At 42.8% G+C, this 57671-nt stretch carries 59 protein-coding genes and 1 pseudogene (1 of these 60 running past the window's edge); 34 read left to right on the top strand and 26 right to left on the bottom strand.

Features of this window, described 5'->3' with window-relative positions:
* The 6 genes from T497_RS0109060 to T497_RS0109035 form a co-directional block, all read left to right on the top strand.
* Window positions 1–420 carry the final stretch of a PFL family protein gene (locus tag T497_RS0109060; protein WP_028515334.1) on the top strand. 939 nt of this gene lie to the left of the window's left edge, so the window shows 420 of its 1359 coding nt (coding positions 940–1359); the start codon falls outside the window, past its left edge; it ends in the stop codon at window positions 418–420.
* 53 nt (window positions 421–473) lie between these two features.
* Window positions 474–953, top strand: coding sequence for a hypothetical protein (locus T497_RS0109055; RefSeq protein ID WP_028515333.1), 480 nt, complete (start codon window positions 474–476; stop codon window positions 951–953).
* Between the two features lie 73 nt (window positions 954–1026).
* A complete protein-coding gene (locus tag T497_RS0109050; protein ID WP_028515332.1) occupies window positions 1027–1983 on the top strand; it encodes a phosphotransferase enzyme family protein in 957 nt (318 codons plus the stop codon).
* A gap of 76 nt (window positions 1984–2059) precedes the next feature.
* On the top strand, window positions 2060–2491 hold the full coding sequence (locus T497_RS0109045; RefSeq protein ID WP_028515331.1) for a hypothetical protein: 432 nt from the start codon (window positions 2060–2062) through the stop codon (window positions 2489–2491).
* 10 nt (window positions 2492–2501) lie between these two features.
* The gene (locus tag T497_RS0109040) at window positions 2502–2852 is read left to right on the top strand and encodes an ArsR/SmtB family transcription factor (RefSeq protein ID WP_028515330.1); all 351 of its coding nucleotides are present in this window, start codon (window positions 2502–2504) and stop codon (window positions 2850–2852) included.
* Window positions 2853–2858: 6 nt separating this feature from the next.
* Entirely contained in the window at window positions 2859–3656 is a 798-nt protein-coding gene (locus T497_RS0109035; RefSeq protein WP_028515329.1) for an amidohydrolase family protein, read from the top strand.
* Window positions 3657–4094: 438 nt separating this feature from the next.
* On the opposite strand, the gene T497_RS0109030 is transcribed toward T497_RS0109035, so the two are convergent.
* Genes T497_RS0109030 through T497_RS0109020 form a run of 3 tightly spaced genes read right to left on the bottom strand, consistent with a single transcriptional unit; the run spans window position 4095 to window position 5839 of the window.
* Window positions 4095–4991 carry a prohibitin family protein gene (locus tag T497_RS0109030; protein WP_051530599.1) on the bottom strand — a complete coding sequence of 299 codons (897 nt, stop codon included), beginning with the start codon at window positions 4989–4991 and terminating at the stop codon, window positions 4095–4097.
* Between the two features lie 34 nt (window positions 4992–5025).
* Window positions 5026–5223, bottom strand: a complete 198-nt coding sequence (locus T497_RS0109025; protein ID WP_028515327.1) for a hypothetical protein — start codon at window positions 5221–5223, stop codon at window positions 5026–5028.
* Window positions 5224–5272: 49 nt separating this feature from the next.
* The gene (locus T497_RS0109020) at window positions 5273–5839 is read right to left on the bottom strand and encodes a DUF1836 domain-containing protein (RefSeq protein ID WP_028515326.1); all 567 of its coding nucleotides are present in this window, start codon (window positions 5837–5839) and stop codon (window positions 5273–5275) included.
* Between the two features lie 370 nt (window positions 5840–6209).
* On the opposite strand from T497_RS0109020, the gene T497_RS0109015 reads away from it, so the two are divergent.
* The 3 genes from T497_RS0109015 to ruvX all read left to right on the top strand — a co-directional run bounded on the left by T497_RS0109015 (window position 6210) and on the right by ruvX (window position 8586).
* Window positions 6210–6980, top strand: coding sequence for a dihydroorotate dehydrogenase electron transfer subunit (locus T497_RS0109015; RefSeq protein ID WP_028515325.1), 771 nt, complete (start codon window positions 6210–6212; stop codon window positions 6978–6980).
* Window positions 6980–7891 carry a dihydroorotate dehydrogenase gene (locus T497_RS0109010; protein WP_028515324.1) on the top strand — a complete coding sequence of 304 codons (912 nt, stop codon included), beginning with the start codon at window positions 6980–6982 and terminating at the stop codon, window positions 7889–7891. Before T497_RS0109015 ends, T497_RS0109010 begins: the two co-directional genes overlap by 1 nt.
* Before the next feature lie 266 nt (window positions 7892–8157).
* Window positions 8158–8586, top strand: coding sequence for a Holliday junction resolvase RuvX (gene ruvX / locus T497_RS0109005; RefSeq protein ID WP_028515323.1), 429 nt, complete (start codon window positions 8158–8160; stop codon window positions 8584–8586).
* Here the strand turns inward: ruvX and T497_RS18520 are convergent.
* Window positions 8579–8752, bottom strand: a complete 174-nt coding sequence (locus T497_RS18520; protein WP_196243033.1) for a hypothetical protein — start codon at window positions 8750–8752, stop codon at window positions 8579–8581. The two genes, ruvX and T497_RS18520, sit on opposite strands and share 8 nt — an antisense overlap.
* Window positions 8753–8849: 97 nt before the next feature.
* On the opposite strand from T497_RS18520, the gene T497_RS0108995 reads away from it, so the two are divergent.
* The 3 genes from T497_RS0108995 to T497_RS0108985 are packed head-to-tail and all read left to right on the top strand — an operon-like array spanning window position 8850 to window position 11568.
* The gene (locus T497_RS0108995) at window positions 8850–10127 is read left to right on the top strand and encodes a lectin like domain-containing protein (RefSeq protein WP_028515322.1); all 1278 of its coding nucleotides are present in this window, start codon (window positions 8850–8852) and stop codon (window positions 10125–10127) included.
* Window positions 10128–10184: 57 nt separating this feature from the next.
* Window positions 10185–10682 (top strand): tRNA (uridine(34)/cytosine(34)/5-carboxymethylaminomethyluridine(34)-2'-O)-methyltransferase TrmL, encoded by a 498-nt coding sequence (gene trmL / locus T497_RS0108990; RefSeq protein WP_028515321.1) that lies wholly within the window; start codon window positions 10185–10187, stop codon window positions 10680–10682.
* A gap of 13 nt (window positions 10683–10695) precedes the next feature.
* Window positions 10696–11568 (top strand): DegV family protein, encoded by an 873-nt coding sequence (locus T497_RS0108985; RefSeq protein ID WP_028515320.1) that lies wholly within the window; start codon window positions 10696–10698, stop codon window positions 11566–11568.
* Between the two features lie 341 nt (window positions 11569–11909).
* On the opposite strand, the gene T497_RS17525 is transcribed toward T497_RS0108985, so the two are convergent.
* A complete protein-coding gene (locus T497_RS17525) occupies window positions 11910–13439 on the bottom strand; it encodes a sensor histidine kinase (RefSeq protein ID WP_028515319.1) in 1530 nt (509 codons plus the stop codon).
* Between the two features lie 177 nt (window positions 13440–13616).
* Here T497_RS17525 and T497_RS0108975 point away from each other — a divergent pair, with 177 nt between their 5' ends.
* A complete protein-coding gene (locus T497_RS0108975; RefSeq protein ID WP_028515318.1) occupies window positions 13617–14588 on the top strand; it encodes a hypothetical protein in 972 nt (323 codons plus the stop codon).
* A gap of 447 nt (window positions 14589–15035) precedes the next feature.
* Here the strand turns inward: T497_RS0108975 and T497_RS17520 are convergent, their stop codons facing one another.
* Complete coding sequence (locus tag T497_RS17520; RefSeq protein ID WP_028515317.1) at window positions 15036–16571, bottom strand: sensor histidine kinase; 1536 nt, start codon at window positions 16569–16571, stop codon at window positions 15036–15038.
* A 91-nt stretch (window positions 16572–16662) separates the two neighbouring features.
* Between T497_RS17520 and T497_RS0108965 the strand changes: the two genes are divergently transcribed.
* The 3 genes from T497_RS0108965 to T497_RS0108955 all read left to right on the top strand — a co-directional run bounded on the left by T497_RS0108965 (window position 16663) and on the right by T497_RS0108955 (window position 20056).
* Window positions 16663–17349 (top strand): response regulator transcription factor, encoded by a 687-nt coding sequence (locus tag T497_RS0108965; RefSeq protein WP_028515316.1) that lies wholly within the window; start codon window positions 16663–16665, stop codon window positions 17347–17349.
* A gap of 119 nt (window positions 17350–17468) precedes the next feature.
* Window positions 17469–18281, top strand: coding sequence for an SH3 domain-containing protein (locus tag T497_RS0108960; RefSeq protein ID WP_028515315.1), 813 nt, complete (start codon window positions 17469–17471; stop codon window positions 18279–18281).
* A gap of 176 nt (window positions 18282–18457) precedes the next feature.
* Window positions 18458–20056 (top strand): LPXTG cell wall anchor domain-containing protein, encoded by a 1599-nt coding sequence (locus T497_RS0108955; RefSeq protein WP_028515314.1) that lies wholly within the window; start codon window positions 18458–18460, stop codon window positions 20054–20056.
* 97 nt (window positions 20057–20153) lie between these two features.
* On the opposite strand, the gene T497_RS0108950 is transcribed toward T497_RS0108955, so the two are convergent.
* The 5 genes from T497_RS0108950 to T497_RS0108930 all read right to left on the bottom strand — a co-directional run bounded on the left by T497_RS0108950 (window position 20154) and on the right by T497_RS0108930 (window position 25640).
* Window positions 20154–21845, bottom strand: a complete 1692-nt coding sequence (locus T497_RS0108950; RefSeq protein WP_028515313.1) for a recombinase family protein — start codon at window positions 21843–21845, stop codon at window positions 20154–20156.
* A 113-nt stretch (window positions 21846–21958) separates the two neighbouring features.
* Window positions 21959–22117, bottom strand: a complete 159-nt coding sequence (locus tag T497_RS18310) for a hypothetical protein (RefSeq protein WP_155266883.1) — start codon at window positions 22115–22117, stop codon at window positions 21959–21961.
* 126 nt (window positions 22118–22243) lie between these two features.
* Window positions 22244–24496 carry a hypothetical protein gene (locus T497_RS0108940; protein WP_028515312.1) on the bottom strand — a complete coding sequence of 751 codons (2253 nt, stop codon included), beginning with the start codon at window positions 24494–24496 and terminating at the stop codon, window positions 22244–22246.
* Window positions 24493–24966, bottom strand: a complete 474-nt coding sequence (locus tag T497_RS0108935) for a hypothetical protein (RefSeq protein WP_028515311.1) — start codon at window positions 24964–24966, stop codon at window positions 24493–24495. The genes T497_RS0108940 and T497_RS0108935 overlap by 4 nt, the downstream gene beginning before the upstream one ends.
* Window positions 24967–24980: 14 nt before the next feature.
* Entirely contained in the window at window positions 24981–25640 is a 660-nt protein-coding gene (locus T497_RS0108930) for a hypothetical protein (RefSeq protein WP_028515310.1), read from the bottom strand.
* Window positions 25641–25891: 251 nt separating this feature from the next.
* On the opposite strand from T497_RS0108930, the gene T497_RS0108925 reads away from it, so the two are divergent.
* A complete protein-coding gene (locus tag T497_RS0108925) occupies window positions 25892–26845 on the top strand; it encodes a hypothetical protein (RefSeq protein WP_028515309.1) in 954 nt (317 codons plus the stop codon).
* Between the two features lie 127 nt (window positions 26846–26972).
* Complete coding sequence (locus T497_RS0108920) at window positions 26973–27233, top strand: type II toxin-antitoxin system prevent-host-death family antitoxin (protein ID WP_028515308.1); 261 nt, start codon at window positions 26973–26975, stop codon at window positions 27231–27233.
* A gap of 183 nt (window positions 27234–27416) precedes the next feature.
* Here T497_RS0108920 and T497_RS16390 read toward each other — a convergent pair.
* Window positions 27417–27755: pseudogene (locus tag T497_RS16390) on the bottom strand (recombinase family protein); the annotation flags it as partial.
* Window positions 27756–27761: 6 nt separating this feature from the next.
* Here T497_RS16390 and T497_RS0108910 point away from each other — a divergent pair.
* Together T497_RS0108910 and T497_RS18935 are read left to right on the top strand one after the other, a co-directional pair.
* Window positions 27762–28187: a hypothetical protein gene (locus tag T497_RS0108910; RefSeq protein WP_155266882.1), complete on the top strand. Its 426-nt coding sequence runs from the start codon at window positions 27762–27764 to the stop codon at window positions 28185–28187.
* A gap of 20 nt (window positions 28188–28207) precedes the next feature.
* Complete coding sequence (locus tag T497_RS18935; protein ID WP_278244735.1) at window positions 28208–28339, top strand: hypothetical protein; 132 nt, start codon at window positions 28208–28210, stop codon at window positions 28337–28339.
* Between the two features lie 288 nt (window positions 28340–28627).
* Here the strand turns inward: T497_RS18935 and T497_RS0108900 are convergent, their stop codons facing one another.
* Both T497_RS0108900 and tnpA (T497_RS16385) read right to left on the bottom strand, forming a co-directional pair.
* Window positions 28628–29524, bottom strand: a complete 897-nt coding sequence (locus tag T497_RS0108900) for a dockerin type I domain-containing protein (RefSeq protein ID WP_028515306.1) — start codon at window positions 29522–29524, stop codon at window positions 28628–28630.
* A gap of 241 nt (window positions 29525–29765) precedes the next feature.
* A complete protein-coding gene (tnpA, locus tag T497_RS16385; protein WP_037324742.1) occupies window positions 29766–30080 on the bottom strand; it encodes an IS66 family insertion sequence element accessory protein TnpA in 315 nt (104 codons plus the stop codon).
* Between the two features lie 229 nt (window positions 30081–30309).
* Between tnpA (T497_RS16385) and T497_RS0108890 the strand changes: the two genes are divergently transcribed.
* Window positions 30310–30990 (top strand): SOS response-associated peptidase family protein, encoded by a 681-nt coding sequence (locus T497_RS0108890; protein WP_242839996.1) that lies wholly within the window; start codon window positions 30310–30312, stop codon window positions 30988–30990.
* Between the two features lie 110 nt (window positions 30991–31100).
* On the opposite strand, the gene T497_RS0108885 is transcribed toward T497_RS0108890, so the two are convergent.
* Both T497_RS0108885 and T497_RS0108880 read right to left on the bottom strand, forming a co-directional pair.
* Window positions 31101–31553, bottom strand: a complete 453-nt coding sequence (locus tag T497_RS0108885; RefSeq protein WP_028515304.1) for a hypothetical protein — start codon at window positions 31551–31553, stop codon at window positions 31101–31103.
* Between the two features lie 187 nt (window positions 31554–31740).
* The gene (locus T497_RS0108880) at window positions 31741–32370 is read right to left on the bottom strand and encodes a hypothetical protein (RefSeq protein WP_024859407.1); all 630 of its coding nucleotides are present in this window, start codon (window positions 32368–32370) and stop codon (window positions 31741–31743) included.
* A 200-nt stretch (window positions 32371–32570) separates the two neighbouring features.
* Here T497_RS0108880 and T497_RS0108875 point away from each other — a divergent pair, with 200 nt between their 5' ends.
* The 5 genes from T497_RS0108875 (at window position 32571) to T497_RS0108855 (ending at window position 35766) form a co-directional block, all read left to right on the top strand.
* Window positions 32571–32801, top strand: coding sequence for a hypothetical protein (locus tag T497_RS0108875; protein WP_028515303.1), 231 nt, complete (start codon window positions 32571–32573; stop codon window positions 32799–32801).
* Window positions 32802–33026: 225 nt separating this feature from the next.
* Complete coding sequence (gene tnpA, locus T497_RS16380; protein WP_037324734.1) at window positions 33027–33350, top strand: IS66 family insertion sequence element accessory protein TnpA; 324 nt, start codon at window positions 33027–33029, stop codon at window positions 33348–33350.
* Complete coding sequence (gene tnpB, locus T497_RS0108865; protein ID WP_028515302.1) at window positions 33344–33700, top strand: IS66 family insertion sequence element accessory protein TnpB; 357 nt, start codon at window positions 33344–33346, stop codon at window positions 33698–33700. The genes tnpA (T497_RS16380) and tnpB overlap by 7 nt, the downstream gene beginning before the upstream one ends.
* A gap of 92 nt (window positions 33701–33792) precedes the next feature.
* Entirely contained in the window at window positions 33793–33936 is a 144-nt protein-coding gene (locus tag T497_RS18305) for a hypothetical protein (protein ID WP_155266881.1), read from the top strand.
* A gap of 102 nt (window positions 33937–34038) precedes the next feature.
* Complete coding sequence (locus T497_RS0108855) at window positions 34039–35766, top strand: S41 family peptidase (protein WP_028515301.1); 1728 nt, start codon at window positions 34039–34041, stop codon at window positions 35764–35766.
* 953 nt (window positions 35767–36719) lie between these two features.
* Here T497_RS0108855 and T497_RS0108845 read toward each other — a convergent pair.
* Window positions 36720–37403 carry a hypothetical protein gene (locus T497_RS0108845; protein WP_028515299.1) on the bottom strand — a complete coding sequence of 228 codons (684 nt, stop codon included), beginning with the start codon at window positions 37401–37403 and terminating at the stop codon, window positions 36720–36722.
* 141 nt (window positions 37404–37544) lie between these two features.
* Between T497_RS0108845 and T497_RS0108840 the strand changes: the two genes are divergently transcribed.
* From T497_RS0108840 to T497_RS0108825, 4 genes are read left to right on the top strand one after another with little or no spacing between them, the layout of a single operon-like run.
* The gene (locus T497_RS0108840) at window positions 37545–37772 is read left to right on the top strand and encodes a hypothetical protein (RefSeq protein WP_028515298.1); all 228 of its coding nucleotides are present in this window, start codon (window positions 37545–37547) and stop codon (window positions 37770–37772) included.
* Between the two features lie 27 nt (window positions 37773–37799).
* The gene (locus T497_RS0108835; protein ID WP_028515297.1) at window positions 37800–38339 is read left to right on the top strand and encodes a flavodoxin family protein; all 540 of its coding nucleotides are present in this window, start codon (window positions 37800–37802) and stop codon (window positions 38337–38339) included.
* 15 nt (window positions 38340–38354) lie between these two features.
* The gene (locus T497_RS0108830; protein WP_028515296.1) at window positions 38355–39044 is read left to right on the top strand and encodes a M24 family metallopeptidase; all 690 of its coding nucleotides are present in this window, start codon (window positions 38355–38357) and stop codon (window positions 39042–39044) included.
* A 9-nt stretch (window positions 39045–39053) separates the two neighbouring features.
* Window positions 39054–39527, top strand: coding sequence for a GNAT family N-acetyltransferase (locus T497_RS0108825; RefSeq protein WP_028515295.1), 474 nt, complete (start codon window positions 39054–39056; stop codon window positions 39525–39527).
* A gap of 105 nt (window positions 39528–39632) precedes the next feature.
* Here the strand turns inward: T497_RS0108825 and T497_RS18930 are convergent, their stop codons facing one another.
* Entirely contained in the window at window positions 39633–40016 is a 384-nt protein-coding gene (locus T497_RS18930) for a methylated-DNA--[protein]-cysteine S-methyltransferase (RefSeq protein WP_051530598.1), read from the bottom strand.
* Window positions 40017–40245: 229 nt separating this feature from the next.
* Window positions 40246–41916 carry an FAD-dependent oxidoreductase gene (locus T497_RS0108815; RefSeq protein WP_028515294.1) on the bottom strand — a complete coding sequence of 557 codons (1671 nt, stop codon included), beginning with the start codon at window positions 41914–41916 and terminating at the stop codon, window positions 40246–40248.
* A gap of 25 nt (window positions 41917–41941) precedes the next feature.
* On the opposite strand from T497_RS0108815, the gene T497_RS0108810 reads away from it, so the two are divergent.
* On the top strand, window positions 41942–42604 hold the full coding sequence (locus tag T497_RS0108810; protein ID WP_028515293.1) for a Crp/Fnr family transcriptional regulator: 663 nt from the start codon (window positions 41942–41944) through the stop codon (window positions 42602–42604).
* Here T497_RS0108810 and trxA read toward each other — a convergent pair.
* From trxA to T497_RS0108790, 4 genes are all read right to left on the bottom strand, one after another.
* Window positions 42593–42901 carry a thioredoxin gene (gene trxA, locus T497_RS0108805; protein WP_028515292.1) on the bottom strand — a complete coding sequence of 103 codons (309 nt, stop codon included), beginning with the start codon at window positions 42899–42901 and terminating at the stop codon, window positions 42593–42595. The genes T497_RS0108810 and trxA overlap by 12 nt on opposite strands.
* A gap of 136 nt (window positions 42902–43037) precedes the next feature.
* Window positions 43038–43637: a 4Fe-4S binding protein gene (locus T497_RS0108800; protein ID WP_028515291.1), complete on the bottom strand. Its 600-nt coding sequence runs from the start codon at window positions 43635–43637 to the stop codon at window positions 43038–43040.
* A complete protein-coding gene (locus T497_RS0108795; protein WP_028515290.1) occupies window positions 43627–43827 on the bottom strand; it encodes a 4Fe-4S binding protein in 201 nt (66 codons plus the stop codon). Before T497_RS0108795 ends, T497_RS0108800 begins: the two co-directional genes overlap by 11 nt.
* 396 nt (window positions 43828–44223) lie before the next feature.
* Entirely contained in the window at window positions 44224–45795 is a 1572-nt protein-coding gene (locus T497_RS0108790; RefSeq protein WP_028515289.1) for a recombinase family protein, read from the bottom strand.
* A gap of 991 nt (window positions 45796–46786) precedes the next feature.
* Here T497_RS0108790 and T497_RS16370 point away from each other — a divergent pair.
* The gene (locus tag T497_RS16370) at window positions 46787–50323 is read left to right on the top strand and encodes a CotH kinase family protein (protein WP_051530597.1); all 3537 of its coding nucleotides are present in this window, start codon (window positions 46787–46789) and stop codon (window positions 50321–50323) included.
* A 288-nt stretch (window positions 50324–50611) separates the two neighbouring features.
* Window positions 50612–50860: a hypothetical protein gene (locus T497_RS0108770; RefSeq protein ID WP_028515288.1), complete on the top strand. Its 249-nt coding sequence runs from the start codon at window positions 50612–50614 to the stop codon at window positions 50858–50860.
* A gap of 578 nt (window positions 50861–51438) precedes the next feature.
* On the opposite strand, the gene T497_RS18820 is transcribed toward T497_RS0108770, so the two are convergent.
* A complete protein-coding gene (locus tag T497_RS18820) occupies window positions 51439–53835 on the bottom strand; it encodes a hypothetical protein (RefSeq protein ID WP_028515286.1) in 2397 nt (798 codons plus the stop codon).
* Window positions 53822–54376, bottom strand: a complete 555-nt coding sequence (locus T497_RS0108755) for an RNA polymerase sigma factor (protein WP_028515285.1) — start codon at window positions 54374–54376, stop codon at window positions 53822–53824. Before T497_RS0108755 ends, T497_RS18820 begins: the two co-directional genes overlap by 14 nt.
* A 1336-nt stretch (window positions 54377–55712) precedes the next feature.
* Here T497_RS0108755 and T497_RS0108750 point away from each other — a divergent pair.
* Window positions 55713–57020, top strand: coding sequence for an EAL domain-containing protein (locus T497_RS0108750; protein WP_196243032.1), 1308 nt, complete (start codon window positions 55713–55715; stop codon window positions 57018–57020).
* Window positions 57021–57415: 395 nt separating this feature from the next.
* Here the strand turns inward: T497_RS0108750 and T497_RS0108745 are convergent, their stop codons facing one another.
* Entirely contained in the window at window positions 57416–57601 is a 186-nt protein-coding gene (locus T497_RS0108745; protein WP_028515283.1) for a hypothetical protein, read from the bottom strand.
* Between the last annotated feature and the right edge of the window lie 70 nt (window positions 57602–57671).

The following is a 57671-nucleotide window of genomic DNA, read 5'->3' as shown; positions in this document are numbered from 1 at the left end:
GTCAAGAAGGGCGGCGTAATGGCTTCGTCAACAGTCGGCGGACTTTCGGGCGCATTTATCCCCGTATCCGAAGACGCAGGCATGATAGACGCCGCAGTTGCAGGCGTTCTCAGCCTTGAAAAGCTTGAAGCCATGACAGCTGTATGCTCAGTTGGTCTTGATATGATAGTAGTTCCCGGCGAGATAGCTCCCGAGACCATATCCGCTATCATCGCAGACGAAGCTGCTATCGGTATGGTCAACTCCAAGACCACAGCTGTACGTCTTATCCCTGCTATCGGCAAGAAGGAGGGCGACACCCTCGAATTCGGCGGACTTCTGGGCAGCGGTCCTGTTATGCCTATCAGAGAAAAGTCCCCTGCCAAGTTCATCAACCGCGGCGGACGTATCCCCGCACCTATGCAGAGCCTTAAAAACTAAACTGTATAACGCCGCAGATAATGCGGAAAAATATAAAACCGAGGTGAGATTTTATGACGGATATCAATTCAAACGGCGGAAAATGTCCCAGCTGCGGAAAACCAATAAGCAATTATAATGCTTCGTCAACAGATTACGGTTCTCCCATACGCACCTGCAAGTGCTGCGGTCAGCCCTATCTTGACAGCCGCTACAGAGAGCTTGCCATAGAAGAACCGTGGGCAGGCGACCTTAAAGCTTCAACAGGCATAAAAATAGCGCTAATGGGCTTGTTTATCCTTGCTGTTTCGGGCGGTATCACATTCCTTACCTATCATTTCAAAGGCTATTACTACAAAAAGCTGGCATTCGTGGCAGTTATGAGCCTGCTGGTGATAGGCTACGGTATATTTGACGCTATCCGCGTAAAATCAGGCGCAAAGCAGAAAAGCCTTGACAGAAAAAAGGCAGAATCCGAGCAGAGGCTTATGGACAGAGCCTATGCACAGCAGCTCGCTGACCTCGGATATAATGTCCCAAACAAATATCTTTGACTTTAAGGGCGGATAAAACGCCCTTTTTATTAATGCATAATTCTTAATTACGCAGCGAAAGAACGGTGATACTATGGATATCTGCAAAATCCCCTGCCTTTTCGGTCTTTCCGAAGCCGAAAAGCTCTCCGAGCTAAACGCAGGACACATAAACCGAACCTTTCTTGCGGTCTGCGGCGGCAAAAAATATGTGCTTCAATCCCTGAACAGCTCTGTTTTTCGCGCTCCCGAAGCAGTTATGGACAACATCAGCCGCATCGAAGCGGCTTTTGCAGAAGCTTCGGATATTGCCGTCCCGCATTTTATCGCCGCAGGCGATAAAAACTATGCGGTCACCGACGGTGAATTATGGCGTATCTACAGCTACATCGCGGTGACCGCAGACGCCGCGGCTGATGCCGCGGCAGCGGGACGGCATTTCGGAAGATTCATTCGTATCATGGACGGAACTGAGCTGAATGAAACGCCTGCAATTGCAGGCTTTCACGATTTTGGCAGGTACTTCTCGGAACTTGCCGCACTGGGCGGCGCAGAGCCCGAAATAATGCGGAGACTGGACAGTCTCCGCGACAAGCTCGGTCAGGTGTTCACGGACTCGCTGAAAAAGCGCGTCATTCACGGCGACGCAAAGCCCGATAACATCATAATCGGCGAAGCTCCCACTATCATCGACCTTGACACCGTCATGTACGGCTATGCCGCCATAGACTACGGCGACCTTGTACGCTCGGTATGCCGCAGCAAAGACTTCGATATCAGCTCGGTCCGCAGTATGACAAAGGGCTTTTCACAAGGGCTTGACGTCATTCTGAGCCCACAGGAGATAAGCTCCCTGTATTACGGCATTTTGTGGCTCACAGGCGAGCTTGCAGTGCGTTATCTTGCCGACTCGAAGCGCGGGAACAAGTACTTCCGCGGAAAGAGCTCCGCCGACTGCCTTGCCCGTGCAGAGGAGCTTTTGGCGCAGCTGAATATGTTCAGCTACCACGGAACCGAAATAAAAGAAATAATATATGAGTATTTTGAATAGGCATATCTCCCCTTATTGCTATTTTTTGTGAAATATGGTATAATGTTTATATAAACAGCGGAAAGGGGGACGTTTTATGGAGTTTATTCTCGTCATCGTGATAATAGTGGTTCTTTGCCTTATCCTAGGCATAAAAACTATATATCTCCTTGCGGCAGGAGCGGCGCTCCTCGGACTTATCTACGTTGTCTCGCTGGCGCTGCTGTGCTTCTTTTTTGTGCGGCTGTTCTTCACAAAAAAGCACAAAGCTGTGTTCTCGCGCATTGACAAAAGCCCCCGAAGCAGCTTCAAGGTAGCCTACTACACTATCGACGGCACCGAATACCCCAACGTTTTCCCCGAAGAGGGCTTGTTTCGCAGCAAGCTATACCGCAGCGATAAGGACTCCACGGTATTTCTGGCAAAAAACAAGAAATTCGTTTACGATAAATTCGCCTGCGCCACCTGCACTATCGGCTTTCTGCTGACTATTGCCACGGCTGCCGCAGTATTTATGATTCTGAGATAAGGAGACTCCCATGGACGAACACATTTGCGGCACTCACGGAGTGCATAAGGATATTGTTGAAAAAGTCGCAAAGGTCATGCCCGACGAAGCCCTGCTCTTTGAGGCTGCGGAGCTTCTCAAGGTATTAGGCGACGCCACAAGGGTAAGGATAATTTTCGTGCTCTGCCAGAGCGAGATGTGCGTCTGTGATATAGCGCGTCTGTTAAACATGACGCAGTCCGCCATATCACACCAGCTGAGAGTGCTGAAGCAGGCTCGTCTTGTGAGCTCACGACGGGACGGCAAGACCATTTTCTATTCTATCTGCGACGACCACGTAAAGACCATTTTTTATCACGCAATGGAGCACGTAATGGAGTGATGAACAATGAGGTACTTTGATTTCCATACCCATGCTTTTACCGACGACCTTGCAAATCGGGCTGTTGAGGGGCTTTCCCTTACCAGCGGCATACAGCCTGCCACAGACGGCACTGTAAGCGGACTTCGCCGCAAGCTTGAAAAAAACGGCATTGACCGCGCACTTCTGCTCCCCGTTGCCACAAAGCCCTCACAGCAGGAGACTATCAACAACTGGGCAGCCTCTGTAATGGGCGGCGGACTTTACTGCTGCGGAACAGTCCACCCTGCCGCCGAGAACGCCTTAGAGGAACTGGAAAGGATACGCTCCCTCGGGCTCTGCGGAGTCAAATTCCACTCGGAATATCAGGATTTCTGCCCCGACGAGGAGAGAATGTTCCCTATTTACGAAAAAATAGCCGAGCTCGGACTTATCGCCGTATTCCACGGCGGCTGGGATCCGTACTCGGAAGGCGAGATAAAAGCCACTCCTAAGAGCTTCGCGGCTGTGGCAAAGACTTTCCCTAAGCTTAAAATAGTCGCCGCACACCTCGGCGGAATGAAGCTCTGGGACGATATTGAGAAATACACCGCAGGCAAATTTGAGAACCTGTGGTTCGACGTAAGCGTTATATCGCGGTATATCGACGATGACCAGCTACTGCGCATATTAAAGAAGCAGGGCGCTGAGCGCGTGCTGTTCGGCAGCGACTGTCCGTGGGACGAACCTGCCAACGAGATAGCCATGATAGAGCGTATGCCCCTCACAAATGAGGAAAAAGAGCTAATCTTCTACAAAAACGCAGAAAAACTGCTTGGTATCTGATCTCGCAATAATTTAACGGACGCCCTCTCTTGCAGGGCGCCTTCGTAACTGCGGGGCTTTGCCCCCCCTGCCATAGGCACTGCCTTTGGAATCCCGTTCATTATGTGCTGTAAGCGATATATAATTAACGATTTTTACAATAGTAAGCGAGTTTACGAGCGACAACGTGGCAAGGGTGCAGCGTCACGCTGCAAAAAGAAAAGCTTATGTACCCCTACATAAGCTTTCGGAAATCTCTCCGCAATATGAAATAATGTTTACCCCAACGTGCGGCAGTCCCCCGACTCCGCACTTTTTTGTTTGGAGCTCCTTTATTGACCGAGCTCCTATCCCTATCTTGGTCAGATGAGTTCCTTTCTCCCCCCCCTTGTGAGAGAAAGAAGCTATTTATTGCCGCTCCGAGAGCAGCTTATTTGTCCCCCCGTAAGATAATTTCGATCAGTCATTCTGTCCGCTTGGTGCAGCTTTATCGTCGATATTGACGTCTATGAGCAGTCCGCCGTCCTTGCCTGTTACCTTAGGCATTACGCCGTCCCACTTCTGGATCTGCTCGTAAGCGATGACCTTGTTGGAAAGCGACTCCTCAAGGAGCTTGTTAGCGTCTGCCTGAGCCTGTGCCTGCTTGAGTATAGCCTCTGCCTCAGCCTTTGCTGCAATTACCTTCTTTTCAGCCTCGGTGTTAGCGATTACCTTAGCCTGCTCCTGCTCTGTCTTGGTCTTGAGCAGATTCTGCTCAGCTACCTGCTTAGCTTCGATAGCTGTGTTGAACTCAGCAGAGAAGTCAAAATTCACGATATTGAACTTTTCTATATAGATACCATAGGAATTCAGCTTGCTGTCAAGAGCTGTCTTGACCTCATTGCTTACAGACTCACGGTCTGTAATAAGCTGTTCTGCGTTGTACTTTGCAGTTGCAGACTTCATGCACTCCTGAACTACAGGGGTAATGAGTATGGTCTGATAATCAACGCCAACATTCTTGTACATATCAGGCGACTTGTCCGAAACCAGTCTGTAGTTTACAGCGATACTGCTGCTTACGGTCTGGAGGTCCTTGGATACTGCCGAAGCAGGTGTCTCATAGACCTGTATCTTATTGGACATATTCTCGACTGACTGAACAAAGGGAGCCTTTACATGGAAGCCCTCCGACAGCGGATTTGCCGATACCTCGCCAAGTGTAAGTACAACGCCCGTATTACCTGCGGGAACTATAGTGAAGGAGTTTACTGCAACGAATATGGCAGCAGCTCCGATAACTATCCATTTTACGCCCTTGAAACTTGGCTTCTTAGCCATATTGTTTCCGTTTACTTCTCTAACATTAACACCCATAATGATTCTCCTTTTTCAGCCGTTTGCCTGTAATTTAATTCCTGTTGAGATAATATTTTCCGTCCTCTGTTGCCGAGATTACATTGTCATAAAGCAGCTCAAAGGTCGCTTCGGGATTGTAGATCCCCATTTCGTGCAGAGTTTTGGCACTGTCTGCCGAAAACGCCTTTGAAATCTCGAAAAGCTTGATTATCTTCTTCTTGCTCATAAGTATTGCAGTTACAACATTCATTTCCAAAACCTCCCATATATCGTATATCCGTAATGTTTACCCCTAAACCTTACATCTCGTCAAGAATGACTTCCAATCCCTTTTCCATTTCTGTCCTGAGACAGCCGCTTCTGTAGCCCATTACCATGACGTACATAGCCTTTTTGAGCTTTTCATCGTCTGCTATCTCCTTTGTGTTATCCGCTACCTCACGGGCTACAAGGGACTTGATATGGTCTGTATCAAAGGCTCCCTCGTCCTCGGCGGTGAAGATTATCCTGCAAAGGATATCGTAAAGGAGTATATCCTCGATGATATCGTCTGAAGTGTCCTCAACGTCGCCGTTAATGTAGCGCATAAGATTCGCAATATCCTCCAGCTTCATAGCCTTGCGGAGCATATTGATAAGCAGTATGCGGAGTATCTGTTTTTCGGAGTATTTCTTGCCTTTTGTAGCCGATACCCAGCCGCGCTTTATCCAGTTCTGAATGGTAGTACCCTCCAGACCTGTCAGCTTTGAGAGCTGTGAAAGCGTAAGACCGCCTGTAGCTTCAAGAACGGGTGATATAAGTGAAAAAGCAGATTCTCTTGCCTGCTCTGAAAACTTCATTGTAGTACCCGGGATAAGCCTGTTCATAGTCGTTATCTCCTTTCCTGTGATGATATGATTATATCACAGGTTCATTTGAACTGCAAGTATAATCTGCGGACGTTTTTACGGGATTTCTGATATTTTTTTGAAGTTATCATATTATTTCATTGATTTTCAAACTTTTTCGCAGTTTTTCTCACATTTTTAATTTTGCAGGCAACAGCTTGATAATTTGCAGACAATATGGTATAATAATATAAATCGTTATTTTGCGAATAAACGCAAAGTTGAGAGTTGAAAGTTATGGTGTCGCCTGCGGCGACATTATTAAAATAATGTGAGCGAAGCGAACTCATTAACTCTCAACTCTACACTCTAAACTCTCAACTCTAAATTATGATAAAAGGAGAAGAATATGAAGTACACGCAGGGACAATACATTATAAAAGAAAAATCCGCTATTGCCCGTGAGATATACAGCTTCACCATTGCCTGTCCAGAGGTGGCGGCAGCTGCGGCTCCCGGACAGTTCGTACATATCAGGGCAAAGGGCTATACTCTCCGCAGACCTATCTCTATCTGCGGCATCGACAAGGAAAAGGGCACTCTCCGTATCGTTTTCGAGATACGCGGCGAGGGCACTGCCGAGATAGCCAAGCTAAACCAGGGCGACCTCATCGATATGCTGGCTCCTCTCGGACACGGCTTCACAGTGGATAACAGCTTCAAAAAGGTGGTTCTCATCGGCGGCGGTATCGGAACTCCGCCAATGCTGCCCCTTGCAAAGGCTTACGGCGAAAAGGCTGTGGCTATTAGCGGCTTCAGGAACGCTTCCGCAGTTATTCTTCAGGAGGATCTCCGCAAGACAGGCGCTGAAACTATCCTCTGCACCGACGACGGCTCCGCAGGTATTCACGGCTTTGTAACACAGCCATTCAAGGAGCTTGCCGAAAAAGGCGGTATTGACGCGGTATACGCCTGCGGTCCTATGCCAATGCTGAAAGGCATATCCGCTATATGTAAGGAAAACGGTATATTCTGCGAGATATCCCTTGAGGAGCGCATGGCTTGCGGTATCGGAGCCTGTCTGGGCTGTGCCTGCAAGACAAAGCGCAATGACGAGGAATATTTCGCCCACGTCTGCAAGGACGGTCCTGTATTCAATGCTGAGGAGGTGCTCTGGTAATGGCTGATCTTTCTGTAAAAGTCTGCGGCGTAGACTTCAAAAACCCTATTATCCCTGCTTCGGGAGTATTCGGCTACGGACGCGAATACGAGGAGCTCTTCCCTCTTGACAAGCTGGGCGGAATCGCTACAAAGGGCACAACACTTCATCTCCGCACGGGAAATCTTGCTCCGAGAATAGCTGAGACTCCCTCGGGTATGCTCAATTCCGTAGGTCTCCAGAACCCCGGTATCGACCATTTCATCGACACCGAGCTTCCCTATCTGCTCACAAAGGACCTTGTAGTCCTTGCAAATATCGCAGGCTCAACTCCCGACGAGTGCGCAGAGGTAGCCGCAAAGCTGGAAGATACAGACGTGCACATGATAGAGCTGAATATCTCCTGCCCTAACGTTAAGCAGGGCGGTGCGGCATTCGGTACGAGCTGCGAAATGGCGGCTGAGGTCACAAGAAAGGTCCGTGCAGCTACAAAGAAGCCCCTTGTGGTAAAACTCTCGCCAAATGTTACAAGCATTGCTGACATCGCTAAATCTGTTGAAGCCGCAGGTGCTGACGCAGTATCGCTGATAAATACTCTCCTCGGCATGAGGATAGACATAAACACAGGCAGACCTATTCTCCGCAACAACGTAGGCGGAATGAGCGGTCCTGCGGTATTCCCTATTGCTGTACGCATGGTATGGCAGGTGGCAAACGCAGTCAATATCCCTGTTATCGGCATGGGCGGCGTGTCCTCGGGACGTGACGCTATTGAGCTGATGATGGCAGGAGCCTCCGCAGTACAGGTGGGCGCGGCTATATTCACCGATCCATATGCGCCTGTACGCATAGTCGAGGAAATGAACGACTGGCTGGACAGCAAGGGCATTGCTTCGGTCAAGGATATCATCGGCACGGTAAAGCCGTGGTGATACAGTAAGTAGAATTTGCGTTTTAATTGCATTTTATTGAGCGTATGAACGGGATTCCAAAGGGACGTGTTCCTTTGGTCAGGTCAAGGGCTGACAGCCCTTGCGGGTTTGGGCAGCGCCCAAATAACGAAGACGCCTCGCAAGGGGTGAATCAAAAAATAGTCCAGTGGACTATTTTTTGAGAGGGGACGCCTTGCAAGAGAAGGCGTCCCTTTAATGGAACGTCGAGGACGCCGTCCCCTACAATATTACAAAGGAAAAATACAATGATTATAATGTCAGTTGACTTCGGCGACGCAAGAACGGGTATCGCAGTATGCGGAAAAAGCGAGATGATAGCTTCTCCCGTGACGGTCATCGCCGAAAAGGACTTCACAAAATGTATAGAAAAAACCGCTGCTCTTGCCAAAGAACAGCGTGCCGAGCAGATAGTGGTGGGCTATCCCATGAATATGAACGGAACTGTCGGTGAAAGAGCCGAAAAATGCAAGCTTTTCGCCGAGGAGCTTGAAAAGCTCACAGGCGTTGCCGTTAAGCTCTGGGACGAGCGCTGCACCACAGTTTCAGCACATAACGCGCTGAACGTCACCAACACACGCGGCAAAAAACGCAAGGCTGTAGTCGACGCAGTGGCGGCAGTGCTTATCCTCGAGAGCTATTTAGGCTACAGACGCAATTCGGGCGAGCCTACATAAGCACAGACTTTATATCGTCAAGCAGATTTCCTGCGGCTTTGAGAGTTTTCCCTGCGTCGCGCTTTATGCTCATTTTCTTCATGGGACGGGCGTTGGACAGCGCATAGCAGGCAAAGCCTACTACAGCTCCCGCAGCCGCACCCTTTGCAAGTGACATCAAGTTCATAACACAATACTCCATTGTTTATTATCCGCGAGGGCGGACAGTAATATTATCTGAAAAAAGCGCTGAAGTATTCCGATATCACGAAAGGAAAATAACGATGAAAAAACTTCTTATAATATCACTTTTACTGGCAAATATACTTTCAGTTTGCAGCTGTTCGGATAATAACACCTCTTCCGATAAGTTCACCGAAACAACAACTGCTGCTGAAACCACCGCTGAAACAACCACAAAGGAGAAGAAGTTCTGCGACTACGTTCACGGTGAGGACGGATACTATAATATTGCGGACGAAATATCCGATTTTAAAATGGAAACGCAGAAATACGGCACCTGCTGGATTTATGCAGGTGTGGCAGGAATGGGAACAGCCTACGCTAAAAAGTACGGCAGCTATCCCTCGATAGACCAGCTCGAACTGCTCGACATCACCTATATAAATGAAAAGAATGAAGGTTTTTTCCCGAAAGAAGGCGTTGATCCTAAAGAGCTCGGCGGCTGGCAGTGGATGTTGACAGAAACTCTGACTAACGGATTCGGCGACTATGTTATCGACAGCTCGGTAATATTAGATGTGAAAGACCGTGAAGCAATAAAAAAAGCTGTGAAAAACCGCGGCGGAGTCGCTATCGGAGTAAACGATACCGATGAAAAATATAAAGGCTGGTTCGGACAGTATTATACCCTTAATTATTCAAAAAAAGAATTCGACCATGATATTACCATAATCGGCTATGACGACCACTTCCCGAAGGATTACTTCAAAGAGCCTGCTTCCGAGGACGGTGCGTGGATTTGCTATAACAGCTCTTTTGGCTCGGCAGGATTTTTTTATGTGTCCTATTGTGCGCCTTTAGAGTATGGCATAAGCCACTCCGTAACCGATAAATACGGTGATATCCTCAGCTATGACGCAGGCAACGAAGAGGATAAGTACATAAAAACAGGCGAATGGACAAATACCGCAAATGTTTTCCATAAGTCGGGCAAGCTTGCCGCTGTGGGAACATATAATGACTTTGACGAGCAGAATATCAAGATACAGGTATACAGCGCCGACTTCAAGGATATCCTGTATACACAGGACGCTGTCCTCGATTATCACGGCTATCATACCATAAAACTTGATGAGCCCGTTGATGTTACGGACTTTGCCGTTGTCATCTCATATGAAAAGGGAGCTCCCGTTGAAGGCGAGGATATCGACTACGGCGACACTGAATACAGGACAGTTTCCGAAAGCGGACAGTCCTTTGTATACATCGATGACTGCGTAACGGGCTGGAAGGACCTCACCGACGCTGATATAAAAAAATCGCTGGATATTGACTTTGAGCCCCATAACTGCTGTATAAAGGCGCTTTTCGCCAAATAAACAGGCTTTTTTCTCCGTACAGACGAAGTTGAAATAAAACTATATAGAAGGATAATTATGCAAAATCTCAATATCGTCCTTGTAGAACCGCAGATACCGCAGAATACGGGAAATATCTCCCGAACCTGCGCCGTTACGGGAGCAAGACTGCACCTCGTCCGTCCGCTGGGCTTCGAGGTCAGCGACAAGCACCTGAAACGTGCAGGTCTGGACTACTGGGACAAGCTGGACATCACCTATTACGACAGCCTCGCGGACTTCTTCGAGAAAAACAAGGGCGGTCATTTCTTCTACTTCACTACAAAGGGACTTCACGTCCACAGTGAAGCGGAATACCCCGATAATTCCTACCTTGTTTTCGGACGGGAGGACAAGGGACTTCCCGAGGAGCTTCTCCACGACAATCCCGAGAGCTGTGTAAGAATACCTATGCGCAATGAACTGCGCAGCCTCAATCTCTCAAACTCCGTGGCAATAGCGGTCTACGAGGTGCTGAGACAATGGGACTATCCCGACCTTTCCCGTGAGGGAAAGCTTACAAAATACGAATGGTAAAGGAGACAAAACTATGAACAAGATCGCTATACTTACCGATTCATGCTGCGACCTTCCCAAAGAAACAATAAAGGAGCTGGGCATAAAGGTGCTTCCCTTTACTCTCACCGTTGGCGGCGAGAGCTTCAGGGAGATTTACGACAAGTCAACAAAGGAGTTCTATGAGCTTCTCGAAACTACCGACGAGATACCGAAGCACTCACAGATTTCTCCCATAACCTTTGAGGAGACCTACAAGGAGCTTTTTGAAAAGGGCTACACAGATATCATCAGCGTGTCTATAAACTCAAAGGGCTCGGGTACATTCAATAACTCTGTCCTTGCAAAGAACGATTTTTACGAAAATAATCCCGAGGCAGAGGGAAAAATGCGCATATACAATATCGACTCAAAGTGCTACTCTCTTTTCTACGGTTATCCCGTTATGGAAGCCGCCAAAAAGATACGCCGCGGCGCTGAGCCCGAGGAGATAGTTGCTTATCTGGAGGACTGGTTCAACGTAAGTGCCATCTATGCAGTTCCGTTCACTCTCAAATATGCCAAGAAATCGGGACGTATCTCCGCAGCAAAGGCTTTTGCGGGAGAGCTTCTTGGACTCAAGCCCGTTATCATGTTCGCTGACGGAAATACCGAAACTGTTGACAAGATAAGAGGCGAAAAGAATATCGTTTCCAAGCTCGTTGAGATAGTCGAGAAGAATATGACTCCACAGACTCCGTATATCATGCTCCACGGCAAGGACGACACCGTGGCTAAGGAAGTCGAAAAGGAGCTTGCTAAAAAGACGGGCAGAAAGGCTGAGATGTTCGGCAGCATAGGCGCCGTTGTAACCGCTAATATCGGTCCTGACCTTGTGGCTGTTGTCGTAAGACGCAAGAATAAATAAAGGGAACGCTTAACCGTGATACTCATATAGAAGCTTATAGTTAATTATGGGGGAAACCTTTCTGAGGAAAGGTTCTCCCCCATACCCCTTTCCAAAGACTTTTATCTGGTTTTTTCTCAGATAGGGCGCTCCATAAATGAAAAAATCCTGTAAAAATGCAGGTGCGCCCTATCTGAGAAAAAACAAAACGAAAGTTTTAGGGAGAGAGTTTGAGAGAAGCCCCTTTTTCAAAAGGGGTTCTCTCAATAATAAGCATAAAACTTCTATATAAGTACTACGCTTATGCGTTCCCTTTTTGTTATGATGCGGTGTAATGCATCTTATAATAATCGGTCATCTACTTATTTTATAGGCAACGTAAACATAAACGCCGTGCCCTTGCCGACTTCGCTTTCTGCCCATATCTTGCCGCCGTGGGACTCGATTATGAATTTGCATATGAACAATCCAAGTCCCGTGCCTGTTTCGGAGTGCTTACCCTTGTAATAGCGCTCCCAGATATGAGGCATATCTTCTTCCGAGATACCGCTTCCCGTATCCTTTACGGTGACTTTGACGAAGCTGTCTTCTTCCTCTGCCTTAACGAGTATTGTACCGTTTTTAGTGTGCTTTAAGGCATTGGAGATGAGATTTACGAATACTCTCTGCAATCTTGAACTGTCGGCTTCGACCTTTGGCAATTCAAGCGGTATACGAAGTGCAAGACGATTGTTGTTTTTGTTCAGAACTGCAAAATAGGTCTCAACGGTCTCACGCACAAGGCTTTCAATATCGCAGGGAGCAATTTCAAGAACCATGCGTCCTTCCTCAATACGTGTTGCGTCAAGTATCTGGGTAACCATGAGAGCCATGCGATTGGATTCGGAACTGATACGCTTGAGCTTTTCCTGTACAAGAGCTGTACTGCCGCCGTTTGCAAGGTCCATTTCCGCATTCTGAGCATAACCCGACATCGCTGCAAGAGGCGTTTTCAATTCGTGGGAAGCGTCTGAGAGGAACGCGGTCTTCATTTCGTTTACCTTTACGAGCATATCATGCTCAGAAACGACAGGATCCGCAAGCTTCTTTGAAAGAATAAAGGAAATGATGATAAACATCAGGAAGACTCCGCCTATAGAAGCGAGCATTATATAAACGTATTTTCTGAATATAGTATCTAATTTTCTGTTGAGCGCGATAGACTCGATTTTTGTTACTTCATTCACAGGTGCTACGAGCCAGTTATTGGCTTCATTTACGATAATACCGTAACACAAGTCGTATTCCGAGTAGTTTATGAGGTTATCCCATGCTATTATCTGACCTTTTCCTGCTTTTAAGTAATTTCCGCCGAGAGTTTTGCGGTGATTATAGACATGATCTCTGAAAGTCGGGTAATATCCGTAGTATTCCGGATTTTCTTTAACAATCTGATCAAGAGTTTCAAACAATTCTTCTGCAAGCTGATCGCAGCTTTCACCATATTGTAAATCTATGCCCTGTATACCGTCATTTGTAAGTATAAAGAAAATACCGCTTGAATGACAGGTATCCCTTAAATACGGCTGCGCACTTGGCGCCACATATGTGATAAGGTCTTCCTGATTGCGGAAATGCTGCTCATACGCATTTATTTCAGTACCTATATTTCTGCCGAATAAAGACATTGTCCCCTGTGCTGCTGAAAGATTCATCTGATAATATGCTTCAGAAACAGTATTGACCGTTTTATCGGCAAGCTCTCTGGAGTGCTTATCCACGCTGTTCAATGCCTGATGATACATAACATTGAAAATTACGGTACATATTCCGATAACAGTCAGAAGACTGGTAATAAATGCGATAAGAAGCCGTCTTTTAAGCAAGCGGCTCTTGGAATAGTTCTTTTTCATATATATTTGCTCCTTAAAGGAATTTACATTTTTTATTACGAACATTATACCATATTTTCAGAACAAAGTATATAGGATTACAAATCTGTAATTTTTCAGCATTTCATGTCTGAATGTGGTATAACAGTATTGTAAACATGATAAACAGTCATGAAAAATCATTAAAGGAGAATTATTATGAAAAAAATAGTTTCTTATATTGCAATACTTACAATGCTGTTCGCAACAGTTTCATGCGGACGTACATCTTCCGAAAACGGCGGAGTATCATCAAAGGTCACAGTTTCCTCAACAGCTGTATCAACAATAGCTGCTTCAACTGCAAGCAAAACAGCTTCAACCACTACAAGTGCAAAGAGCAACACCAACGAAGCTAAAACCAAAGCAAATGAAAACAACACAGCAGCAGGATCACCTGTAAGCAGCGGTGCTTCACCTATAAACAAGTCTGATTATATGCTTATAATCGGTACATGGTATGAAGAAAACGCCCTCGATCCACGCACTCTTACTGTCGATGCTGACGGCTCATACGAGCTTGCGTACCGCGGCGGCGGAAAAGAATGCGGCAAAATCGAAATCGAGATACAGGACATTGACGGCACACATTCTAACGCATGGTACTGTTTCTTCAAGGCAGACGGCAGCAAATGGGAGGATTTCAGACTGAGCTGGTCAGATGATATGCCGCCGAGACTCTGCTCGGGCTTTGATTCGTCTGCAATATCCTTCGTCATGTCAGGAGACTATTCTCCCGCAGAGGAAAACAAGACTCCCGTAACAGCTGAAAACCCATTTGACGAGTATATCGGACAGTGGGCAAGCGAAACACAATGGAACGGCAATAATTATTACATTCAGATAAGCAGGAACCGCGAATCCATTAACGCAGAGGTTTCTGCACACAGTGCAGTTGCAGATTATCTGTGGAATTACAGCTGCGTATGCAGTGAAGACGGCACATATATCGAATGCACCGGCGGCGGAACACTGAGCAGAACAGATCATGCACCTAACGGTGATATTCTGGAGCCCGTGACGGTTTACAGTGACGGCACTGCAAGATTCAATATCAAGGGCGGTACGCTCTTTTGGGAAGACTGCAAAGAAGGCACTGCCCGTCAGGTCGGTTTCAGCAAGATCGGATAATAAAAATGGCAGTTCATTAACCATGATACTCATATAGGAACTTATAGTTTTTTATCGGGGAAAACCTTTCTGAGGAAAGGTTCTTCCCCGAACCCCTTTCCAAAGACTTTTATCTGGTTTTTTCTCAGATAGGGCGCTCCATAAATAAAAAAGACCTGCAAAATGCAGGTGCGCCCTATCTGTGAAAAAACAAAACGAAAGTTTTAGGGAGAGAGTTTGAGAGAAGCCCTTTTTTCAAAAGGGGTTCTCTCAATAATAAGCATAAAATTCTATATAAGTATTACGGTTATTGGACTGCCATTTTATATATCAAAAACAGCCTGTACAGAAACGTACAGGCTGTTTTATTATGTAATAACCATTAATTTCAGAAATCTTAATTTAACAACAACTTTTTTATACAGTTGTTGCTATTTTTGATTATATATGTTATAATGTAAAATATACTTATTTTATTGGCAAAGTAAACATAAACGCCGTACCCTTGCCGACTTCGCTTTCTGCCCATATCTTTCCGCCGTGGGACTCGATTATGAATTTGCATATGAACAATCCAAGTCCCGTGCCTGTTTCGGAGTGCTTTCCCTTGTAATACCGCTCCCAGATATGAGGCATATCCTCTTCCGAGATACCGCTTCCCGTATCCTTTACGGTGACTTTGACGAAGCTGTCTTCTTCCTCTGCCTTAACGAGTATTGTACCGTTTTTAGTGTGCTTTAAGGCGTTGGAGATGAGATTTACGAATACTCTCTGCAATCTCGAACTGTCGGCTTCGACCTTTGGCAATTCAAGCGGTATACGGAGTGCAAGGCGGTTGTTGTTTTTGTTCAGAACTGCGAAATAAGTCTCAACGGTCTCGCGCACAAGGCTTTCAATATCGCAGGGAGCAAGTTCAAGAACCATTCGTCCTTCCTCAATACGTGTTGCGTCAAGTATCTGGGTAACCATGAGAGCCATGCGATTGGATTCGGAACTGATACGCTTGAGTTTTTCCTGTACAAGAGCTGTACTGCCGCCGTTTGCAAGGTCCATTTCCGCATTCTGAGCATAACCCGACATCGCTGCAAGAGGCGTTTTAAGTTCGTGGGAAGCGTCTGAGAGAAAGGCTGTTTTCATTCGGTTGGCTTCTTCAAGAGCCTCTTTCTCCTGCTGTGCGCGGAGTTGTTCCATTTCGATCGGATCAGCAATATATCCTGTTATTTTTCGGGTATAGAACAGACATAGCAGGATCATCATTATCAATGCAGCAGCCATTATCAAAAGAGCTCTTTTCAGTGCACTGGTACTGGATCTGTTGGCTTTATCCGCATATTCATCTATAAAAACCTTGGAATAATTATCTATTTCTTTGTTATAATACTGTTTTTTGATGACACATATCTTTAATGGAGCTTCAAAACAATTTACTGTATTTATTCCTATCGCTGTAATGGAATCATCAGCTTTTATTGTCGAATAATCCGCTCCGCTTTCCATTAACCATGTAATTCCGTCAGGAAAGGGATATTTTCCTATTTCGCTCTGACGGCGCTCGTCAAAAAACAGTTCGGAAAGGATTTCTTCGGCTTGGGTACGTGATTGACCGCTGGGACTGTAAAAGAAATCATTATAGTAAAACAATACTATATCCGTATAAAGCGACGCTTCATTCTCCATATTCATAGTGGAACAATAAACGTTCATTATGTGATCGATCTCCGCCTCAAATTCAGCACCTGAATCGGTGGGATAAAACCTTTCTTCAGTCAGATATGAGATAAGTCCGACAGTATACTGATTTGTATTGTACAGCATCATTACCTGATCTTCAAAGTAATAGTCCTGCATATCCTTTGAAAACTGAGTAAGCGAGTCTTTTTCCTGTGTTCTTAAATGACTTGTGAAGAATGCGAATACAGCTATCATGCATATGAGAATAAAAAGCATGGAAACCAATATCAATACAAATAATTTACGGCGAAGCTTTGATTTCTTTTTATTCATGTTATCGCCTCCTTTATTGGCTGAATACATTATACCATATTTTTTATTATAAGTGAACTAAATTACAGAACTGTAATCAGGGGGAGTTTTTATGTCACACATTTTATTAGTAGAAGACGATTCCGATATCATGCGAATCAACCGCTCATTCCTTGAAAATGAAGGATATACCGTTCATTGTGCGGATTCGGTGCAGACTGCCGCATTCAAACTGGAGGAATGTGTTCCCGACCTTGTACTCCTTGACGTTATGCTTCCCGACGGCGACGGAATGGATTTCTGCAAGATACTCAGACAGAAAACCAATGCTCCCGTTATATTCCTTACAGCCCGCGATGAAAATGACGACGTGATAATGGGCTTCCGCAGCGGAGGCGACGACTACATAACCAAGCCCTATGACCTTAATGTATTAAAGGCGCGTATAGAGGCTCAGCTCCGCCGCAATGTCAAGCAGTCTCCCCAGCACCCGAAGATAGAACTGCCCTATCTTACAGTAGACCTTTTTTCAGGCTCTGCCGCTCTTGACGGCACAGAGTGCTCACTGCCCCAGCGAGAGCTCCAGATACTGTATATGCTTGCTTCACGGTTAGGAGAGCGTATCAGCTACCATGAGATATACAAAAACATCTACGGTTGCGACGTTGAGGACAGTAAAAACACAATAAGAGTCAATATTTCCCGACTGAAAAAACACCTGAATATGGACGATATGAGCACATATGAAATAGCGTCTACCTCTGACGGCGAGTACGTTTTAAGACGAGTTATGTTCTGAAAAATTTTTTCCGATTACAAATTTGTAATTATACAACACTATCTCTGTCAATATGCTATAATGACATTGTCAACAGAGATCAATCGCTTCTCTGAACGAAAAATAAAGGAGAGTTTATTATGAAAAAAATAATTACTTGTCTTGCAATACTTACAATGATGTCAGCTATGGTATCATGCGGAAAAACAGAAACAGGCGGAACTTCTGAAAATGTAACGACTGTTGCAGCAACAACATCTGCTGTATCAACTACAGCAGCAGGAAATGAAAAAGCAGCAGCAACAACTGCCGCTTCGACAGCAGACAAAAAACAGGAAAAAGCTTCGGATAATGCTAAGGCTACTGCAAAGGAAGCTGAAAAGGAAACGCTGGTTTTAAACGAAAGAGACCGTTTATTCGGCGGATACGTTGCTACTGATTCCGGCGACCTTAATCTGAGAGCAGAACCGTTTCCGACAGCAGATATTTTAACTTCTATACCCAAGGACACACAGATAGATGTTTATTCATGCGGCAAAGCAGGCTGGTACTGCACAAGCTATAACGGCAAAACAGGTTATATAAGCGCAGATTATGTCAAGGAGATACCCAAAGACGGTATGCAGGCTTATATTACTGATATAAGCGAACTTGTTGGTCAGTGGAAATACCAGATAGCTCCTGAAGGCATGAATATTACAGCAGGAGTGACCGACAACGGCGTAATCGATATAAAATCAGACAGTACATACGTCTATACCGACCTTGACGGCAACTCCCATTCGGGTACGGTAAAGGTAGATTATGATACATTCGGCGGCACAGACAGTGTTCCGTTCTTTGCTTTCTATGAGGGCGAAAAGTTCTTTATCGGCTGTTACTGCCATGATACTCATTCCGACGTATATATGACAGGCAACGGCGGTATGTCACAGATAACACGAATCAAATAACAGCTGCACTGCAGCCTCCATAAATTCAGGAACGGTCTTGACCGTTCCTTTTTTTATTCAGTACGATTACAATTTTGTAATTCTGAGCACAGAGAGAAAAATATATGCTATCATATAATCACAGAAAGGCACACAGCCCGATAAAACCTGACAATTATAAAACGGAGGTAATAATTATGAAAAAAATAATTTCCTGTATCGCTTCACTTGCACTGTTAACATCATTCCCGATAGTTTCAGCATTTGCAGCCGATATTGAACCAACATCAGCACCGAGCACAGCTGTATCAGCTGATGATAAAACAGATATAAGCAATATCGTCGGTCATTGGAAATATCAGGTAGCCGAAGAAGGAAAGAATGTTTTAACAAGCTTGATCGACAGCGGCTTTATTGACGTAAAAGATGACGGAACATTCGTATACACAGATATCGAGGGCAATACTCAGAACGGTATAGTAAAATTAGAGTTTGACACATTCGGCGGCAATTACCGTGTACCATATTTCTCTTTCTATGGCGATAACGGTTTCTATACAGGCTGCTACTGCCACCAGAATGACAGCGATGTCTATATCACAGGCAACGGCGGTATGTCTCAGCTTGTACGAGTCACCCAGAGCAATGATAACACAGATAATAATGCTATTCCTGAGAGCTCAGACGAAAAAACTGCTGACAAAAAAGAAGTAGCCATTTCAAGAATGAAAGACTTCAATACCATTATGGCTATTATGAACGCAAGCCCGATGTATACTGTGGTTGACGCTGTTGTAAACGATCATGTACTTGTAACAGACGAACGATTCAAAACTATCGCCGATTTCAAGAGCTTTATCTCTGAAACTATTACAGGCGACCTCAGAGACGGATTTATCAGTGAATGCGATTACTGCTTCACTGAATATAACGGCTCGCTCTATGTAAGAACAGTTGGACGTTCATTCTTCAGTTTTGAAACAGAGTACGGAATAGCTGTTCTTGATCCTGCTATGGACGGATTTTCAGCATTAACAATCGGCGGAAATCAGCTTTTCGGCAACGGCAAGGCAGAATTCAGATTTGATGACGGCAAATGGAAGATAAGCAGCTATGAATACGGCGAATGGCGCGACATAATGGCAGTTGAAAACTACGATTTTTCAGATGTTGCAGGTATCTGGTATGAGGATACCGAAGGAAGCTGTAATGTTCTCAATATCAGAACAGACGGCAGATTTACATATTCCTATTCCGGCGGCAACGATTTCGGTACTTTGCAGGCTGTGTACTGGCTGAATGAGAATGAAGAAAAAATAATAGGTCTTGAGCTTGTCAAAAACAGAGAAATGCCTTTCCATGCAGGCTTCAGAGCTCCAGAAGAAAGTCCTTGCAATGACATTTATTTAGAACAGGAAGGCAGCCCGACACATTTTATTCGCCGTGAAGAACCCGGCAGGTACACTGTTGAACAGCTCTCTGACATGGCTGCACAGGATTATGAGGAAAAGACTGGTATCAGACCTGCAAATACACTGCCGATGATAAATGCAGATGATTCGGTAACTGTAGCGCTTTACGGCGAAAACAAGAATCCTTATGACGCATACATTCTTGATCCTGACACAGGCACAGGCGAGCTCCACTCAGACAAAAGCCCGGTCAGCCTCCCACAAACAGGCAACAATTCAACGGTAATGACAGGAACTATTGCCGCAGCAATTGCACTTACAGTTGCAGGTGCGTTTGCTTTGACAAAATCAGGAATGCTTCGCAAAAAAGAAGATGAAGAATAATAACTTCGTTATTGTCAATCTCATATTTTTCAAAAAGAAGGAATGGCTGCAAAAATAAAGGGAACGCTTATATAGCGTTCCCTTTTATGATGCGGTGTTACTGCATCTTATAAGAATCGATCATCTTCTTGCTGATATGTCCAGAACGACGAACGCAGCGTCCATCATTCCTGATATAGGAGATTTCAGCAGCTATATTGGTTTTAAGCTTAACTTCAAGCTTCATAGATTCTCTGTTTATCGGAACAACATCTATCCTGTCTATGATCGCCTTTGTCATTTCATCGACTTCATCATGTGACATCTGATGTCCGGGTGTGTACATAGTGCGGAAGTAATTTTCTATGTTAGCCATTTCCTTTGCATAATCATCTTTTTCCTGTGCCTTGAGTTCCAGTGCGTGAATATCTTCTTCAAGCTGTGAGATAAGAACATTGACACTGTCGTTACGCTCACGGAACTCATCACGCGAAATAATATTATCCGTATACAGGTCAAGCAGCTTTTCACGCTTGGCCTTTTCTTTTGTCAAACTTGATGTCAGATGATTTATCTGACCTTGTAAACCAGTATCACGTCCGCTTTCACGGTATATCCGCATAAAATCTGTAACATACTCATCAATATTACCTGCAATTGTCTGGAAATGCTCTGACAGCATTTTATAGAGATCTTCCTCCATTATCGAAAAAGATGCACAGCTCTTAGCCCCGAAACGCTTCTTTTCGCTGCAAATCCACTGATATACAGACTTTCCCTTTGAAACGCTGTTGGAATAGCTGGTCCGCCAGTATGGCTTGTCATGCGCCTTACACCATATTACACCGGTGAAAACACTTTTATCCTTGAAAGAGCGTCCCCTTGTCTTGATAGCCGTACTGCGCTCGTTGAAAATAGAATTCGCCTTTTCCCATAGCTCCTCACTGACGATTGCAGGAACTACCTCCCCTGTTTCGTCTTTATAGAGAACCCACTCTTCCTCGGGCAGGAAACGCTGTTCACGGGTGCGGTAATCCACGATCTTGACCTTGTTGCCGCAGTAATAGCCTTTATACTTAGGATTCTGGATTATCCCGTTAATAGTGTTATGATGTATGCGTGAGCCGTTTCTGTTGCGGTATCCCTTTTCCCAGAGTATATTCTCGATTTTTCGGGAACTGTAGTCCCCTGTCGAATAAAGCTCATATATCAGCCTTACCATCTCGGCTTCAGCTTCGTTTATAACAAGTCTGCAATCCTGTTTATCGTACCCGAAGATACGGCTGTTCCCCATTACATTACCGCTTTCGATAGCGCGTTTGTGTCCCCAGCGCACACGCTCGGAGAGCTTTCGCACTTCATCTGCCGCTATACTGGACATTATAGTGAGGCGAAGCTCGCTGTCCGTATCAATAGTGCAGATATTGTCATTCTGGAAGAATACTCCGACACCTGCCCTAAGCAGATCTCTTGTATACGTGAGGCTGTCAATGGTATTTCTGGCGAAACGGCTGACCTCTTTGGTAAGGATAAGGTCGAACTTTCCTGCCTTGCCATCTTCAACCATGCGCATGAAACTTGCACGGTTCTCAGCAGATTCGCCGCGGACACGGTCAACATAGCCCTCAACATACTCCCAGTTGGGATTGTTTTTTATCATGTCCGTAAAAAAAGCTATCTGGTTCTCCACGGAGTTCTCCTGCTCGTCCTTTGTAGTAGAGACACGAGCATAGAAAGTCACACGCATTTTAACATCAAAAATAGTCTTGCGCTCTGCCTTCATCTGATTAGCAATGCTATAGATATCCATAGATGCCCTCCTTTTTCGGTACGTTATCATCATATTTATTATATCATACCAGTATTAATTGTCAAGTGAAAAAAATGCCTGCCGCTAACAGCGGCAGGTAAATAAAGTAAATTCTACTGCATATTACCACTGACTCGATCAATATGTTCGATCAATTCAACCATTTTTCCAAGACGAGTATGGTCTATCCAGCCGTTTTTATATAAGATATGTGCCCATGCCGTCAGGGTTTGTTTTTTGAGTGCCACCTCCGGCGATTCTGATTTTTTCATGATTTCCCCTCCTTCATATTAATTATGATTCTTGTTAACGGTAAATATACCATATTTTTTCCTATTGACACATCGAAGTCAAGCAGATATAATTAATGAGTAGATAGTTTCACGAAGGACACATACCTAATCAACTATACCATCTCTTACGTTCTCTTCATCAAATATGAAGTCATCAACATGTCCGCTAAGAATGGTTGGAACATTACGTCCAAGCTTCTTGTTGAAGAGATTAGCCTTTACAATTATATCACCGCGCTCCATACCATCAAATCGGTATAATTCGGATTTTCTGTAGCGCAGCTCTGCCAACACTAAACTCTCAGAATTCGATGAAGGTTTAAGGAAAATCTGCACGCCTGCTTTTCCCATTACTTTGCCGAGATCTGTATTATACGGATAATAATCCTGTGTGGCTCCATAAAAGGAAATATGGCTATTGCGCCCTTCTTTCATGATCTTACGTATCGGGCTTGTTTCCATAAAATTCTGGTTCTGAATTTCATCGATAAACACGTCCAGAGCGACCTGAGGATTATCGTGTTGGTAGTTGTATAATGACTCCAACATCATATCTATGATTTGATTTCCCGACTCCGTACGAATAACAACGATATTATTCGAGTTTCTGAGAAACTCACTCCATGATCTCTCAGCCATGCCACATCCTTCGATGTCCTCAATAAGAGGCTCAATACGATTGAGCAGACTCTCCAGTGTTGTACTGTTATTATTTCCGCCACCGTTGAGGCGGCGGAGAATTGTTTTACAATTGTGTCTGTCGCATTCGTTAAGTTTGGAAAGCTCATAATCACAATCTTCCAGTTCGTCTAGGAGTGGCTCGAGATAGTCTTTCACGTTTTCGGTTGTGAAGAACTCCTTGTCAATCCCATTAAGCTTGTTAATAATCGAATCACAGGTAATTCTATCATTGTCATCAAGGTCAGTAATGACCTTCGACAACACCTTACGAAGTGCGTTAGTCTGCTGAGGACTAAGTTCTCCGATACCAGCTTGCAAAACTCCAAGAAGAAGCTTTTTATTCACAGTAAGGTTTACATTGCGATCAATCCCGAAAAGATCAATCGGTATTCCCTCCTGGTCAAGGTCGTAGATAGTTACGTTTTTATCGACAAAGCTCTTAGAAAGGCTACAACAGAGCTTTTCATACGTAAAAGATGTTTTTGAAGATGCAAAGGCAACTACACGGTGCCCAAGTTTGAAGCACTTAGCGAGGAGCTGGCAAAGCAAGTATGACTTTCCCCAGCCACTCTGCCCCGTTATGTAGAAATGACCGTTCTCTTCATCATTGTAGCAGACCTTCTTGCCTGCGTAATGCCCATTTCCATCGTTGAGAATCGTCAAGAAATCATCTTGTGGTATATCTGACTTTTCAAACATGAAAGCGTCCATATCAGGATTTTGAAGCCTGTAAACTACATCAGCATCCAGTATTTCGATTGATATATTATATAGGTACAGGCGCTGAGACTCTCCTGCGCTGTTATGCAGAACAACCGGATTAGTATTGCCGTCAGTTTTTTCCAAATATCCCAGCCTTTTCAAGGCACTAATAAGCGTTTCAATCTGACGTATGCTTTTCATGCTCGTAATGATATCTCGCAGTATCCTTGCGGAAATAAACAATCTGTCGCCGTCCAGAAGGAGCGATTTTCCGTCATCATCAAAACGGATATTATTACGCTTTTGCAATACCTCATATACCGCTGATCTTATACGCTCACTGAGAATTGAAGCAAAGTCATGAACCTGGAATTCGTCTAAACTCAGCAGCTTTTCGATATCGCAAACTATCAGTGAAGGAGCATCATTCAGATCCTCATCACTCAAAATGCTGATGTTCATAAAACGCCTGAAGAAGAATTCAGCAGTATAAAACATTACTAAAGTGTCCAGTGCCTTGCCCTGACATACATTAGCCAGCTTCGACCTAAATACCGGTACCTGCTCTCTAAAAAATGCCTTGACCTCCGCACCGCGAGATGTAATCGTTGAGACTATCAAGGTCTCGAACTCTCCAAACACATACTTTACCCAGTCAGCAGGTGCTGTAACTTCAACACCGTCAGTATTTATCACGAAGAAATCGTTGGGAATGCTTTTAGCAGCGATCATATCAGCCTTATCCGAAATAACCGCAGCAAGGTTTCTGCCCTTCTCGCCATTTGTATTGCGCCTTACTATGGTTTTAAGTCCAGTTGACACCTTCTTTTCTTCGTCAACAAAAGACCTGTCCGCATAGAGACAGATTCCGTCCCAATTCAGTTCATTCTCCTTAAGCACGGCTTTTTCACCGGACTCAACTGAAGGAACAGGATCTTTGTTTGTTATGTCTCTTGTCGCCAGTAATGCTGTCAAAAATCTTCACTGCATTTTGTTGAAGGCTTGATAATAGCAATCTGTTCGACATTCAGCCCAGCTTCTTCGAGAAAATACAGCAGCTTGCTACCGAAGCGATAAGCTCCCATAAACCTGAGATTTTTATGAGCCGCAAGAATACTTTTAACGTTAGCAATAATTGCTTCCGGAGCATCATTTAGAGGCACAAGCTTGCACAGTGTAACGCCCTTTGAAAGCATTTCTCGCGGGATATAATTGTCTTCAGGATTCGCCGCATATACTACCCCTACTCCATAATCGTGAAACCCCGGGCGAGAATAAAGTATCAGTTCTTTCTCTTCAGACTGATTAAAAACAAAGCTACTCAGGTTATTGAACTGGATTCCTGTACACTTGGGCTTTCTCTCAATCTCTTTAAGATACTTATTATACCTTTCTGCTTTGTAATCCTCAGCAGTCATAATATCCCGATATGTTGTATTTTTCATAACATATTCCAGTATTACACAACGCAGTTTTTTTCCTCGGTTAATATTTTCGTAATTCCCGAAGCTATAAAGCCGCTTGTGAGATCCTGTGTTCGAACCTTACCCTTGTTATTAGAATTTTCAAGATACCATACATACTTTGCGAAATCAAGCTTGTATGTTGACTGCTCATTTACAACATCCGGAATTACTCCCTGAGGAGGGAGATTTCTCCTGCTAAAGCCTGCTACCACTTGTGGTGGCGGTGGAGGTAACGATTGCGGTTGTACCACAGGCTGCGGTGGTGGTAACGGTTGTGGTTGAGCCACGGGTTGCGGTGGTGGCAACGGCGGTGGTGATATGGCTGCCGATTGCGTAGAAATACGCTGATCCATATCTGGTACCGATGTTCCATATGTTGACGCTGAATATGCCGCACTTGTTGCATCCTCGCTCCACTCCATAGTTGAGAACTGCGTATTCATGCAATTATTTTGCATATTTGCTGAATATGCCTGTGGAAACGCACTATACCTTCTTGAATATGACACGTTAAGCGCAGGTGACACACCTGCTCCGTTCCCAAAAGTCTGACTGAGCATCTGTTGTCCAAACTGTCTTGAAACGTATGCCTGAGAAGCCTTTTGACCTACCTGAGGATAATTGTATCCTCCTTTTCCCCATTGATTATTCATAAAAAACCTCCTTACTTTTCAAAAAGTATAGGTCAGTTCCAATTCTTGCCTGCACTTTTTCTTAATATCTACGTAGTTTTCAAGGAAAAACGCAGGCTCAAATATACGAGCGCCTATAATTTCTTAATTTCCAAACAGTTTCCTCAGCATTTCTGCTGTATCCTCATTATACTTCACTTTTAGTACTAAAGCGAGGAAACATATTTACGAGATTTCATTCCCGAGATTTTTATGTAAAAGGAGTTAAATATATGAACAAAGAATATATTCCTTTATCGGAGCTGAGTAAAGAGATTTATCATGATAAAATTTCTAAAACTCAGCCGATTGATGAGAGTACCAAGAAAAGCCTAAGAAATAAATATAATTTTCTGATGAACCGTGTTGTCATGCGCAGTAAACTTGACTGGCGTTGCAGGGAAAAAGATATGATACCATTGAAAGATAAAAGCATAGTTAAAGCTCTGCTTATAAAATCATATTTCCCACAAGGCAAAGATGATGTTGATCATATTTTTGTGGATTGGTTTAACGACAGTATAGATGAGAGCGATTATGACAAGATAATCGAGCTTGGAAATCGTGCTGAATCTTTGATCAAGTATGAAGTGTCTTATGACGATTGGGATCTGGATGATGTTACCATAGATGAATGGGTAGCAGCAATTCATTCTTCAATTAATTTTACAAGAGCATTAAGTATTAAAAAGTTTGCTTATGAAATGAAAAATCTTTACGATAATTCTAATGTCCTTAATCATGATATGCCCTTTGGCGATATGATAAAAGAAAATGAATACGGAAAGCGCTCATATATATGGAAAGGGCTTCGCCCCAATATTGACACTTCGTTACCGCTTAATGAAGTTTTGTCAGGCTGCTTTTCTCAGGAGGATTATGCAAACCTTGTTCTGCAATTAATGCTCGTAATTATACAGGATTGTCAGAACAAAACGGTTGATTTTATAAAAGCATATGCGGAGCTCAAAAAGAATTCTGGCTGTGTTTGTGCTGATGAATTATTAGAAACAGGTTCTTTAGCTTCCGAGTATGTAAAGTTTTTCCAAAATATTTATGACTATCTCTATGACAGACCAGAGCTAACAAAGGAAATTGAAAATGAAATCGGAACAGATGATCTGCTGACATTCTTTAAAATGAAAGACAGGAACGCAAAGAATCCGAAGAAAACAAAGAATGAGTAATCACGCCCGCTTCCATTACGGGCAATAATTCGATTTCAGATATTTCAATCGTAATATTCATCGTAAAACTTGACATCATATTTCTTTTGGCATATAATATAGGCAGAAAATGAAGGGAGATATTCTTATGCCAAATATAGTTCCGATTTCAGCTCTCAGAAACTATTCCTCTGTGTTGCAGAATGTTGCGATTGGTTCTCCTGTTTACCTCACAAAAAACGGCAGAGGCTGCTATGCTATTGTCGATATAGCTGAACAGGAGGAATATGAGCGTACCAAAGCAACGCTCAAATTAATGTGCAAGCTTGACGAGGGCAGAAAATCCGGCGAACAGGAAGGCTGGATATCTTCTGACGACGTCAGAAGGAAATTTACAGCGAATCTATAATTATAATAGTATGAGCTTAGAGTTCCTTTGTAGCAAGGCTCACTATAGTATGTCAATAGCCTATAGCCTACTGACACACTCAAAAAACGTGTCACATAAGTTGTTTTTCAGCTTTTGAAATATGTCATATAAAACTGCCACCTTATTGAAAGATTGGAGCCGGTCGAGCCGGCTCCTACTTATTCAAATACACCTTGCTTCATACGCCCTGAGCCGACGATAGAAGGTGTTTGCACGCAGACCCATTTCCTTCTGAAACCATACTGCCGTAATAGTACCAGACTTCCACTGCTCGTACAGTTGTCCGAACTTTATCCAGTCGATAGGAATAGGCTGCCGACCTTTGTACTTTCCCTGTGCTTTCGCAATAGCGATACCCTCGCGCTGGCGCTGTAAGGTCTGCTCACGTTCAAGCTCTGAGAGCGCCGCAAATATAGACAGGACGAATCGCCCTTGCGGAGTGTCTGTGTCAATATTCTCTTTTGCACTGACAAGGATTACACCTTTGCGCTGCAATACATTCTTCTTTTGTCGGCGCTTCTGCTGACAGGCTGCCACAACGAAAGCAGTTCATCAGCGGAGGACACTGCCACGGAAAGTACAACAACTGCTACGGTGAGCGATTCCTCCTCGAAGCAGTCCGCCAAGGATACAGAAGATAACATATCCCCTACGGAACACACCACTACAACTGCGGATTCATCTGCCAAAGAAGAAAAACCTGCCACTACAACAAAAGCCGTGAACGAGCAAGGCAATGATACCGTCACAACCAAAGCAAACAGCTCTGCCGAGCCTGCAACAACTACAAAGGCACAGCAGGACGGCTCTGAGTCCGCGGCAGCCACATCAAAGCCTGTTCAGCAGACAACCACACAGGCGGTGCAGGATACGCCGTCCGATACAACCGACAGCGATAAACCAATAGAGCTGCCGTTAGTCCCCCTGAGATAGTGACATAAGGAGAACCTCGAATGAAAGAAGAATATATTACGCCCAGAATAGAGGTTGTGGAGTTTGATACCGAGGACGTTATCACAACGAGCAATACTCGCTCCAATAGCAGCGATGAACCTATTGAACTCCCTCTCGTTCCGCTAAGATAGGAGAAACCAATGAAACTGAACCCGAAATATTTGACAAATGTAAGCGCACGCCTTCAATGTCTAAAAAATCAACAGCCAATATCACGGTGATATTGGCTGTAAATTATTTACGAGGCATTGAAAGGTTGGCGCTTACCATTGACACTTCTGATATGAAAAAGCTTACAAAAGCGTATAAGAAGTTCTATGAAAGTAACGGAGGTTAAGAAGATACTCTCACTCATAACATGATTAGATTCACTATAAAAAATGGTCGGTATTAAACCGACCATTTTTTTAGATTTATAATTATTTTGCATAGCAGAAAAATTGAGATACCGTATATCTATCTGCAGGAACGCCAGGATCAACGAAAATACTAAGATAAATAAAATCAGTCTCATTAATTTGACCGTCATTATTGATATCTCCATATTTTCCTATTGCTGCTCTCAGTTCTCTTGACATAGAAAAGCTATCGATTTTTCCCTGAGAGTATTTATCTTTTTCATCGAGATATGTTCTGAAAGCTTTTTTATCCTTTATATCTACAACACCATCAAAGTTTATATCTCCAATCATAATTGGTCTTGTTATTAATAGAATCTTTTTTAAATAGCTTTTGTTCATCGTTGCGCACCATCTAATATCGTTACTACAACACCAGTTACAATCAGCCAATGTAATAGTATCTCCGGAAACTGATAAAACAAAAATCGCATGCCCATGGCCCCCATCTTGAAAGCCGACTATATCACCAGGCTTTATATCATCAACTGTTAAATTATCATGCCAAATGGTAAGAAATGATTTTGTTCCATAATAGTCGGAAGAAAGTTTTCTTGCAAATCCCTCACACACATCTTTTGATAAATAATCTCTGGTATTTAAAGGGTAAAATTGAGTACTTGATGTTGGGATAGAGCCATTACTTAATGTTTGTATATACATCATATCCGAAGTGAATACGTTTGAAGTACCGAGTGGTGTGCTTGTAACGCCCGAATCGCCACCTCCATTCCAATACATTCTATTTGGAAATTTTCTTGATTCATTTCTGATAAAATCAGACATATAAGCACCATTAGAACAAGTCAATTGCTTTTGAATAGTTCTTGCAGTAGCAGCTGATGCAGTTCCATAAGCGCCTGTTAACATAAAAGAAGCTAATGCAGCTGCAACAAAATGTTTTGTGAGTTTTTTCATAATAATATCCTCCTGAATATATAATATATTTTATTATATCATTTATCGTTCTGCTTGTCAATATTATTAAACATTTACACGTCTTTTTTTTACTAATTACAGCATTAAATTATCATTAATTTAAAAATCATACAATTTATAATTCAAAAACTCCTGCAAAAGCATATAAAAAAATTATAAGATAAATGAGAAAAAAGCTTCCGTAAAGGGAAAAGGACGGACAATATGAAAAAGGGGCGGATCACACTGAACCTTCCCTTTCTTTTTCATGAACAGGCTTACGTATTGGAACTGCAGCAGTTTCAGATTTGGCTACACTTGGCACATCAGGCTTTTCTTTTACTGCGCTCAGAGGAACAATATCCTGCGTAGACGTTTTTTTAGTTTTAGCTGTATCCTTTTTCAGTGAAGCGACACGTCCATAGTATGTGTTTACATTCACCCCATTCGCTGCACACCATTCCCTGACCGACATATTACTGCTTTCGCATTCTGCAATCCGCTCTGCCCATTCTCTGCGGCACAGTTCTCTCTGAACTTCTTTTGCTGTTGGCATATTCGTAGCTCCTTTCGGATATTTTCCTCTGGAACTATTTTAGCATTTTATTCATTGCTACGGAAGTGCTGGGAATGGTTGGCGCTTACAGTAATAGCCCCAAACGATGATATAACCGCCCAATGATGGGCGGTTCTTCTTTTATCTTGACAATGGTATCTTCTTGTGATATAATAAAAACAGAACATATATTCTGCTGCCGCATTGATAGGAGGTGGTCTGCATGTGTATGTCCTTAAGAATAGAGCCAAGAGAAATGGCTGAGGTACTCATAAAAGTTAGAAAAATGACGTTAGCTCAGGATATGTCGATAAAGCTTGGAAAGAGTCTTATCATGTCTGGTGACCTATCTCCAACAGACATAGCACCTGTTCTTGCACCGAATAAATATGGGAATATGGCTATATTTCCAATGGTGTGGGGATTCACACATAAGGCTACTACTAAGCCTCTTGCTAACTGCCGCGTAGAGACTGCAGATACAAAGGTACTGTGGAAAGATTCATGGTATAGGAGAAAGTGTGTTATCCCTGCATCATGGTATTATGAATGGGGATATCCTGTATATGAGGACGATAGCCGCAGCATGAAAGAGCATCGCAATACCAAGAAGGCCAAATTTGCCATACAGACCGAAGGTTCATATAGAACATATATCGCAGGACTATACCGATATGAGGAACATAGCGGCATGCAGGTGCCTATGTTCTCAATACTTACGCGAGAAGCAGCAGGTACTGTAAGAGATATTCATGACAGAATGCCTCTGATACTGGATAAGGAGAACGTCAAGGAATGGATACGCCCTGACGGAGATCCTTTCAGTATTACTGAGAAGGCACTGACAAATATGGTCTTTGAGAAGGCTGTGGAATATCATAGATCTCCGACGGAGTTCATAACAGCATAATGCCAATAAAACATGATTTCATGAAAACGTCCCTGCAAGCAATTGCAGGGACTCTCCATATCATTTTTTCATAAGTTGTTGATCTATCATGTACTAATCAAAATCAGAATTTACCAACCGATTTCTGCTGCAATTTTATCTCCTTCTTCAAGCAGATAAATCTTTATCCCATGCAATAAGGCTTTTTCATTTTTCGTAAAAAACTCATCCATGGATTCTGATATTTCATCAATAGCAGCTGAATCAGGCGAATCACTGTATACAAGCGGCATTAACGTTGTGATACACTTTTGAAAGCAATCATAGGCACTGTCGCCAAGATACGTTTTGATTACTCTGCCTAAGTCAGATAGGGAATCTATAGTCCTATATTCAAATTCAAAAAACTGATACATTCCGTCTTCTATTCCGCAGGTATACCAGTTATAAAGGTCTGTAAAAAGCTTTGCATTTGGACTCGTATGCCGATATGTTTCTGAAAAGACAGCAATAAAGATTTCTTCTGCATCAAGATATTCTTTTTCAAGTAGGTCTTCTTTATAATCGTTCCAAATTGAATTCATAGATGAATTCCCCCTAAATTCCGATTTATCAAAGTAACTTATGTACTATTCATATTATACACTGCACTGTCACCAAAAGTCAAGATTACATATATGAACGAAGAAGTCCCCTCACGGGGACTCTATGTATCTTTTTTTCATTAGTTTTGGCTCTACCATGGTACTAAGCTGAATTGAAATTCTATTTTTAATCGGTCTCAAATTCGTATAGCTTGCGTTTCTTATTATTATCATCAATTGAATAAATAACTATCCATAAAAAAGCATCGGTGTACTTTGAATATTCACAAGAAATAATATTTTGAAATTCTTCAAATGTTTCAGTATGTTCAACGCTGATACATATTTCAACAGGAAGACCGTCACGCCGCTTCTTTAGCTTGAAATGCGGATTGTATTCTTTTTCAGCAGAATTTGTACTGAAAACGCCATCATATCCACATGTTCGGCTGTCATATATAACATATTCATTTCCACATTCAGAACATTTTACCTTAATCACCTTTATGCAAGCACAAATTGGTTTGGGAGGAATAATAACTTCCTCTTTTGGGCCATTTCTGCTGTGAGTTAGATATACCCAGTGATGTAATACTCCGTTTTCATCCTTGGTACAACTCGAAAAGCATCCGCCCGTAATCGAATAATCCAAAGCATCATAATAAGGTTTGCAAAGTTCCTTTTCGTGTTTATCAAGATAGGATTCATATATATGAAAATGTGTACTACCACATTTACATTTCAAACCAAATGATGTGAAATCGCCTTTTGGCCTCTCATTATATGCTATTTCTTGCAAGTAATTTGGTATTGGCATATTTTTCGCCCCACTGTTTATTATATATATTCTGATTTATCATAGTAACCTGCTTACTATCCATATTATACACTGAACTATCGCCAAAAGTCAAGGTTACATATATAGAATACCGCTAATTGAGCATTTCTGTTTTACATATTTACATTGCATCGGTGATATGGTATAATATGTTACAAGAAACGAAAAAGGAGCTATATATGGGACAGAAAGAGATCATCGACAGGGACACTTACCGAAAAATCAAGAAAATGAACCGAGAGGAGCTTACAAAGTTCATTCTTCAGTATGGAGACGAGCTTCTCGGAGAACAGGGCAAAACCATTGATCTCCCGGCTCTTGAGGCTGAACTCAGTAAGATCAAAGGTATCGGTGGTAAGCGCCTTGAGGAGATAATGGTCGTTATTGAGAAATTCTTAGATGTTGAATAACCCAAAGACTTATGTGACGGCTTTACGCCGTCCTTTATATATAATAGTATTTGATGTATATCCGTGTGACACTCGGTAAGAGTAAAATATTCCGCGTCTTCCCTCTCGTTGTCCAATGATGTATAATAAACTCCAGGAAACTTGATGGAGTAAACTTGACATTCCAAAAACTCCAAAAAGCTCCATGTAGTAAATTGGAGGCCGTTGGACACGGGAGGTAGCATTATGCTGAATAAAACAACAGAGATTGCAACGATCAGACAGGCAGTACGCCTGCAGGAATGGTCGGAACTTATCAAAGCACAGCAGGCAAGCGGCCTGACCATAAAGCAATGGTGTGAAGAAAACAGCATCAAGCCGAACACTTACTACTGCCGGCTGAAAAAGATCCGTGAACAGTTCGTTGAAGCTCCAGCCATCGTTCCTCTCAACGTTCCGCAGCAGCAATGTCAGTCAGAGATCCGCATCGGGAAGAACGATCTTCAGATCTCGCTGCCGTCAGACATTGATCCTGAAACCCTCCTTGCTCTGGTGAAAGCCCTATGCTGAACGATATTTCTTCAAATCAGCAGGTCTACCTCGTCACAGGCTACACAGATCTGAGGCGCTCCATAGACGGACTTGCCATGATAATACAGGGGCAGCTCCGGCTCGATCCGTTCAGCAGCGCACTCTTCCTGTTCTGCGGCAGACGCCGTGACCGTATCAAAGGTCTTCTTTGGGAAGGAGACGGATTTCTTTTGCTCTACAAGCGGCTCGACAACGGACAGTTCCAGTGGCCCCGCAATGAAATTGAGGCCAGACTGCTCACTCCTCAGCAGACAAGATGGCTGCTTGAAGGTCTGAAGATCGATCAGCCGAAGGCGATCAAAGACGGTAAAACAGGGATGATCTATTGAACGGAAAGCAAGGAGAATTCGCCTATTTTCCTTGCTTTTTCACTTGTTTTATGGTATAATATATGTATAGTTTGAGGAACGGAGGAAGCAGTATGTCTGAGCAGAACGCAGTAAAAAATGATCTGACAATGGCACAGGAAAATGCTGCGCTCCGATCAAGAGTTGCCATCCTTGAAGAAGAACTTGCATATGCGCAGGATCAGCTTGCATGGCTGAAAAAGCAGATATTCTGTTGATATGTTATTGACTTATTGGCGGTGATTATGTATAATTACTGATAGTGGTGGGCAGAAACCCGATTTGCCTGCTAAAATAAAATTCATCTGAGGTAGTATCTTATGAGAAACGTTTTTGATACATTCCACCATATATTTTCAACGGTTAATGTAACTCATGTCGTATGGTGTGTGGCTGTATTGCTCACTATGCTGATCCTTGCGGTACTTCATCACATATGGAAGGACGACTTAAAGAAGCTGCGATTATGGCGGCTGCTTTGTCTTGTGCCGCTGCTAATCTGCTGTGTTCATGCTTTCATATATGTTGTCGGCGCACCGATAGTATTTCTCGGCGGTTTCTTTGTGATGTACATTATCGCAGTGCTTGCCCTGATACCTGCGCTGTTTGCAAAGCGCAGGATAGGCTACTGTATAACCGCTGGGCTAACTGGCATTTTGTCCTGCCTTTGCGGTTTTTATTTCTGTGCGATTTCACCCAATATTTTCAATCATTCAAGGGAAAGCTATACCGAGTCTTTTCATTCACTTGTGATGGATATGGACGAACACTATGTCCTAAAAGAATGGAAAGAGGTCGATTTTTCCAGCCTTGAAGCAAAGTATATGCCGATGGTCGAGGAAGCCGAGAGGGAACAGAGCGCAGGCAAATTTGCTGATGCAGTCATGATGTTCTGTACTGAGCTTCACGATGGTCATGTCGGAGTCGAAGCTGATTTTGACGATGAGGATTATAAATCGGTCATCACGCCTCACGATTACGGCTTTGCAACAGTTAAACTGGACAGCGGCGAGATCATAGCCGTATGCACCGATGAAACCGCAAGCGATCTCGGCATAGAGGACGGAACTGTTATCACAAAATGGAACGGCAAGTCCGTTTTGCAGGCAGCCAAAGAAGATGTTCCCGACCTCGGTACACCTGTCAAAGCGAATGAAGAAATGCTTGATGTGATGAACCTTGACCTTGTGGGCGATGATACGCTTGAAGTGTCTTTCATAGACAAAAACGGCAGTGAACAGACGGTCACTGTTTATGACAAGGGCGGCGTGAAAACAAAGATGGAGGCAATGGCTGCTTTCAAAGGACTTAAGCTTCCGAACGATACTGATAAACTGTTAGAGGAAAATTTCAGCACTAAGATGCTCGATGATAAGTGTGGTTATCTCAAAGTGACAGCGGAAACAATGGGTTCATCTTTTCAGGACTATGCCGGCTATCTGACAGGTAATCAGAAGTATGCAAGAGATATGTTCCGTGAAAAGCTGAACGATCTGAGATCGCAGGGTATGGAATACCTTGTCATCGACTTGCGTAACAATGATGGAGGCTTCGACGAAATAGGTATAGCGTTGTGCGATCTGCTGACGGACAAGGACTGGTACGGTGAGGGTCTCGGCATACGCAAGGATGGAAAGTACACCTGCGTATCCGATCACATAATACACGGCACAGGCGAATTTGAAGACCTTAAGGTCGTTGCACTGACCAATTATGAATGCTGTAGTGCAGGTGATGGCTTGTCGTTGTATCTTTCAAAGCTACCAAATGTTACAGTCGCAGGTATTACCGATCCGTGCGGCTGCAATCAGGAAACGGGAGGTATAAGCACTTTGTCAGGCGGTATTGTGACAGTGTATTATCCCACAGGTCTGGTATTGAACGAGGACAGTGAGCCTAACATAGACACCAAATCCGACAGAGTAAGCCGCAATCCCGTTGAGGTGCGTATACCGTTCGACCATGATGCAGCGATGAAGATATTCCGTGACAAGGAGGATTATAAGCTGGATTGGGCTGTAAAGTATATTGAAGATAATGCAGAATGAGTATCCGTTATTATTTGCCGTTATATGGAATCCTTCTCAGATAATCGAGTTCCTTTGCACGTGTCTGTGGGCCGAACTTGTCGTCAGCAGTGATGCCTACGGCCTTCTTGGTATGCCTTTACTCAGTACGCTGTCTGTGAGCCGTATATTCCGTCAATGCGTAGAGGTTGATTGTTAACTATGAAGATCCAGTTCACGGTGCACTGTATCGACATTACTTCATCGCCATAACTGCCGATCACATATACTGCATTTGCACCTGGCGTGAAATGGATTCTGCTATAATGAAGAAAAAGCATCTGCAATATTTGAACCTGCCAGAAAAAGTATCCCAACCCCTTCAAGCACACCATACTTTATAGATATATCACTGACAGCTGTTTCTTTATCAGCGTTATCATTCCAAGTTGTTCATATAACAGTACTTTCCACACGAAATCACCTTCCAAGAAGTGTATTTGACTTTTACGTTCTTTCGGAGATTCCGGAACATATTCCGCAAATGAAGTCTTCCAGTAATCATCGGTGCCAATCTGAGATGAAGTCTTGCCTGAAAGGCTTATAAGATTATCGATACTGATATTGTTATCATCAGCTGCTGTATAATAGAACGAAAGAAAAGTACAAGTATCAACCTTAAATCTCGTCAATAATATAATCTTCTCAAAAGTATCAGGCTCGCTGCGGCGAGCCTGATACTTGTATATTTGGACGTGTTATATTTGACACTTACGACACTCGTGTGACAAACGTTGTATTTTTAGTTGATTTCATGTCTTTTCAGATTCATGTATGCAGTTTAAGTAGAAAACAGAACTAACGAAATATGCCTGTATCTCGATGCTCAACCGAAATACAGGCATAAATAAAAGTGGTGAGACATGAGGGATTTGAACCCTCATTTTTTTAAATAGAAAATATCATTGATGTTAAAATACAGATCGATGTTCGTATCATTCATCAATTTTTTTGCCTTTATAATGAGGAAAACCTAATACATGAGGTTTATCATCAAGCGGAACATAATTATCACTATAATCTCTTGCATCGAATAATTCCGGTGCATATTCCAATTCATCTGCAGGCAACTTAACAAGGAATTCATTATTACCTAGCTTTACATTGCCTTCATCATCAAGGCAGGTATGACATTCATAATCATATGTGACTCCTATTCCTGCCTGTGAATTATTTCTTGTCAGATTAGTTTCATGGAAAATGATCTTGTCTTTTTTCTGTTCGCAGGTAAAATAAGAGATCACCCCTTCGTACGCATCCCACTCAATTCCTGTTTTCTCATCAAAAAAAGTATAGAACATTCCTTCAAACCTGTTATCATACCGAAGATCAGCATCCCTTTCTCCGTATCCTACCTCATATACTCCTTTTTCCAGCCATATGAAGTCCTCATCGTTATCTATAGAAGTCGTTGTAGTGGTTACGGAATTTGTTGTTGTTATAATTGTTGTAGTTGTAGTATGAGATGTAGTGACAGTGGAACTTGAAGTCGTTTTTACTGTTGTCGTAACAGCAGTTGTTTCTGCTTCATTTTTTTCATATTTTGATGTGCTGTTATTCTGCGAAGCACAGCCGCATAATAAAGATAATGAAAGTGTAAATATTAAAGTCTTTTTCATAGTATAAGCCATCCCTTATTGTATTTATGCTAAAAGAATTATACCACAAATTTACATAATTGACAATGCGTTTATTGCTTTTATGATGTGTATTTACATTGTATCGGTGATATGGTATAATAAAACGAAAAAGGAGTATATATGGTACAGAACGAGATCGTTGATAGGGACACTTACCGAAAGATCAAGAAAATGAACCGCCAGAAGTTAACAATATTCATTCTCCAGTACGGGGATCAGTTACTCGGAGAACAGGGCAAAACAATTGATCTTCCGGCTCTTGAGGCAGAACTTAGTAAAATCAAAGGTATCGGCGGTAAGCGCCTTGATGAGATAATGACTGTTATTGAGAAATTCTTAGATGTATAATATGTTTTGAAATAAGAGGACACTGAAATGAGCAACATCGTAATATTAGTTGGGAGTATGAGAAAAAACGGCAATACATCTCGTCTGGTACAGAGCTTTGCCGAGGGTGCGGAAAAGAATAACAATGTAGAGATTATATCCGTCGCAGACTACGATGTGAATCCGTGCATAGGTTGTAACAGCTGTTTTACACGCGAAGGTAACAAATGTTTCCAGAATGATGATATGTTACAGATATACGAAAAGCTGAAAAATGCGGACATTGTTGTTATCGCGTCGCCTGTGTATTTTTACGGTATCAGCGCACAGCTGAAAGCTATCGTGGACAGGCTTCACACTCCCATGCGGAATACATTCCACATCAAGAAACTCGGACTGCTCCTTGTGGGAGCAGCAGAACTTCCGAATCTGTTTGACCCGGTAATCATGCAATATCAAATGGTGCTGGACTTCTTCAAGCTCGAAAGTATCGGCACAGTGCTTGTACGAGGAGTCAAGGACATCGGCGACATTGAAAACAATCCTGCTTTGAAAGAAGCGTATGAATTGGGCGATTCGATGTATTAAAATTGGAGTAGAAAAATGAAATACGCAGAAGTACAGAAAATAGCAAAAGATACAATAGAATTCATAAAAACTAAGATAACCGCAGGAATGAAACTCACGGATATCAGACAACTTTGCGAAGATAAAATGCTCGAATTAGGAGCTGATTCGTTCTGGTATTGGGACATAGGAGCTTTTGTATTTGCAGGAGATGAAACAACGGTTTCTGTTTCTGGCAGAGAATACATTACATCTGACAGAAAAATTGCTTCTGATGATATCATAACTATCGATCTCAGCCCTCAAAATAATAACATCTGGGGCGACTATGCCCGTACTTTAATAATCGAAGACGGAAGAGTAGTTGATGATATAAACAATATCCGCAATGATGAATGGCGTGCAGGTCTGCTTATGGAGGAAGAGCTGCACAAAGAGCTCATAGCCTTTGCGACACCGCAAACTACATTTGAGGAGCTCTATTACCATATCAATAAGCATATCACAGACCGTGGTTTTATAAATCTTGATTTTCTCGGCAACCTCGGACATTCTATCGTAAAGGATAAGAATAATCGTATATACACTGAGAAAGGCAACAAAGCTCTTCTTTCATCAGTGGACTATTTTACATTTGAGCCGCATATAAGCGTTCCAAACTCGAAATACGGATACAAGAAGGAGAACATCTATTACTTCAATTCGGGTAAGCTGATAGAACTATAGGAGACTAATATGATACTCAAAGCAAACAGAAACGACTTGCAAGAAATATTACAGCTTCAATATCTTGCGTATCAGAGCGAGGCTGACCTGTTCGGAAGCAGAGACATTCCTCCACTGAAGCAGACTATCGATGAAGTTGTTGAGGAATGGAGCAGCGGCACTATACTGAAGATGGTAGATGATAATAATGCTATTATCGGCTCAGTGCGGGCGCAAGAGCGTGACGGAACTGTTTACATTGGCAAACTCATGGTACACCCTGACCACCGCCACAAAGGCTACGGGACAATGCTTCTGTCTGAGATAGAGAAATGCTATTCCGATATGCGATATGAACTATTCACAAGCACAAGGAGCATTGATAATATCCGCCTGTATCAGAAGCTGGGCTACACGATATTTGCTCGGAAAGCCGTGAACGATGAGCTTGAATTTGTGTACATGGAAAAATATGGGATAGAGAAAAACGTAATTTACGGGTAATGCTCAAATGCCGATTATATGTCAGCGTTTGTAAGTGGTCCCGAAGAACGTGGAGCATACAAAATCCGGAATAGGTAAGAAGGCAGCCATACGGCTGCCTTTGTATTATATGCTGTATTTCTCAAGTTTAAGCAATGCTTTCTTTTTATCCAGTCCGCCTGCGTAACCTGTCAGGCTTCCGTCCGATCCGACTACTCTGTGACAGGGAACAATTATCGAGATAGGATTATGTCCAACTGCACCGCCGACCACCAGAGCCTGTGCAAGCTTTTTCCTTGCGGTGTCATATATCGCCGTGACTGTAGTTCTTGCCACGTTCATTTCAGCAGCACACTGCTCCTGCGTCTTTGAATGGTAATCGATAAGACGTATGGTCTCGAACTCGTCAAGGGACATAACGATAGTATCATTTGCCTTGTCCTGATCGGGAGCAAAGCTCCAGTAATCAGGATAACAGCATATCCTACGGGACTTCTGTGGTCTTGGCATATTAGCATCTCCTTTCCGACATAAGTCAAGTATATCATTTTTATTGACTTATGTCAAGTATTGACGTGGTGTAAATATTGACATATTTCATCATCTCTGCTATAATTCTTTTTGATTAGAAAAATGGAGTGTGTTACATGAAAAAGTCATGCATTGCATAAGTAATACAAATCTCAAGTTTATGAGCTTACATTAATAAGTGCCTCCCACAGGAGGCACTTATTGAAAACTACTTGCATTCAGTACATATATACTCTGGAACTGTACGGTCGTTGATAACGGATTCATACAGCCTCCAGCCACCTGCAAGATTATAGCAGTCATAACTATTGCCGCTGAGTATTCGGCAGGCTATATAGCTGCGCAGTCCACTGTGGCAATGAACGTATACGGGCTTGTCCTTTGGCAGCTTGTCAAGATTGTCGCGGAGAGTATCAAGAGGGATATTGATAAAGCCGTCTATCATTCCCCGAGCAGTTTCCGTCTTTGTACGCACATCAAGAAGAGTAACGCTTCCGTCACGAGGGAGCTTCTCAATGTCGTGCCAGAAGAACTGTTTTACAGTACCGTTAATGACGTTTTCGGCAACATATCCAGCCATATTCACGGGATCCTTTGCACTTCCGAAAGGCGGAGCATAGCAGAGTTCAAGCTCTTTCAGGTCAGTGACTTCTGCTCCGAAGCGTATTGCTGCCGCAAGAACGTCCATACGCTTGTCCACGCCGTCAAAGCCAACTATCTGAGCGCCAAGAAGCTTCTTGGTATTCTTGTCCCAAAGAATCTTTACTGACATATTTGTGGCATTGGGATAATATGAAGCATGAGAAGCTGAATAGGTGTAGGTCTTGTCATAGTCGATACCCTCGACAGCAGCTCGCTTCTCATTCAGACCTGTTGTAGCAACTGTCATATTGAAAAGCTTCAGCACAGCCGAGCCCTGAGTGCCTTTGTACTCAGAGGAGAGTCCCGATATATTATCAGCTGCTATTCTCCCCTGTTTGTTTGCAGGCCCTGCCAGCGGTATGAACGCAGGTTTGCCCGTTACGAAGTCTTTTACTTCAACAGCGTCGCCTACAGCATAAATATCGGGATAGTTTGTCTGCATATGACTGTTGACTATGATACTTCCACGCGGATCAAGTGCGATACCACACTCCTTTGCAAGAGAAGTCTCGGGACGAACTCCCACGGACACTATGACCATATCGGCTTCGATACTGCCATTTTGCAGAATGACTTTTTTATCAGTTATCTCCGCAACTCCGTTATTCAGATAAAGGCTTATACCTTTGCTTATGATATAGCGGTGAACGTCTGCCGCCATATCTGCGTCAAGAGGCGCGATAAGATGGTCGGCAAGCTCGACTATTGATACATCAAGACCTGCGTTTGCAAGGTTTTCCGCCATTTCTACGCCGATATATCCGCCGCCCACAACTACAGCTTTCTTTGGTTTGCTGCTGTCGATGAAGCTCTTTATCTTCATGGTATCGGGAATATTTCGCAAAGTGAATACATGAGGCAGTTCAATACCGCTGATATTCGGACGAATGGGCTCAGCTCCCGGGGAGAGTATGAGCTTGTCGAAAGTCTCCTCGTATTCTTCACCTGTATCGGCATTACGCACGGTAACTGTATGAGCTTCGGGAGATATTTTCACAGCTTCGCTCTTTACACGCACATCAATATTGAAGCGCTTGCGGAAGCTTTCGGGAGTCTGCAATGTCAGCATATTCTTGTCAGTTATCTCCCCACCGATAAAATACGGCATGCCACAGTTGGCAAAGGAGATATAGTCTCCGCGCTCAAGAATGATTATCTCATCATTTTCATTTAAACGTCTCAGTCTTGCGGCTGCGGAAGCTCCGCCTGCAACGCCGCCTACGATAATAGTTTTCATTTTTCTACCTCCGAAAGGAAAAGTTATGTTTGAAGAGATCTATAGTGAATTATTCCCGTTCTGGGACAAAATATCAGCTGATGACCGCAAGTATATCTGTGATAATTCTGCGGTACACCAATACGAAAAAGGAACTAATCTCCACAACGGCAGCGAATGCTCGGGAGTGATATTCGTCCGCAGCGGAAGTCTCCGTGTGTATATCATGTCAGAGGACGGCAAAGACGTAACTCTTTATCGCCTGCATAAGGGCGATATGTGTATGCTGTCGGCTTCATGCGTTTTACAGTCCATAACCTTTGAAGTCGCCATTGACGCCGAGGAGGACAGCGAATGCTGTATCATCAGCGGTCATGCTTTCAAGCAGGTATCGGAACGCAATCCCGGGATAAGGATATTCTCCCTTGAGACAGCCGTTTCACGCTTTTCTGACGTTATGTGGGTAATGCAGCAGATAATGTTCATGAGCCTTGACAAACGCCTTGCCATATTCCTCCACGATGAAGCTCTGCGTATCGGCTCGGACAATATTCAGCTGACACAGGAGCAGATAGCAAAGTACATCGGTTCTGCCCGTGAAGTGGTGTCACGAATGCTAAAATACTTCGCTAATGAGGGTATAGTTGAGGTATCCCGCAAAGGTATCAGGATACTCGACAAAAAGCGCCTGCGCGACTTAACCCTTTAACATATCGAGAATAGCTGATTTCGGACGAGCTCCTACTGCATGAGCAGTAACTGCTCCGTTTTTCATAACTGCCAGCATTGGTATGCTTGAAACGCCGAATGCTGCGGCAAGCTCAGGCTGGTCGTCAACATTGACCTTGCCTACTGTAAACTCGCTGTTCTCCTCTGCTATCTCGTCAACAAGAGGAGAGACCATTCTGCATGGGCCGCACCAGTCTGCGTAAAAATCCAGAAGAACAGGCTTTTCACTTGCTCTTACCTCTGCGAAATTTTCCTTTGTAACATTTAAAACTGCCATATCAATACTTCCTTTCTGTTTTATTGTATCTTTATTATATAATTACCCGATATGCAGGGAGCAAATCTTTGATTTGCGTATCTGCAAGGGCTTTTAAATCAATTATAATGAATGCTTTTTCATTCATTATATACGATTATTCAGCGGTGGTCTGTGACTTTGTCACGTTCTTAGCCTTGCATATGAGCTGAGTCATTGTTCCCATAGGGCAGTAAACACACCATGAACGTGGCTTGAAGAGTATCATAGTCACAAAGCCGAGTATAGTAGATGTGAGCATTATACTATAAAATCCGAATGCGAACTGTGCCACACCGTCAGAAAAAATTGTTCCGTGATAAGCCCAATGCCACGGCACTTTGAATGTCCACAGCAGCTTTATTTTCTGCCCGAGAGGACGCTGACCTGCGAATACAAGATAGGTATTCCAGAGCATTATGAAGAACATGGTAAAGAAGAATACAAGAAATCCGTAGCGGAAGTATTTGGACTTCATCCATTTCGGCATATCCTTTTTCCGCGACAGTCCGAAATGTCCGCCCAGCATTGAGAAGAGCTGCCCCCGGCCGCAGAATTTGTTGCAGTACGCTTTGTTTCCCCAGCCTATTGATATAACAAGGGGCACAATGAAGCATATCATTCCAAGCCATGCAAACAGAATATTCACAAAACCGAGGATAAGATAAGTAATCGAGAATATCCACAGGTGATCGTACCATTTTTTCTTAGCTTTCATGTTCTCTCTCCTCCAGTGTGATAATGCTCGCAGGACACTCCTTGGAACATTTACCGCAGCCTACACATAGTGCTTCGTCAATGACTGCGCTTATGCCGTGAGGAACGCTTATAGCTTCTCTCGGACAGACCTTTACACAGCATCCGCAAGCCACGCACAGGTTTTTATCAATTACAGCTTTTCGTTTCATGTCATCGCCTCCTGAGTATATTATATACTCTTTGTGGTTTTTGGTCTGTGACAAAGTCACATTAGAGGTAAATATTCGAACAAGTTTATGAATTGCTCCAAAACGTTTTAAAAGCAATATGCAAAAGCTCCGGCCATATGGCCGGAGCTTAATTGTATTATTTGAACTATGTTTAAGTTGATCCGCCATGTGGCGAATCAACTTAAACCGAGTCGTATTCATGGCTTAAAATAGCCGTTTGTACATATATTATATCACGTATTTTTTATTTGTCAAGAGTCCAAAACCATAGAGCTAAAAACTCTATGGCATTAGTTTTAGAGTACTTCCTTCATGGTAGCACTACCTGATATATATTTCATAAAAAATAACGGTATGCCGCATAACAGCATACCGTTATAATTTCCAGTGAATATGTATCTCGCGCTCGCCGTTCTCGCCGCTCTCCCCTATCTCGACATAGTCAATGAATTCGTCGGCGATATTACGGTCAAGCTTGTCAAAATGGGTATACTTTTCTATTATAGACCTCTGTCCCTCGGTATTCCTGATACGTTCACGGCATTCATTTATATGCTTTGAAGTATCAGCTATCCTCGCTGACAGCTCCTGCTCCTCATCACTTAGTCTCTGACGGAACAAGGCATAATCCTCATCGGAGATAACTCCGTCAAGCTTGTCCTTATACATAGCCAGAAGACGTTTTTCTGCGGAGCTATGACGTTCATTCAGCCATGCAAGGTCAGCTTCAAGCTGTTTGAGCTGTTCGCTGTAAATATCCCTTAACTGTATCTTATCCGCCTGACAATACTGCTCGACGATACTATTCAGTTCGTCAAGTATCTTCTTTTCGAGGACAAGTCCGCTTATACTTTTCTTATTTGTACAATTCATAGCTCCTGTCTTGTAGGTTGCGCATTGCAGACCGTAGTACTTAATAGTCTTAGCCTTGTTGTAGTAGACATTGCGCTTCATAGGTCTGCCGCAGACAGCACATTTCACCTTTCCTGACAACGGCGAAAGCTCCTGCGAGCGCTTCCCTACTCTGCCATTGGATCGGAGCCGCGCCTGTGTCCGCGCCCATGTTTCCGCGTCAATTATAGCTTCATGGGTATTGGGTATCCTTATCCAGTCTGCCTGCTCTACCTTTTTGCGCTTCTTGTTCTTGTAACTGATGTGGTGAGATTTGCCCTGAACGAGAGTGCCTGTATACATCTCATTTGCCAGTATCCTTGCGACAGTGGACTGCGTCCAAAGCCCACGGGAATTACTGGTATCAGCGTTGAGATTGACGTACTTTGAGCCTTTCAGCCGCTTATATTCCGTGGGACTGACGATGCCATCGGAATTAAGCTTCAATACTATCGCTCGGTAGCCTGCTCCGCTTATGTACATATCGAAGATCTGCCTTACAACAGACGCGGTTTCCTCATCGATGACGAGGTGGTGCTTGTCCTCTGCATCAATCATATAACCATATGGAGCAAAAGAGGCTATGAACTGCCCCTGCTCACGCTTATAGGCAAGAGTCCGACGTATCTTCGCGGAGATATCCTTGACATACATTTCGTTGTATGCAGAGGTAAAAAGCCTCATGGTACTGTAGCTCTCGCTGTCAGTATCGGCATTGTCGGCTACTCCTATGAAGCGTATGCCCCATTCAAGGAACTTGTCGTTGATGTACTTTTCAACAATCACTGTATCACGGGAGAAGCGAGACTGATCCTTGCACAGTACAATATTAATATAGCCTTTCTCGCAATCTCGTAACATACGGTTGAATTCGGGACGGCTGCGGTCAATGCCGCTGTAGCCATCATCAACATAGATGTCATATATCTCCCAGTCTCTTTCGTGACAGTAGTCGCGAAGCATGGCTTTCTGGTTCTGTATACTTGCACTTGCATCGTTATCTGACTTATCTTTATCCTCTATGGATAAACGGCAGTATATAGCCACCTTTGGCATTGACCTCACCTCCTTTTTTCAATAGTTTTTGGTTCAGTTTGTTCTCTTCACCTGACGGCTTACGAGCTTCTCTATCTTCTCTGTGACCGCTTTTTTTAAACGCTCGATATCAGCCGTTTTGAAACTGTTTTTTGTATGTATTTTATCATTCATTTTTATCACCTACCTTTCAATTGTATTCGGAATAAGCATTATATATGATACTCAAGACTCATTGGATGCGTTACTATCTCCATACCATCGTCCAGGCTGCCATGCTGCTGATGGAACCGGACCTCTTGCAAATCATGAAAAGAGAAAAGCACTTGAAGACACTGTAACCTATATGTGATATATAGCCGATAATATAGCAGAGCGGCAAGCCGAGAGTAATTGGCCGCTGTTTTGTTAAAGGTTAAATAAAAAAGGCTCCCAGTGTAACAAACACAGGGAGCCTTTTTGTAATCAGAGAATGTAACTTTTAGATTTGATGTTAAATTATATTGCTAATACGTTGTGATACACAGCTATGGCAAGGAAAATCCTATAGAAAAAAGTGATTTTCTGCTGAACTGGTCAGTATATAACGAAGAGAACGACAGGGTGACAAGAATAGGAAAGTTTTTGGGATCCTATGATTTCTCCGGCTATGCAGACTTCAAGGAGCTCGGCTTTATAAAGTAAATTAAGATCACAGGCCTCCTGCGGCGCAATCACCGCGGGAGGCTTCTTTTATACTTTTTGTAATTGCAGTAATATATACAACTATACGGATACACAAAAAATTTACAATTTCAGAACAGGTACTAATCAACACAAATGCGTTGTTTTGCTATTTCATTTCTTTTTATTTATGTATAAAAAAATCAAATGAACCTATTGAAATTAAACACACTATGTGATATAATTTTATAGTTGTGCACAGTGATTTACTACACACAGGACAAAAGAAACATAATAATACTTGGAGGACAACAGCACAAAATATTATTTCTATTATTCGGAGGAAATTATGAAAAACACATCAGGAAAGCGTGCTGCCGCAGGGGTACTCAGCTTCGGTCTGCTTTTGCAGTCCTTTGCATATTTTCCTGCAAACGCAGACGCCAACGGGCAGGTTACCCTGAACGAGGTATGCCCTAAGAACTCAACCTACCATGCAGCAGACGGGAACTGCTATGACTGGGTGGAGCTCTACAACAGCAGTAGCTCGGAAGCTGATATCTCGGGGTGGGGACTTACCGACAAGGCAAAAACTCCATACAAATATGTATTCCCCGACGGAACACATATCCCCGCAGAGGGAAGGCTCATCGTCTTCTGTGACAGCGACGCAGCGGCAAACAACAACGGGATAGCCCCTTTCGGTTTATCCGCTTCGGGTGAGACAATTGTGCTTACAGATCCAACGGGCAGTACAGTGCAGACGTTGACATTCGATACACTTGCAGAGGATACCTCCTACGGACAGTATCCCGACGGCAGCGGGCAGTTCTACAAGCTCAGCTGCACCCCCGGACAGAAGAACACTGCGCCTGAGGGAAGCGCAGCTGTACATACACCTGTTTTTTCACATGAAAGCGGCTTTTACAACAGCAGCTTCTCTCTTACTCTCACAGCCGATGAAGGCTGCGATATCTACTATACAACAGACGGCAGTGATCCTGTATTCGGTTCTACGAAATACACCGGTCCTATAACTATCAAGGATATGACCGATTCCAAGAACCGTATTAGCGCCCGCACAGATATAGTGCCCAACGGAGCAGAAGCTCCCCGCGGGAATATTGACAAGGCGGCAGTTATCAGAGCCGTTGCGGTGGACAGCGAAGGACGCGCAAGCGAATATGTCACAAAGACCTACCTTATAGGCAAGACCAATTCCGGCTACTATAAGAACATGAAGGTTGTATCTCTGGTAACGGATCCCGCAAATCTCTTTGATTACAATAAGGGAATCTACTGCCTGGGAAAAGTATACGACGATAACAAATACAACGGTGCAAGAAACCCATGGGAATACCGTGCGAATTACTCGATGAAGGGCAAGGAATGGGAGCGTCCTGCAAGCTTTACTATGTTTGAGAATGGTCAGAAGGTCATAGAACAGAATGTTGGTATCCGCATCAAGGGTGCCTTCTCAAGATCTCTTGCACAGAAGAGCTTCAACGTATACACCAGAGAGGAATACGGAAAGTCTGAATTTGAATACGATTTCTTCTCAGGAAAGGCTACCAAGGCTAAAAACGGCAAAGCTATCAAGAAGTTTGACGGCATTGTTCTCAGAAACGGAGGAAATGACAATACCGGAGCATTCTTCCGCGACAGCATAAACCAGAACCTTGTAACCGACAGAAACTTTGCCTATCAGGCAACATCTGAATGCATAGTATTGCTTGACGGCGAATTCTGGGGTATATACCAGATACTTGAAAAGACAAGCAAAAGCTACCTCAGCGATCACTACGGAGTCAAGAAAAGCGATATTGCAATAATAAAGAACGGCGGACTCGAGGAAGGCAGTGACAAAGACCTCGGCGATTGGCGTAATTTATGCAACGCAGCAGCAAGCGGAAACATTTCTTATGAAGAATTCTGCGAAAAAGTTGACATTCAGAGCTTTATAGACTATTTTGCTGCTCAGATCTACTGGGCAAATGCAGACTGGCCTCAGAATAACTTCAGTGCATGGCGCTCAACAGTTATCGATGAATCGAATCCATATTCAGACGGTAAATGGAGAATGATGCTCTTCGATACCGAGTCTGGACAGGGGCTCTATGGCACTGAGGACAAATCATATTCCGCTGATTGCTTCAGACGTATCCTTGAAAGCAACAGCCAGCTTGCAAGAGTATTCAATAGCCTTCTTAATTATCAGCGTTTCAGACATAAGTTTTCAAGAACTATGATGGATCTTATAAATACAGATTTTGAGCCCAACAGAGTAAAAGATGTCATCAATAATTACAGATACAAATATAAGCAGCAGGTAGCTGATACGTTTGCTCGTTTCCATTCAGGAAGCCTTTCAGGTTCTAACGCTGAAAGGCGCTTTGAAAGCGATATGAACACTGTTACTGAATTCTATACTCAGAGGCCATCAGTTGCAGAACGTACTACAAGATCTGCTATGAGACTTTCATCTGAACCACGCAAGCTTAATATTGTGAATGCAGCGGATAGCGGAAGCATACTGCTGAATTCTCTTGATCTCGGAAATATAAGCAACTGGAACGGCAAGTACCATCCTGATTACGATCTTTACATAAAGGCTCTTCCTGTTGAAGGTCGTTTTTTCTCATACTGGAAGATAACTAATGCAACTATCACAGATGGTGATACTACCTCCCAGTCTATCAAGATAAGACTTGACGGTAATGCTACCGTAGAAGCTGTATACAGAAACAGCAACGAACCTGCACCCGTGGTCACAACTACTACAACCAGAACAACAACTAAAACTACCACTACAACTAAAACAACATCCACAACTACGACAAATCCTGTTGTGACAACTCGTTCAAGCTCTGTAAGATATCAGGTGTTCAATGAAGGTCTCACATGGGAAGACGCAAAGAATTACTGTGAAAGTATAGGCGGTCACCTTGCTGTAATCACCTCCGAGAAGGAACAAAATGAGATCTTGAACACAATAAAGGCTGATTCCGCGTCAAAGCCTTTTTATTGGTTAGGTGCAAGCCGCGGAGATAATGGTAAGTTCAACTGGGTAACAGGCGAAAAACTGAGTTATACCTGCTGGGGAGACGGAAAGCCAGACAATTACAGAGGCCTTGAGCATTATATGATCATTATGAAGAATAACGGAAAATGGGATGATAATGAGCTTACAGGCTGGGCAAACAATATTGATAACATGGGCTTTATCTGTGAATGGGAAACAGTAGAAGTGCCATCAAATACAAACACATCTCCCGCAAACACCTCAGACAAATCAGGAATAGTTCCACTCTGCAAGGTTATTCAGGCAGAATCTTATGATATCAAATCCGGTATTGAAACCGAAAACTGCTCCGAAGGCGGTCTTGATGTTGCATATGCTGAAAACAATGACTATATTGGTTTCAAGAACATAGATCTTACAGACGTCAAGAATATCGATTTCCGTATTGGTTCCAACGGCGCAAAGGCTGCTATCGAGATTCATATGGACACTCCCGACGGTCAGCTCATTGGAAAAATGAATATCAAATCCTCAAACGGCTGGCAGACATGGAACACCCAGACCTGCGCTATCAGCGAATTCTATGGCATACATGATATTTATTTCGTATTCATCGGTGGTGAGGGCTATCTCTTCAACTTGAACTGGTGGAGAACAGACAAACCAGTTGACAATTACATCATCGGCGACCTGAACGGCGACGGAGTTATCGATATCTACGATCTCTGCAAGATGAGAAAGGCAGTCCTCAGCGGCGACACCGATAACTTCGGAACGGCGGATATCAACGGTGATGACGCTATAAACAGCGACGATCTGACGTTACTCAAGAAGTTCATCATGGGTGAGATAAACTCATTCTGACAAGGGCACTTTCATTCTCTTCCCTTTTCCGACCGCAAGTACGGACAATAACAGAGCATTTACCGTCTGTGACAGTCTATCGGCTGACACAGACGGTATTCTTTTTAAGATTTCTACATTGAATTAGACTCACCAATATGATATTAAAGCACCATCGAAGAGTATGATTCAATCCGGAAATGATGGATTTTATTATTTCTCTAATGAAAAGTAATAGAGGAGGCTACCCTCGGGGGAGCTTTTCTGTTTATATAATTGGTGATAAGAGAAATGAAAAAGGAGCCATATATGGGAAATCAGGAGATTATTGATCAGGACACTTACCGAAAGATCAAGAAGATGAACCGAGAGGAGCTTACAAAGTTCATTCTTCGATATGGAGATCAGCTTCTCGGAGAACAAGGCAAAAACATTGATCTTCCAGCTCTTGAGGCAGAACTCAGCAAGATCAAAGGTATCGGCGGTAAGCGCCTTGAGGAGATAATGGTCGTTATAGAAAAATTCTTGGATGTTGAGCAAACAATAATTAATAAATAATAAGGACGGCGTAAAGCCGTCCTTTTATATTATTAACCTTGTTATATTCCCACCTGCATTGAATATGTAAGCACTCTCTTATGCCCCATTGATTTTACGTCATTTCGCCAAAATTCCCATTGTTGTTCCGGACACATCATATTCAAAATGCAGCATAACCGACAAAAACAAAAATCATGGCTCATGCTCCAACAAAAGATATAGTTATTCTCAACTTTATTTTTCCTACACTTCTCCTGCGGTTGGACAAATTATTCTGCAAAGGGATCACACTGCAATTCCGCGCAAGCCCGAAAAAGCAGGCCCAAACCTGTACTAAACTCAAAAAAGCGCGTTTTCAATACATCACTGTACATATCAAAGCTGATGTTTACTATTCTTTCCTTGACTTCCCAGACATATGGTTTGATTTTCATTTCCAGTTCCGGGATATAAATAATGTCGCCTCTTGTCTCGGAATGCAGCTCAATAAAGCTTGAAAATTCACCATTTAGGATTCTATCAAGTATATCTTCTTTTGTCAGTATCTTTGCTTTGTCTACACTGATCAGCTGTAATATATGAACACTAAAAAGTTTTTATAAACCGAGAAGTCCCATCTGTACAGCAAGTGCATCTGCGTTGGTAACGCCGTTGTCATCGTGATCGGCATTTTTTCTTCCCTGCGGAGTCAGTTTGTATTTATTAGGATTGGATAGAGACTGCATTATTAATAACACATCGGACATATCCACGTTTCCGTCGATATTGGAATCACCTGTTACGGTTTTGAACAGGTCAAGGGAGCTCATGTAGCTGATTATTTCATTTTCTTCCTCATTGATTTTTTCTTCTGTCTGCGGATCATTCATGTTTTTTATTTCTTCATTTATTATTGCAATAGGATCAAGGGACGGATTTTCTGCATAATACTTGTCGAGCATATCGAGTATATCATCATAATCCGAAGCTCCTACAGCCTTTGCAATGTAAAGCTCTATACACTCAAGTTCTCCAATATCACAGCTGACACCGTTATTGTTAAAGTCGTAATCGTAATTGAAAGCGTCACGTACTTCCTGAGGTGCATCTATTTTCGCATAGATAAAGTATGAAGGATCTTCAGGCGCCGGTATCTCAGTAAAAAGATCCTTGAAAAATGCATAATCCTGAATGTCGGTCTTTCCGTCCTTGTTTATGTCAGGCTCAGGGATCTCACCTTTCTTGACAGCGTCATAATACTCAGGGAACATCTTTTCTATGTCATATTTTGCGAACCGCGGATCAAGAGGCTTGTCTTCGGGGCTTCTGACAGCGTTTACGCCGTATGTTTCGTAAATATTCTTGTATTTATAGAGATATCCCCATATATCCCAGCTGATGAAATGGTTTTCCTCGCTGTTATAATAACTGCTGTCAAAGATCTCATGGCTGAAATTCGTATAGTTGGTTATATAATATATAAACAGCGTCTGATCGATATCAGCGAAGCAATGGAGCGAATACTGAGAAGCGGTATCATAGAATTTTGTTGCCTTTTCCCATTCACTCTCTGAAAGCGGATGATTGGTAGTATAGTCGGTTTTCTCATCATAATTTGGCATTTCCTTCAGGAAAGAAATATATTCTTCATAGTCCTCAAGGAAGCCGTCATATGTTCTCTTTCTTTCATGTATCTGACCCGGTTCCAGACTGTGATATTCATCATTTTCGTCCCAGTAACCATAACAGGTCTCATAATAATCATCATAGAATTTGTCCTGGAAGTTATACAACATCATGATGTCATCAAAATTGATCTCACCGTCTGAATCGATATCAGCATCAACTAAGCCATTATCCATAAGTTCAGCCATCACATTATATGATGCATTGGTATAGCACATAGCGGATTTGAGATAATTCTCTATAAAAAGATGTATAGGCGATATTAACTTGTTTTCAGAATCGCTGCAGTGGTATTTCAATCTTTCAAACTTACCGTCCGACTCTTTGTAGAACATTGTATCGTAGAAATCGATTATATCGAAATCGCCGTCATCATGCCTGATATATTCAAGCGGAACAGGTTCAGCATACGTATCAGGACAGTTGTCAATATAGTAATTAGGGTCGAAGTATTCAAGCTTTACCGGCTGAGTACGTACAAAGTATTCCGTAATATCACAGATACTTGCATTCTTGCCTGTAGCCTGCTTGAATTCATTTATCTTTTCTTCGCAGGTGTTTATATTATTGACGATATATTCAGGAAGGTCGTCAGTATAATTGCGTTCAACTGCATAGGCGTCAAAGATGTCAAATTTACCGTCATCGTTTATGTCAATATCAAGATCATAATCTTCAATGCAGGTTATCAAGTTCTGGATATAATCAGGATACTTGTCTGTACGTGTATACTTTAACGGCTCTTCAGATGCAGCATTTGCAGCTGATACATTCGGAAGCATGAGCAAGGCGGTTGAAAGTGCGGCAAATCGTTTCATAATAATTCTCCCTTCGTTTAATGGGTGTTCATGATCATATGTTGTAACAGTTTCTGCAGTTTCCACAGGAACAAACTCTGTCTGTACGGCTGCTGACGTAATAATACTGTCAATGGCAGTGTAAGACGCAGATGCTTTATCAGATGATCTTGCAGTTTCTGATGATGATACATCTGCTGAAGAAACAGCTGTTGCCCCTGCTTTCGTTACGGAAGCTGATGCGGATGAACGGCTTGCTGTCGTTGATAAGACAGCAGCCTCCTTTTCGTCAGGCGGAGAAGTAACAGGTTCTGTAATATCTTCGATGATGTTACTGTTATCAGGGGGCGTGTCGATGAATTTGGCTGAATCCTTGAGATGCCAGATACAGAATGCGGCTGCGGCTGATGCTGCAATACCTGAAACAGCGACTGATACTTTTCGGATACGGCGTGTATGTTCAGCTTTTTCAGCGATAATAGCATCGCCTCTTTCCTTGACGATAGCGGCCATTTCCTTATAGTCCATCATATTCAGCATCCTCCTTTTCGAGTTCTCTTTTCAGAGCATTTTTCGCTCTGTAAAGCAGATCGCGTATCTGCTTGCTGCTTTTTTTCATTATCTTGCCTGCTTCGGTATTATCGAAATTCTCGAAGTAGATAAGACAAAGAATCTGGCTGTATTCTGGCTTCAGCTTGCTCACAGCAAGTCTCAGCATTGAGCATTTCTCCTGCTGCAAGTAATTCTGTTCGATATTTTCCCCGGTCGGGACGGAATAAGCGCCATCGAGAGATATTTCCCGTATCCTTGAGCGTTTCCGCCGGATGTCAAAGGCTTTATTCCTTCCTATAGTATATAACCATGTCTTGAATGCGGAATTTCCGTTGAAAACAGGTTTATCTACATAAAGCTTTATGAACACATCGATCGCGGCTTCCTCGGACAGCTCCATATCTCCGATAATACTGTAGATGTAATATATAAGACCATCTTTATAGTCTTTTATTACTTCATCAATTGCGTCCCTGTCACCTGAGAGAAAACGGCTGTAGCTACCTGAACCGTCACTCATTGTTATTCTCCTTTCGACAGGAAATATTTCCTTTGATAATTAGACGTACGGAACATCATGAATGTCGCACCCATTAAAAAATTTTTTTGAAAAGTTATATTTAATGTCTGTTTTTCATCTGCTTTACCTTTCTTTCGGTTGTACATATTATATCATATCAGTTTCAGTGATTCAATGCTATTTGATGAATGACAGATATTATACAGGTCAGGATAACGGGAAGAGCATTGCAAGTTTTCCCAGAGTCATTGTTATAAGCGGAGTGCTTGCTATATATGAGCTCCTTCCCGCATTTCACCTGTTTTTTGTGAACACGTAACTACAAAATTTCATTTGAATATGTTTTATGTAGGTAACAGAAAATTCTGTATTTCGGTGTTTTACTCGAAATACAGAATTTTAAAAAAAAGCGGACAGCGAAAAATTCGAATATTTATAATACAGTGTTTGGGGGCGTTTATAGATGTTCTCTTTCAATTACTAAAATATTAACTCTCTCCACTCCTCAAATAATTAAATGCCTTATTTATATAATAATCCAGAGCTTTAAACTTACTAAACACATTCAAAACTTAACATTTTATCTATTGAATAATCCTTACTTATCTTATATAATAAAAATGAATAGATTGTTTCTTGCTCATGCATATATATTTGGTAAATATTGTTAAAAAGCTTATTGCCATTCAGCATCACATATTATCAAAGGGGGAGGATAAATATGACGAGCACGATCTATAATAATTCCTACGATATTGCTGCTGTTATGCTTTGCATATGCTGTATATTTTACTTCATAATGTCCAAACGCATACATCACTTCAAGCACACACTGTATGCAGCTCTCTGTGTCTGTGTCTTTTCCGGAAGTCTCAGCAATATTTTAGCAGGTTATTTTGCTAAATCAAAAATCAATCTGGCAGCGAATATCTCAATCAGCTTATACTTTCTTGTCAATGTACTAACAATGTATGTATTCGGATTATATGTCCAATGTTTAAGCGGACATCTCATAAACCGTCGAAAAAATTTTTTTCTTATGTACAGCATTCCCGCAGTAATTGCATTTTGCCTGATATTAGTCAACTTTTTCTTTCATTTCCTTTTCTACTATGATACCGACTGCAATTATATCCGAAATAATTCATTCCTTATTTTACATACACTTGTAATGTTTTATCTCGGACATACGATCTTTGTACTGCTCAGAAATGCTACGTTCATACAAAAGCAAAAAATCCTCTATCTATTCTCAGGACTGGCGTTCGTTATCACGGGTATTGTTGTACAGATACTGTTCCGCCAGTTGCAGATACAGCTTTTTACGGAAGCAGTTATGCTTTCGTTGATGGCGATAGTATTTGAAAATGCCAGTCTGGAAGTGGATACCGAACTGAATGTATACAAACGTAAAGTATTCCTTGAATTTTACAAAACAGCCTGCGATATGAAAAGCCAAATGACGCTTATCGCTGTTTCACTTGTAAATACAGAACAGCTTCTCAGCACCCTTTCTTCCGAAGAAAAGACTGTCGCATTCCGCACCGTCTGTGAAAAGATCTCAAAACTGGTTGGGCACAACAATGTTTATGCCTATACTACGGAAAAATATGCGATCATGTTAGAAAGGAACAAAATAAAAAACTATAGTATTGCCGAAAATGATTATCTTATAGCACTGGAAGCAATGTTTAATCAGAGCTGGACGGTTGAAAACAAGAAAATCTACTTCAATGCGCTTGTAACTGTGATTCATCTCCCTGAAGATACAGATAATGTGACGCTTGATTCTGCTTTTCACAGAGGCAGAGATCTGAACTTTACCGATTCAAATATGATCCTGCGAAATAACGAAGATGTGAATATTATCCGCAAGCGCACAAGAATGCTCAATGCTGTACGCCGTGCCTGTGAAAACAGGTCGTTCATTGTGTACTATCAGCCGATTTGGTCAGTAGATTCACAGTCGTTTGTTTCTGCTGAGGCACTTGTCAGAATGGATGATACCGAGCTCGGATTTATCCCTCCCGATGAGTTTATCAGCGCAGCAGAAGAATATGGTCTTATCTCAAATCTTGGTGAGATCGTACTTGAAAAGGTCTGTGAGTTCTATGCAAACTATCACCCTGAACAGTATGGCATCAAGTGGATTGAACTGAATGTTTCTCCATATCAGCTCGGCGACGCAAATATTGTACAGAAATTCGCCAGATTACTCCATAAATATAATGTTCCCGTCTCTTTCATCAATCTGGAGCTGACAGAAACAGTGGACGTATTCCGCAATAGTATATTTAATGATACACTGAAACAGCTGAAAGATTATGGCTTTACATTTTCCATGGATGATTACGGTACGGGTTATTCTAATTTAGCTAATCTTATGTCCAATAACTACAAGACTGTGAAAATAGACAAGTCCCTGCTTTGGAAAGCAACAGACAAGGCCGGCATGGATTTTCTGATGATCACGGTCAATCAGCTCAAATCCATCAAGCTGCAAGTACTTCAGGAGGGAGTTGAGACTAAGGAGCAGCTGGATATTATCACTTCCTTCGGCGGTAATCTGATCCAAGGCTACTACTTCTCAAAGCCGCTCTCTGACATTGATTTTATTGCCTACTGTAAAAGATTTGCAGGATGATTAACCAAGGGATTCTAATACCAGATGTCTGATAATTCAAATAGAAACGACATATAAAAATAATCCTCATCCCCCAAAATGCGCGTATAGGTCCCATCATAATATCTGGGCGTGTTCGGGACTTTCACACGTTAGATCGTGCACATATCGGACAAACTAAGAACATCAGCTCCCTTACGGGAGCTGATTCTTTCATATCGATATAATGCCTCTTAGTCGTGTACATTTCACCTGTTTTGCGCACACAAGACTGCAAATCTTCATTTGAAACTGTCTCCCAAAAGCTTCTTTGAAAGAGCGGATAGAGAGTAATCTGTCCCCTCTCATCATATAAAATGAACCATAAAAGTATATCTCATTCAATCTGATAACTTTCCGCTCATAATGAACTATGTTTAAGTTGATTCGCCATGCCCTGCGTCAAGGACGATTATCGGCTTCTCGTTGTCAAGGTCTGTCAATGCTGTCGGCAGAGCACCATTTTCGGCTCTTTCTGCAATACGCGAAGCTCCGTACAGCGTGAACAGCGCACAGCCGCACAAAAGTGCTCCGCTGGCTATCTTTCTGTGTGTTTTTCTCATATCTTTTCTCCTTTTTTCGATATTTGGTCAGTGAATTATATGAGAAATTCTGAGAATATATGCAAAAACT

Source organism: Ruminococcus flavefaciens MA2007 (genome assembly GCF_000621845.1).
In the GTDB taxonomy this organism is placed as follows: Bacteria; Bacillota; Clostridia; order Oscillospirales; family Ruminococcaceae; genus Ruminococcus; species Ruminococcus flavefaciens_E.
This window is presented reverse-complemented; position numbering and strand designations above follow the sequence as displayed.

Bases quoted from the DNA above. Each gene is read 5' to 3' on its own strand.
- T497_RS0108845 (WP_028515299.1), bottom strand. From the start codon at position 37,403: ATGAAAAAGACTTTAATATTTACACTTTCATTATCTTTATTATGCGGC.
- T497_RS0109010 (WP_028515324.1), top strand. From the start codon at position 6,980: ATGGCTGATCTTTCTGTAAAAGTCTGCGGCGTAGACTTCAAAAACCCT.
- T497_RS16370 (WP_051530597.1), top strand. From the start codon at position 46,787: ATGAAAAACACATCAGGAAAGCGTGCTGCCGCAGGGGTACTCAGCTTC.
- T497_RS0108815 (WP_028515294.1), bottom strand. From the start codon at position 41,916: ATGAAAACTATTATCGTAGGCGGCGTTGCAGGCGGAGCTTCCGCAGCC.
- T497_RS0108930 (WP_028515310.1), bottom strand. From the start codon at position 25,640: ATGAATAATCAATGGGGAAAAGGAGGATACAATTATCCTCAGGTAGGT.
- T497_RS0108985 (WP_028515320.1), top strand. From the start codon at position 10,696: ATGAACAAGATCGCTATACTTACCGATTCATGCTGCGACCTTCCCAAA.
- T497_RS0108960 (WP_028515315.1), top strand. From the start codon at position 17,469: ATGAAAAAAATAATTACTTGTCTTGCAATACTTACAATGATGTCAGCT.
- T497_RS17520 (WP_028515317.1), bottom strand. From the start codon at position 16,571: ATGAATAAAAAGAAATCAAAGCTTCGCCGTAAATTATTTGTATTGATA.
- trxA (WP_028515292.1), bottom strand. From the start codon at position 42,901: ATGGCAGTTTTAAATGTTACAAAGGAAAATTTCGCAGAGGTAAGAGCA.
- T497_RS0108920 (WP_028515308.1), top strand. From the start codon at position 26,973: ATGCCAAATATAGTTCCGATTTCAGCTCTCAGAAACTATTCCTCTGTG.
- T497_RS0109055 (WP_028515333.1), top strand. From the start codon at position 474: ATGACGGATATCAATTCAAACGGCGGAAAATGTCCCAGCTGCGGAAAA.
- T497_RS0109045 (WP_028515331.1), top strand. From the start codon at position 2,060: ATGGAGTTTATTCTCGTCATCGTGATAATAGTGGTTCTTTGCCTTATC.
- T497_RS0108795 (WP_028515290.1), bottom strand. From the start codon at position 43,827: ATGAAACGAAAAGCTGTAATTGATAAAAACCTGTGCGTGGCTTGCGGA.
- T497_RS18305 (WP_155266881.1), top strand. From the start codon at position 33,793: ATGTCTGAGCAGAACGCAGTAAAAAATGATCTGACAATGGCACAGGAA.
- T497_RS0108770 (WP_028515288.1), top strand. From the start codon at position 50,612: ATGGGAAATCAGGAGATTATTGATCAGGACACTTACCGAAAGATCAAG.
- T497_RS0108810 (WP_028515293.1), top strand. From the start codon at position 41,942: ATGTTTGAAGAGATCTATAGTGAATTATTCCCGTTCTGGGACAAAATA.
- T497_RS0108840 (WP_028515298.1), top strand. From the start codon at position 37,545: ATGGTACAGAACGAGATCGTTGATAGGGACACTTACCGAAAGATCAAG.
- T497_RS18820 (WP_028515286.1), bottom strand. From the start codon at position 53,835: ATGATGGACTATAAGGAAATGGCCGCTATCGTCAAGGAAAGAGGCGAT.
- T497_RS0108975 (WP_028515318.1), top strand. From the start codon at position 13,617: ATGAAAAAAATAGTTTCTTATATTGCAATACTTACAATGCTGTTCGCA.
- T497_RS0108755 (WP_028515285.1), bottom strand. From the start codon at position 54,376: ATGAGTGACGGTTCAGGTAGCTACAGCCGTTTTCTCTCAGGTGACAGG.
- T497_RS18930 (WP_051530598.1), bottom strand. From the start codon at position 40,016: ATGCCAAGACCACAGAAGTCCCGTAGGATATGCTGTTATCCTGATTAC.
- T497_RS0108935 (WP_028515311.1), bottom strand. From the start codon at position 24,966: ATGAAAAATACAACATATCGGGATATTATGACTGCTGAGGATTACAAA.
- T497_RS18520 (WP_196243033.1), bottom strand. From the start codon at position 8,752: ATGAACTTGATGTCACTTGCAAAGGGTGCGGCTGCGGGAGCTGTAGTA.
- T497_RS0108885 (WP_028515304.1), bottom strand. From the start codon at position 31,553: ATGAATTCAATTTGGAACGATTATAAAGAAGACCTACTTGAAAAAGAA.
- T497_RS0108825 (WP_028515295.1), top strand. From the start codon at position 39,054: ATGATACTCAAAGCAAACAGAAACGACTTGCAAGAAATATTACAGCTT.
- T497_RS0108995 (WP_028515322.1), top strand. From the start codon at position 8,850: ATGAAAAAACTTCTTATAATATCACTTTTACTGGCAAATATACTTTCA.
- T497_RS0108950 (WP_028515313.1), bottom strand. From the start codon at position 21,845: ATGGATATCTATAGCATTGCTAATCAGATGAAGGCAGAGCGCAAGACT.
- T497_RS0109025 (WP_028515327.1), bottom strand. From the start codon at position 5,223: ATGAATGTTGTAACTGCAATACTTATGAGCAAGAAGAAGATAATCAAG.
- T497_RS0108800 (WP_028515291.1), bottom strand. From the start codon at position 43,637: ATGAAAGCTAAGAAAAAATGGTACGATCACCTGTGGATATTCTCGATT.
- T497_RS0108830 (WP_028515296.1), top strand. From the start codon at position 38,355: ATGAAATACGCAGAAGTACAGAAAATAGCAAAAGATACAATAGAATTC.
- T497_RS0109040 (WP_028515330.1), top strand. From the start codon at position 2,502: ATGGACGAACACATTTGCGGCACTCACGGAGTGCATAAGGATATTGTT.
- tnpA (WP_037324734.1), top strand. From the start codon at position 33,027: ATGCTGAATAAAACAACAGAGATTGCAACGATCAGACAGGCAGTACGC.
- T497_RS0109020 (WP_028515326.1), bottom strand. From the start codon at position 5,839: ATGAACAGGCTTATCCCGGGTACTACAATGAAGTTTTCAGAGCAGGCA.
- T497_RS0109030 (WP_051530599.1), bottom strand. From the start codon at position 4,991: ATGGGTGTTAATGTTAGAGAAGTAAACGGAAACAATATGGCTAAGAAG.
- T497_RS0108890 (WP_242839996.1), top strand. From the start codon at position 30,310: ATGTCCTTAAGAATAGAGCCAAGAGAAATGGCTGAGGTACTCATAAAA.
- T497_RS0108835 (WP_028515297.1), top strand. From the start codon at position 37,800: ATGAGCAACATCGTAATATTAGTTGGGAGTATGAGAAAAAACGGCAAT.
- T497_RS18935 (WP_278244735.1), top strand. From the start codon at position 28,208: ATGAAAGAAGAATATATTACGCCCAGAATAGAGGTTGTGGAGTTTGAT.
- T497_RS0108925 (WP_028515309.1), top strand. From the start codon at position 25,892: ATGAACAAAGAATATATTCCTTTATCGGAGCTGAGTAAAGAGATTTAT.
- T497_RS17525 (WP_028515319.1), bottom strand. From the start codon at position 13,439: ATGAAAAAGAACTATTCCAAGAGCCGCTTGCTTAAAAGACGGCTTCTT.
- T497_RS0109035 (WP_028515329.1), top strand. From the start codon at position 2,859: ATGAGGTACTTTGATTTCCATACCCATGCTTTTACCGACGACCTTGCA.
- T497_RS0108955 (WP_028515314.1), top strand. From the start codon at position 18,458: ATGAAAAAAATAATTTCCTGTATCGCTTCACTTGCACTGTTAACATCA.
- ruvX (WP_028515323.1), top strand. From the start codon at position 8,158: ATGATTATAATGTCAGTTGACTTCGGCGACGCAAGAACGGGTATCGCA.
- T497_RS0108900 (WP_028515306.1), bottom strand. From the start codon at position 29,524: ATGAAAAAACTCACAAAACATTTTGTTGCAGCTGCATTAGCTTCTTTT.
- T497_RS0109050 (WP_028515332.1), top strand. From the start codon at position 1,027: ATGGATATCTGCAAAATCCCCTGCCTTTTCGGTCTTTCCGAAGCCGAA.
- T497_RS0108965 (WP_028515316.1), top strand. From the start codon at position 16,663: ATGTCACACATTTTATTAGTAGAAGACGATTCCGATATCATGCGAATC.
- T497_RS0108880 (WP_024859407.1), bottom strand. From the start codon at position 32,370: ATGCCAATACCAAATTACTTGCAAGAAATAGCATATAATGAGAGGCCA.
- tnpA (WP_037324742.1), bottom strand. From the start codon at position 30,080: ATGCCAACAGCAAAAGAAGTTCAGAGAGAACTGTGCCGCAGAGAATGG.
- T497_RS0108745 (WP_028515283.1), bottom strand. From the start codon at position 57,601: ATGAGAAAAACACACAGAAAGATAGCCAGCGGAGCACTTTTGTGCGGC.
- T497_RS0108750 (WP_196243032.1), top strand. From the start codon at position 55,713: ATGCTTTCGTTGATGGCGATAGTATTTGAAAATGCCAGTCTGGAAGTG.
- T497_RS18310 (WP_155266883.1), bottom strand. From the start codon at position 22,117: ATGAAAAAATCAGAATCGCCGGAGGTGGCACTCAAAAAACAAACCCTG.
- T497_RS0108875 (WP_028515303.1), top strand. From the start codon at position 32,571: ATGGGACAGAAAGAGATCATCGACAGGGACACTTACCGAAAAATCAAG.
- tnpB (WP_028515302.1), top strand. From the start codon at position 33,344: ATGCTGAACGATATTTCTTCAAATCAGCAGGTCTACCTCGTCACAGGC.
- T497_RS0109015 (WP_028515325.1), top strand. From the start codon at position 6,210: ATGAAGTACACGCAGGGACAATACATTATAAAAGAAAAATCCGCTATT.
- trmL (WP_028515321.1), top strand. From the start codon at position 10,185: ATGCAAAATCTCAATATCGTCCTTGTAGAACCGCAGATACCGCAGAAT.
- T497_RS0108790 (WP_028515289.1), bottom strand. From the start codon at position 45,795: ATGCCAAAGGTGGCTATATACTGCCGTTTATCCATAGAGGATAAAGAT.
- T497_RS0108855 (WP_028515301.1), top strand. From the start codon at position 34,039: ATGAGAAACGTTTTTGATACATTCCACCATATATTTTCAACGGTTAAT.